Below are 57671 nucleotides of genomic sequence, written 5' to 3' on the forward strand. Positions count from 1 at the left end.
TAATACTGATTCACAATCTTTGTATGTGTATGAGGAGCTTCCAATCGATGAACATAAACTGACTTTGGGACTGAGAAAGGGAAATCTCCAGATAATCTAGTTAAATTAACAACGCAATATCGAATGCGTGAACCCATATGTAAGTTAATAAATGAAAGGTTTTATGATGGTACGTTAGAGACCGCTAAAACGATTGAGACGGAATATACAAAAAATAAAAAAAATGTTCCAAAATTTTTTACTAATCCATTAATGGTTATCGATACGAGTAAACAATATCCATTTTCAAACATAAAGCCTCGTACTTACTCTAAATATAATATTTTGCATGGCATTGTTATTAGAAATCTTCTATATCATCTCCAAAATAATGGTTATACAGATAATCCTCACGAATTAGGTGTAATTGCTCCTTTTGCTGCTCAGGCAGATTTAATTGCTAAGTTAATTGATGAGAGGGGTGTCACTAATGTTGAGTGTGGAACTGTACATCGTTTTCAAGGAAATGAAAAAGATATTATTTTTTATGACTTAGTTGAAAGTTATGGAAATTTATATACGAGCAAAAATATTAATGATGCCAAGCTAATTAATGTTGCATTGAGTCGTTCTAAATATCACTTGGTGTTCATTGCCAATTTAGATTATTTAAACCAGAGACTAACTGCAAATTCTCCTATGAGAAGTGTCATAAGTGAGGTCATTAAAAAAGGTAAAGTTATTGATGCCAAAGAAGTGATTAATTTAGGACCAGCATCTTATGATGTTGAATTAGAAGATGTGAAATCTGAAAATATAGATTTCGATAAAAATGGTTCGAAGTTTTTTGACCAAAAAACTTTTGATAAAGCAGTATTTGAGGATGTTAGAGCAGCAAAAAAATCAGTTGTTATTTTCTCAGGGTTTAGCACACCTAATCGAATCGCAATCTGGAGTGATTTATTTAGGCAAAAAATATCTGAAGGCATAAAAATAAGATGTGTTACGCGCTCACCAAGAAATCAAGGAAATATTGATGAAGGATTGGCTAACGAAGCTATTAATGCTCTTACTAAAATTGGAGTAGTAGTTGACCTTCGGCATGAAATTCATGAAAAAGCAGTATTTATTGATGAAAATATATTTTGGTATGGTTCTCTAAATCCTCTCTCACATACAGGTAAAACAGAAGAATCAATGCTGAGAGTTCCAAGTAAACAATTATGTCTTCTAAAAGCTAGATATGAAATTTATAAGCGTGGTTATAAAAATGAGGATTCACCATTTTCAATAATTACCGAAAAAGAAAATCCAGATTGCCCAAAATGTAAAAGTCTTATTACATTCCATCATCGAGGTAAATTTGGTCCCTACTACCACTGTGAAAGTTGTCAATGGAAAGAGAGTGTGGATAAATTTAATCGAAATAATCTGAGGTCAAATGAGATTGATGAAATTTCTGAAAACAAACCTGTTGAAAAAGAAACTAAATGTAACGTTTGTAATAAACCAATGAAATTAAAAAAAGGAAGATTTGGTTATTTTTATGGATGTACAGGTTATCCGCAATGTAAAAATACTGAAAAAGCATAATGTTATGAACTTCCAACAGCTTAAAGATTTTATTGTAAATAAAATGCGAATGTCGCATATTTACCAACCTGTCATGCTGATTGAAATTCTCAAAAAAGGTGGATATGCCTCCGCAGAACAAATTGCTAAAGCCATCCTCAATCATGACCCAACTCAAGTAGATTATTACAAAGAAGTTGTCAGAAATATGGTGGGTAAAGTACTGACTTCAAATAGAGGCATCACTGAAAAAAAAGGCGATACCTATTCACTTATTAATTATGAAAAATTAACTAAAACTCAAACTAAAGAACTTATTTCTTTATGCCAAGAAAAAATAAAAGAATACGATAATAAAAGAGAAGGTTCTCAATGGGAACATCGCAAAAGAGGCAGAAAACTTATTTCTGGTTCAACAAGATATAAAGTCATTCAAAGAGCCAAAGGTCGATGTGAGGCTTGTGGAATTTCCATTAAAGAAAAGAGCATTGAGGTTGACCATATTCATCCAAAAAGTCTGGGTGGTAAAGATGACCTTTCTAACTATCAAGCTCTCTGTTATACCTGTAATTCGCAAAAGAATAATAAAGATGATACGGACTATCGTTATTTAGATGCTGAATATGAGCATCGTGAAGCTGATTGTTTGTTCTGTAAAAAACAAAAGCAAAAAGGCATTAAAAATGAGAATACATTAGCTTATTTGATACGAGACGGATTTGAAGTTACCAAACATCACTCTTTAATCATTCCAAAAAGACATTGCAAAGACTACTTTGAATTAACCCAAGCTGAAATTAATTCGATTAATAATCTTATCCATATTGAAAAAGAGAAGTTACAGAAACTTGATAAATCAATAACTGGGTTTAATATTGGAGTTAACTGTGGGGAAGATGCGGGACAGACTATTTTCCATTGCCATGTTCACTTAATACCAAGAAGAAAGGGCGACGATAAATCACCACGAGGTGGGGTAAGAAAAGTAATTGATGGAAAAGGTAATTATTAAATGAAAAAACTATTACTAGTATTTCTGTTTGTATGTTCTGCAAATGCTAATGATGGTATTCCTGATAGGTTTGATAATGACTTTGATAATGACGGCATTATGAATCAGTTTGACTATGATGCAGATAACGATGGGATTATGAATCAATTCGATTACGATGCTGACAATGATGGAATCATGAACCAGTTTGATTACGATTCAGATAACGATGGAATAATGAATCAGTTTGACAATGACAGAGATAATGACGGCATCATGAACCAATTCGATAATGACCACGATAATGTCGTATGGTAAGAATATGAAAAAACTATTACTAATATTTCTTTTACTTCCCACATTTGCTTTTAGTGAAACATGGCGATGTGTTGATGACAGAACATTAGAAGAATTTCATTTTGAAAGAAAAGGAGGTGGTTTTGATTGGTTGAGTCCTAATCGTGAAACTCTTCCATATGGAATTATCAAAGAAACGAACAAATATATTCTTATAAGAAAAGAATTTACTAATAAAGAATATGCCTCTATTACAACACTTATCCTTAATAAGAATTCACAAAGTTTTAGTCTCGTAATATTTGGTGCAGACTATGATGGGGATGGAATGACTGATGACCGCCCAGTATCATCTTCAGGTAGTTGCGATGTATATGAAGGTAAAAAAGTCACACCTTAAAACAACCTTGAATCTACATCTCTACTAATCCAATCTTCCGTCTGTTGTTTCATACCTTCCCAATCTTTTACTTCTTTTTGACACCATAGAATTTTGTGATGATACAAATCTTGATTTTAATCTAGGAAGTTATAACCAACTGTTTTCATCTTTGAATTAATCTGGGATAGGTTTTCTGATTCATCAGTTATTTTCTGTAAATTTATTGCTTCAATACCAGTTTCACTGACAGCAATTTGATATGTGACATTGTCCCCCGCTTGCAAATGAGCATTCAATGATGAGGGATTTCTGTACTCTGAGTAATGAAAGAATATTTCTTCATTATCATAATTTGCTTGAACCACTCCATTCCCTTTATCAACATTGAAAAATTTGATGACCCCACTTGGCATGCTTGAACTCCATATAATAATACCCATGAAATTCTAAGTGTAAATTATGAAAATCTCATGACAGTTAATATCATTTTGACAATGATTTAATATGTCATTTGATTGTCATAAAATTTAGATAAATTAGTATTGTGCCAGGTCATCTGGCATTTCATGCTTTACTCTCAAAAACCGGGTTCGCCCGGTTTTCTTATTTATAGTGCTTTTCTAACACTTCTAGATGGTCTTCATATTTTGCAATCATTTCGATTTCTTTTTCCATTGCCTCTAACACATCTGAATGTTCCCCAATTCCTGCAGGATTTTCTAAATACACTTCAATATTTGCCTTATGTTTTGCAATATGTCCTTCGGCATGTGCTCGAATGGCAGTTAATAATTTACCTCGAATACTCATCACATCTCTCCAATTAAGTTATAGGGATTTCTTATTATCAGTATTTAAAAATTCTTTGCAGAATTGCTAATTAGAATGAGAATGATTTTTGTTTATGAAAAACTAAATATTTGTCATAAATCTTTAATATATAGAAGATACTATATGTATGGTTTTTTACTTCATAAAGAAATGCTACTCCTTTGAACCCTGCTTCGGCAGGGTTTTTTTATGTCGATAAATATCCATGTTGTGTATCAAAACAACCTCGAGTCTATATCTTTACTAACCCAGTCTTCCGTCTGTTGTTTCATAACCACCCAATCTTTGACATCTTTTAATATCTTCATAAATAGCAATATGACAAAAAAATGACAATACTCGGGATAGTGTCATTTGTTTCTAATTATAGTGAACTAACTTATACAGATTTACCTCTTACGCACGTCTTTATTTATTAATGGACACTTTTTCAATTAAATATAAGGGAATTTATGAAACACACATTTTCATCAATCATCATCGGTTTAATTATGTCAATTACATCTTTTACAGCTTTCGCTGCTAAAGATATTGTCGACACTGCAGTTGAAGCAGGAAATTTTTCAACGTTAGCAAAAGCTCTTCAAGCTGCGGAATTAGTTGATACATTGAAAGGTGACGGACCATTTACTGTATTCGCACCTACAGATGACGCATTCGCAAAAATTCCACAAGCTGACCTTGAGGCTTTATTAGCAGACAAAGATAAATTAACTGCTGTTCTAACCTACCATGTCGTAGCTGGCAAAGTCATGTCAAAAGATGTGAAAGAAGGTGATGTTCCTACTGTGAACGGCAAAAATATTAAAATTACGACTGCTGATGGAGTTGTAGTAAATACATCAAAAGTAGAAGCAGTAGATATTGAAGCTTCAAATGGTGTAATTCATGTCATTGATTCAGTATTAATGCCAGAGTAATTAAAAGGGATAAATATGAATATTAACTACTTATTAATACTATTATTTGTGTCTTTAGCATCCTGTTCGACTTATTAGAAAATAGCAAAAATTAATCAACCCTGCTTCGGCAGGGTTTTTTATGTCTATAAAAATTCATATATATAGGTCATTGTGTTAGAGGATAAGGAGTGACTACAGAATATATTTGTTTAAAAATGAACTATTGATATACCAATAATCATAACCTTGTATTCCACTTAACTATATTGTGAAGGGTCGAATAAATGAAAGAGGGCATCGTCAATTTTAAACATTTAGATAACGCTAAATCAACTTATTTAAAGCACTTACTTTATGCTACAAAATTCAATTGTATAAGCTTACTTATTTTTATAACTGGATTAATACATAGTTTTTTACCTTTTTTATTTGCCTATACTCCATATAAACTAGCAAAGTATATTGTTACCGAAACGGAAAAACATCTTGGAAGACCTGAAGAAGAAATTAAGTGAAGGTGTTTATATACAATCTAGTGGAACAACTGGCGAATCAAAAACTATTTTCCGAACACCTGAAAATTTAAGACACTGCAATAAATCTGCAATAGACTCACAAAAAATTACAAAAAATTCACGAATTTATACTGTATGTAAAATGGGACATGCAGGAGGTATGTTAGCTCAAACTCTGCCAGCTTTGAGTATTGGAGCTGATGTTGTAATTGAAGATTTTAATATTAAAAGATTTATTAAAGAGTTTTATAAATATACCCATACTCATCTGACTCCACGACAGGCAAAAATTATTATGAGTCATAGAGATTTTAATGAAATAGACTTCTCTAAATTTTGGATAACTTGTGGGAGTGATTGTGTTGATTGGGAAACAATAAGAGCATTTGTTAATAGGGGTGCAACTTTTATGGTTAATTGGGGAATGAGTGAGATTGGACCATGTGCGATTAATATCGTTTTTTCAAAAGACAGCTCTATAGATGATTGTATTTCTTTAGCACCAAATAATTTATCCATAATGGGTGAAAATTTTTATTGTGACTATCAAATATCTGATTCAAATGAATTAATTGTTAAGGGAGATATTTGTATTTACGATGATTGGTTTGCTACTGGAGATTTAGTTGTGAAAAAAAATAAAATATCTTCACATCATGCAAAACCTATTATGTATTTTTTAGGTAGAAAATAAGTTCATATAGATAATTAACCACTACTGACTATTAACTGCAAACATTTATTTGGGGTATTTATATTTTAGGAGCAGGGCGATAAAGCAGTGTTTACAGAATATTTAATAAGGTTAATAATCAAGTAATGAAAAATAAAACTTACGCAAAAATTGAAAATAAAGATAAGCTCGAATTACTTATCACAGAGCTTCCAAATATAGACGATAACGAAGTTTCAATCAAAGTCATCAACTGTGGAATATGTCATAGCGACATAAGTGCAATAGATAATGCTTGGAATCTTTCTAAATACCCCCTTGTAGCTGGTCATGAAATAATAGGCGAAGTGGTTCAAATAGGAAAAAATGTCAAAAATCATAAAGTTGGAGACATAGTTGGGCTGGGCTGGCACTCTGGATATTGTCATGATTGTGAATATTGTAAAAATGATGATTTCAATTTCTGCGTAAAAACAAAAAAGACTATTTATAGCCAAACGGGTGGTTTTGCTGAATTTGTAAATGCTGATTCAACAGCTGTAATCCCTATACCGAAAGGAATGGATTTAGATAAAATTGGACCATTATTATGTGGAGGAATAACTGTTTTTACTCCAATCATCGAATTCAATATAAAAAAAAATGACAAGGTTGGAGTAATTGGAATTGGAGGCTTGGGACATTTAGCAATTAAATTCCTCAAAGCAGTTGGTTGCGATGTAACAGCTTTTTCTTCATCTCCCGAAAAGAAAAATGAAATATTATCAATGGGAGCAAATGAAGTTATTCAATCTAATAATGATGAAACTTTAAAAAAATATAATGATAGATTTGATTTCATCATATCTACTGTAAATCATAAACTTAATTGGAATCAATATCTCGGGTGTCTAAAGCCTAGAGGGAGACTTCATATGGTTGGAGCAACATTGGATACTTTAGATGTAAGTGTTTTCAATCTCATGAAAGGGCGTAAATCAATTTCAGGGTCACCAGTTGGGAGTCCTAAAAATATTATCAAAATGCTTGAGTTTGTAAATAAACATAATACTTATCCAGATGTTGAAATTTTCAGTTTTGATTCTATAAATGAAGCAATTTCAAAATTGAGAAAAAATGAGATTAGATTTAGGGCAGTTGTTAAATGGTAGCATTAGATGAAGCATATTTAAGAAGTTGTTACGATAACCATTTAATAGTTGATTTTGGAATTAAGTTGCCATAAATAATTAAAACAACCTTAAGTCTACATCTCTACTAATCCAGTCTTCCGTCTGTTGCTTCATACCTACCCAGTCTTTTACTGCTTTTTTTAACTCCGAAAAATAGTATTTTATTATCAACTTGGATATACTTATTCAGTCCTGATGTTGTCCTTATGAAAAAAGGACAATAATGTTTTTAACCGAAAAAGAACCGTTATTTTGGGCGTAAGTTGGCTAGGAACAGGATTGTGATTCCTGTTGTCGTGGGTTCGAACCCCATCAGCCACCCCAAATTCTAGTTTATAATCGAATCAATAATGAAGATATCAATCTTAATTCTATTTTTTATGATCAGCAGTTGTAAAACTATTAGTCATATATCAAAAAATAAAATTGATTTTGAAAGATATGCAGATACAGGAAATAGTTCTTCATTTGAAGTTCTGGAAAATCTTGAAAGTTATAGACCAGCAACTTGTTCAGATATGTCTAGAAATCCATTTATGACTAACAGGTATGAATTTAAAATAAATGAATGACCAGAATTTAGAAAGATATGGAAGACATATCCTACTCCCGGAAATTGACTTCGAAGGCCAACAAAAGCTTTTAGACAGTCATGTCTTAGTGGTTGGGTTAGGTGGTCTCGGATCGCCAGCATCTATTTATCTCGCCTCGTCTGGTATTGGTGAGTTAACCTTATGTGACTTTGATGATGTCGAATTATCAAATTTGCAAAGACAAATAGTGCATACAGAAGATAATCTAAAAATTAATAAAGCATATTCTGCTAAAGGTTTTATTTCATCAATAAATTCAAATATCAGTATTAATGTTGTTGATAAAAAATTAAGTGAAAATGAATTTGATATTTATGTAAATAAATATACAGTGGATGCAATACTGGATTGCTCAGATAATTTTCAAACCAGATATAGTGTAAATAAAGTAGCCTTTAAAAATAAAATTCCTCTTATCTCTGGTTCAGCCATTCGATTCGAGGGTCAGCTCGCTATTTTTGATTTTAGGGATAACAGTTCAGCTTGCTATGAATGTTTGTTTCCTGACAATGGCGAAGAAAATGAATTGAGATGCGCAGATCATGGGATACTTGCACCAGTGGTTGGTATTATTGGGGTAATGCAATCTCTAGAGACAATTAAAGTGCTATTGAATCTCAGTCCTATTAAAAATAAGTTAAAGATCTTTGATGGGAAAAGCAATGAATGGAAAACAATCGCATTTAAAAAAGATAAAGAATGTGCAATCTGTTCATGTTCATCCGATCAATTCTAAAAGCATCATGATAAAATAACTCCCTTATGCAAGAATTAGAAAAATCCTTTAATCCATCTTCTATAGAGTCTAAGTGGTACGCCTTCTGGGAGCATCAGGGTTATTATCAATGTGGATTAGATGAAGAAAAAAAAGATAATTTTTCAATTTTATTACCACCTCCGAATGTAACCGGGACCCTACACATGGGGCATGGCTTTAATCAAACTTTAATGGATAGTTTGACTAGGTATCATCGCATGAGAGGATCTAATACCTTGTGGCAGCCAGGCACAGATCATGCAGGCATAGCAACACAAATAGTTGTTGAAAGACAATTGGATCAACAAAATATCTCAAGACTTGACTTAGGACGTGAAAAGTTTATTGAGAAAGTCTGGGAATGGAAAGAGGAGTCCGGGGGTAAAATAACTCAACAAATGAGGAGGCTTGGCACCTCGCCTGACTGGAGCCGTGAAAGATTTACCATGGACGAAGGTTTGTCAAAAAGCGTCAATCAGGTTTTTGTAAAATTATTTAATGATGGCCTCATCTACCGAGGCAAGCGTTTAGTTAACTGGGATGTAAAGTTACAAACCGCTGTATCTGATCTTGAAGTAATTCAAGAAGAAGAAAATGGTCATTTATGGCATATCGATTATCCCCTTGCTAATAATCAAGAAGAAAAATTAACCGTTGCAACAACAAGGCCAGAAACAATGCTTGGTGATGTAGCCGTGATGGTTCACCCAGACGACGATCGCTATAAAAAACTCATTGGCTCAAATGTTATCCTCCCCCTGATCGGCAGAGAGATCCCAATTATTGCTGATGAGTATGTTGATATGGAGTTTGGGACAGGAGTCGTAAAAGTGACTCCAGCACATGACTTCAATGACTATGAAGTGGGTAAAAGACATTCTTTAGACATGATTAATATAATGAGCCTTGATGGGTTCATTAATGAAAATGGTGGTGAATTTAAAGGTCTGGAAAGATTTGAAGCGCGAAAAAAAATTGTCGAAAGTCTCAAAGAGCAAGGCTATCTAAATAAGGTAGAAGATTACCGTCTAAAAATTCCAAGAGGAGATAGAACTAACGTCGTTATAGAACCACTCCTCACGGACCAATGGTTTGTGGCGATGAGTAAAAAAGTACACCAAAGTCCAAGCATTGCTGAGGAGGCTTTGAATGTTGTAAAAAATGGTGAGGTGAAGTTTTACCCTGATAATTGGAAGAACACCTACAACCAGTGGTTAGAAAATATTCAAGACTGGTGTATCTCCCGACAGCTCTGGTGGGGCCATCAAATACCTGCGTGGTATGGACCCAATGATGAAATCATTGTCGCTCATGACAAAGAAGAAGCACAAAAGATTGCTACTGAAAAAGGCATTGATCCAAAAAATTTACAGCAAGATAATGATGTCCTTGATACATGGTTTTCATCTGCCTTGTGGCCATTTTCGACATTAGATTGGACCCCTGAATATCCAAGCGTTTCAAATCCTGTGATTGACAAATATTTGCCTTCATCTGTTCTGGTAACAGGGTTTGACATTATTTTCTTCTGGGTAGCGCGAATGGTCATGCTAACGAAATACGTTACTGGAAAAATTCCTTTCAAACATGTATACGTGCATGGGCTGATTCGGGATTCAGAGGGCCAAAAGATGAGTAAGTCGAAAGGTAATGTTCTTGATCCTATTGATTTAATTGATGGAATTGATCTAGACAAATTGGTTGATAAAAGGACCTATGGATTAATGAATCCAAAACAGAAAGAATCAATCGCTAAACGTACTAAAAAAGAATTTCCAGATGGAATATTAGCTTATGGAACGGATGCACTAAGATTCACTTTTGCCAGCTTAGCGTCTCCAGGCCGAGATATAAAATTTGATTTGAATCGTTGTGAGGGTTATCGAAATTTTTGTAACAAGATTTGGAATGCCTCTCGGTTTGTTTTAATGAACTGTCCAGATGATGATAATGGTTTTGAGCAATGCACAGACGGATTCATGAATTTCTCTCAAGCAGATCGATGGATTACGTCAATTTTTCAAAATACATTAAAAAATATTGAGTCTAATTTTGATAATTATCGTTTTGATTTAGCGGCTCAGGAGATGTACCAATTCATCTGGGATGAATATTGTGATTGGTACCTTGAAGTAGCTAAGGTGCAATTAAATAATTCTAATTCTGAAGCAACGATTCGAGGGACCAAAAGAACGCTGCTAGGGTTACTAGAAAATATTCTTAAAATGGTCCACCCTATGATGCCATTTATTTCAGAAGAAATTTGGCAGATTATTTCTCAGAAAACGGGTACGCATTCTGAAACCATTATGTTGCAAAGTTATCCTTTATCCAGGGAGAAAAAAATTGATAAGGATGCAGAAGCATGGATGCAGACTTTAAAAAATATGGTGGAAGAGTGCAGAAAATTAAGAGGTGAGATGAATATTTCTCCTGCAGAAAAAGTGCCACTTCTCATTATTGGCAATGCAGAAGCTATCCAGTCATATCAAGATTATCTAGTTCAGCTTGCTAAACTAGAATCCATATCTGTTGTTGATAGTTTTGAAAAAATTGATGCCCCAGTTTCAATCGTCGGTGAATATAAATTGATGCTTAAAGTCGAAATTGATGTTGCCGAGGAAAAGCAAAGATTGCAAAAAGAAATAGATAAGTTAATGATAGAGTTGAAAAAAGCTGATGGTAAATTAGCAAATCAATCGTTTATAAAAAAGGCACCGAAGAGTGTGATCACTCAAGAAAAAGAGAGACAAAAAAAATTCTCGGAAGATTTGCAAAAATTTAAAGAACAACTATCTAGATTAGATAGCTAGCCCTTCAATATCCTAATGATGAAGGTTTCATTTTCACTTCGATCATCAATAAACTCATGATCAGTATATTCACAAAAAGCCTTTAGATCTTTAACCGCATTTTTATCTGTAGCAATAATTTTTAAAATCTGACCTTTTTTTATATTGCTTAAAGCTTTTTTTGTAGAAAGAAGAGGCATTGGGCATTTCTGCCCAATGGCATTTAACTCTACTTCGTTGCGATTTTCACTCATTTATTGAATGGTTCCATATCGCCAGGATTTCTTAACATTTTGTCAACTTCACCTAAATGCAATTCTTCATTGTAAATCATTTCTCTGGCATATTCCTCTAACATCACCGAATGGCCTTCAACCAGTTTCAGTAACTCTTTATATGAGTTCAAAGCTGACATCTCATGGTCTAAAGATTCTCTCAAGATGTCACCGATATCATGGTTCTCAGTTTCTAGTAAAGGCCCAATTGCAAGAGATGGGTGTCCGCCAAGATTGGTAATTACCTCCCCAGCTTTATTTGCATGGTCCAGAGATTCAGTGGCTTGATCTCTGAGCCATGAAATGATTGGAATTCGGCTATATCCGTAAACCATTAGGCTGTAATGAGTATAGCGAACCACACCTGCCAGTTCTAATTCTAAGATTTTGTTAAGTGCATCAATTATTTTTTTGTTATCCATGATAAATCCCTAAGGTTAAATTTAAGATGATTTAAACATAAAAATTAAAGGGTTGCAGAAACAAGAATGATTGTTATTTAGATTCTTATTAGAAAACTAACAATATTAAGAATAGCCATTGCGATCATGGTCCAAAAGGTAAACTTCATTCCATGAACCCGCTGTTTTAGATCCATGGTTTTTTTTAAAAATGATTTTGCATGGACAATCCTGCCATAGGTAAAACAAATGCCAGCTATAAATATAAGTGAGAAGTGAATTTTATTTAATTCCATACATGCCATCATGATTAACCCAAGTGGCACATACTGACTAAAATTGGAGTGGGCTGCAATGGCCTGCTCAAGCTCTTTATTTTTTGCAAATCCTATCGTAATTTTATGTTTACGTCGTATTTGGATGACATTTTTAGCTAAGTAGAAGTATAGAAAAAAGAGTATCGAACTAAATAAGGCAGTCACAGGGATCATGTTAAGTCTCTAAAAGATAATGAGTTAATTATATTCAAATAAGGTTTTATTACAACAGAGCTGCCCCATAAACACCAGCAGAGTCTCCAAGCTTATTCATTATAATTGGTGTTTTGAGAGATTCAGAAAAAACATACTTTTGTGTTTCCTTAAAACCGTCGTTATAAAGACTTGCCAAGTTTGATAACCCACCGCCTAAGACAATAATATCTGGGTCAATGCTATTAATAATATTGGCAACAGATCTTCCAAAATTATTTAAAAACTCATCAAAAATTTTTATTTCAATACCATTTTTATTTCTCTTGTTAAGAAACTCTTTAGCAGAATAATTAATTCCATATTTTTTTAATTGAGTTTCTATTCCGCCACCTGATATGTAGGTTTCTACACATCCTCTTTTACCGCAATAGCATTCATTACCATAAGGATATAAGACGGAGTGGCCCCATTCACCTGAAATTAAATTTGGACCCAAGCGTAATTGATTATTAAACACAAAACCACCACCACAACCTGTTCCCATAATAATTCCAAATACCAGCTCATAGTCTTTGCCAGCCCCAAGAGTTGCTTCCGCTAGAGCGAAACAATTTGCATCATTTTCGATTTTGACAGAGTGATTAAGTCTTTCTTCAATCATTGCTTGTAAGGAAGTGCCATTTAGGCATGTGGTATTCGAATTTCTTAGCAGCTTTGTGTCAGGCGCAACGGAACCAGGAGTACAAATACCGACTTTAAAGTCATTTGATGCAACCACACTCAATGCTTGAGAATAAATTTTTGATATTTGGTTGATGATATGGTCCGGACCTTTTTCGGCCTCAGTTGGGATTCGCTCTCTAAATATAGCTAGTTGATCCTTAAGAACAATCGTTTCAATTTTTGTACCACCAAGGTCAATGCCAATATTAAATTTAGGAGTCATTGAGGAAAATATATTTTTAAATTAAAGTTTGGTCAAGTTTTTGATAATATTGTTTTATGGATTATGTATACCAATTAATAGCTTTAATCTTTTTTTTCTTTATTTTCAAACATTCATGGGATGGTTACAAAGAATTTAAAGTCGCCAATGATGTGAGAAAATCTGAAATTAAAAGAATGTGGCTTCTCTTTTTAGTAATCTCATTTATTTTTGTCTACATTCTTTTAAGCGATAGTTAAAATCATTTTTAAGCTCATCTATATAAAAACAAAGGATCACAATTATGATTAAGTGGATTAGTACAGTTTTGGTTCTAACAGGTATTCTCTTAACTAATTTAAATTTATACCCATTAAATATTTATTTTCATGGTTTAGGAGTTATTGGTTGGACAATAGCCGGACTTTTATTTAAGGACAAGGCTATTCTTGTCAATTTTGGACTACAAATCCCACTATTTTTATTTGGTTTTTTAAAGACAATTATTTAACTTTAACTTGAATGAATTATTTAAATATATTCAAATCAGTAAACTATGAAAAAAATTCATATACCAAAGGCACAAGACAAAGAACTTGCACTATCTTGCTTAGTTGCGAATGAGCATTTATTAATTGAGGATATTCCTGGAACTGGGAAAACACAGTTAGCTAAAGATTTATCAAAATTCTCTAAACTACCAACTAACAGAATACAGTGTACTAATGATCTTATGCCTGCCGATGTTCTTGGTTACTACCGCTTGACGACTGGGAATAAATTAAAATTTATAGAGGGACCAGTCTTTACAAACATCCTACTAATCGATGAATTAAATCGTGCGCCGTCCAGAACACAGTCAGCCTTATTAGAGGCCATGGAAGAGCTTCAAGTTACAATTGAGGGAAAGACATATAAGTTACCTGATCCTTTTTTTGTGATTGCAACACAAAATCCGAGGGAGCAGATAGGGATATTTGATTTACCAGAGTCCCAATTAGACCGTTTCAGTATTTGTATCAATATGGACCATAAAAGTAAAGAAGACTACCTTGACATAATGAATCAAACAAAATTAACTAGCCAACAGTTCAAAAAAAATATATTAACTATCAAGAAGAAAATGAAGGGTATTCATTTTGAGGATAGCTTAAAAAATTATTTACTGAACATTTTTGAAAATATTGAAAATATTATCAACAAAAATCTAGCAATTAGGCCAAGACTTCAGATACGGAGATTAGCCGAGGCTATGGCCTCAATAGACAACAGAGATTTTGTAATTCCAGAGGATATTTTAATTTTTTTAGTCCCATCCCTTAGACATCGCCTCTCAACTAATAATTATGAGGAAATTCATGAGATTGTTATCAAGGCGCTAGAGGGGGTTAAGACTCCTTAAATATGCTAAATAATTATGCAGATCATCTGTCAAAAAAATTCAACATAAGAAAATATAAGTTGAATAGTGTTAAATCCATTAGACAGATTTATGCCCTACCAACTCGATTTGGCATCTATCTTGGATTTGCTTTAATTGGCGGGGTAGCACTATCAAGTAGATTAGAAAATAATTTTTTATTGCTCATGCTGTTGTTTCAGATGGCAGTATTCTTTTTATCAATTATTTGGTCAGCAAATAATTTAAAGGGAATAACTTTAAAGATTAAAGACGATTTCATTTTCATACCTAGTGTCCACCATCATATTCCTATAGGAATTATCAATACAGATCAAAAATTTAATATCTTAATAAATAAGCAAGAAATAAAAAAAAGGGAAATAGAATTATACGTCTACGATAATCATTTTAAAAAAAGAGGCAAAGCAGAAGTTTCAGCGATAAAAATTGAATCATTTTTCCCTTTCAGTATTGTTAGATGTTGGCTTTGGCTATGGCCTGGGAGTATATATGTAGCCCCAAGACCATACCCAATAAAAACAATAAGCGACATTGAAAAATTCTTGAAATTACATGCTAAAAAAAATAATGATGATAGTTATGACCACTATAGAAAATATTTAGATCAGGATTTACCATCAATGGTGGACTGGAAAAGATATGCCTCAAAAAAAATAAAGGTAACCAAGGCCTCAGATAATAAGAAAATAGAACAAAAAATTAAAATTGATGGAGATGGGTTAATAAGAAAACAAAAAGAGCATATGCTAAGTGTCATCTGTGGCGTCCTTCTGTTCTGTCAGTCAAAGAAAATTGATTGGCAGCTTTCTTTAAGAAAAAAAACTTTTTCGTCAGTGAAAAAAGATTTTAATGCTGCGATTAAATCACTCTCAGTTGCTTAAGAAAAATAGGTTACTCTTATTTTTTCTTCCAGTTTTATTGATTTACTCGTCAATACTACCGCTGTATGCAATTTTAAGTTTTTTTCTATGCTGGTTAATGACAAAAACATTAACTAGAAAACAAATTATTTTTAGATTATCTTACCTAATAACAGTAATCAGTAATCTATATGCTTACCAGAACATCTTTGCTGCTGAATTTTGGATCATCTTACTATTACTAATAATCCCCTTGGCAATTCGTTATGATAAAGAAAAATACAATAGCCTATCTTTATCAATTGTAAGCTTTATTACTGCCTCAATATTTATTTTTAAACCTAGTTTTTTTACAACAATCTTTATATTTATTTGGATAAATTTTTTTCTGGCAATCTACATAAATTATAAGTTTAATTATCAACTCAATATGAATGCAGTAAATTGGAGTAGGTTAATTAAATTCTTAACGTCAACCATATTCATAGTCACCATCATCTTTTTAATTATTCCCAGATTTCAGGTGACATTAATAAGTAATAAAAATCAGAAAAATGATATCGGACTGGAAGATACATTAAACCTTCAAAATGATAGTTTTATAAGTACTGAAAAAAATGAGATATATAAGATAAAAATAGATGGCTCATTAAAAAAAATACCCTACTGGAAAGTATTTGTTTTATCTAATTATGATAATTTTGAATGGAGTAAAAATCAGGAATCTTTAGAATATATTCCAAAGTCAATAAACTTTGATGAAAATTATTCATATAAAATTATTAAGAATAAAAACATTTCTCAAAAGAACCTTCCTGTTCTAGGAAACTACCCAATTAAATCAGGGGTGCACAAAAATAAAATTACAGTTGATGGTGAATTAATACTAGATAAAAAATTGATCAATCAGTATACAGAGGTAGTAATTCAATCCTCTGAGAGTATTGAGGTGGAGAGAACAATAAATTATTCTCATGAAAAAAAATCTAAACTGACTCAGTGGGCTATAGATGAATATCAAAAAATTAATGATGAAAGAGATTTTGTAGATTTTATAAATAATTACTTCAAGAAAAATTTCAAATATAAGATTAATGATTTAGGCCTTAATAAAAATAATCCCATTGATAGTTTCTTTTTTGATAAAAAGAATGGGAGCTGTACCCACTTTGCATCAACAATGGCACACATCTTGAGAGCAAATGATATTCCTGCAAATGTTGTTATAGGATACGTGGGCGGGGAGTGGAATAATTTTGGAAAGTTTATGACTGTATTTTCAGACAATGCACATGCATGGGTTGAAGCAAAAATTAATAATCAATGGGTTTATGTTGATCCAACTTCTTATGTTGATAGCACAGGTCTTAATCATGTTGAGTTTAATTTTTTTGATCAAAATCTGAATAAAAGCTTATTAGAAAATATTAGCGACTACATAAGTTTTTTAGACATTACTATTTCAAAAAAAATTATGAATTATGGATACTCGAAGAAAAATTCATCACAATTCATAGATTATATTGAGATTTTGCTTTTCATATCTGTACCAGGTTTTTTTATTCTTTTGATTATCTATATTTATAGAAATATCAAAGAATTTGAGCTTCATCCGCTTAATAGATTAGAAAAAAATTACAGGCAGATCTTGATAAAGCAGGGCCATAAAATAAATCCACAGAATAGTTTACATGTTATGGAGTTTTCCAAAAATACTTCACATGAGACCAAGCAAAAGATACGGTTAATAAATAGAAAGATACTCGAACTTAAATATGGACTTAATAAAAATTATAGTGAAATTAAAGCAGTAACTAGTTTGATTAAAAGTGAATTGCGGGATAAATAGATGGTGGCCAGAGACAGAATCGAACTGTCGACACGAGGATTTTCAGTCCACTGCTCTACCAACAAACCCCTTTATTTATAGGTCTTTCACTGTCAGTTAATCACATTTGTCCTTCAAAAAAGACAGATAAAGGACAGGATATATCATTCGTAAAAAAATTCCAATGGGTCAAAATTGATGAAAGTTTGATGAGGTGTATAATTGTATGCCCGAAATTTGAATTATTGATTTGAAAAAATTTTTACTAGTTATTTCTGTTCTTTTTTTAACTTTTAGTGCTATTGCTATTGATGAGCTTCATTTAAAAAATAATGACAATTTTTTTACAGATGATGGTTATGAATCTGACAATAGAACCGCTAATAAAAATCAATCGTCATCAAAATATTTTAATCTTGGCAAATCATTATTAGCAGGTAATACAGACTCACTTAAAAGTACCGCCATTAATGCTTTAACTGCAGAGGGTATTGGTGTATCAAAGTCATTTCTTGAGAAGTATTTCCCAACAGTTGAAATCAGTGCGAATTTTGGCGACCCATCAAAACCAACTGCAGGTATTTTAGTTGTTGCACCATTGAGTGATATTAATGATGTTAAAAATACCTTTTTTACACAATTAAGTTCTTTTTATACTGACAATAGAACAACGGTTAATATTGGATTCGGTTATCGTAGGCTGGAATTTGATAATAAATTACTTTTAGGAGCTAATGTTTTTTATGACCATGAATTTCCTTATGACCATCAACGAACTTCCGTTGGTTTAGAAGCTAGAACAACTGTAGGTGAGGTTAATTTTAATCAATATTGGGGTATATCAGGCTGGAAAGATGGCAGAAATGGTCTTGAAGAAAGAGCACTGGGGGGAACTGACATTGAGGTTGGTATTCCTTTACCTTATATGAACTGGGCTAAATTTTATGCTCGCTCGTTTGTCTGGAATGCAGTCGATGGAGTAAATGATATAAAAGGTAATGATATTTCTCTGCAGGCAAGAATGAAAGGGTTCATTATTGAGGCTGGACATAGAACATATAACACTTTATCTGATGAGGATTTTATTAGAGTTTCCTACAATTTAAATGCAGATAAATCTGATGAGGATTTTCAATGGTTTAGTGAAACAGCATATAAGTTAGCTTCAATGGAAAAACATAGGTTCGATAAAGTCAGAAGAGAGAATCTTATTGTTAAACAAAGAAGAGGGGCTTTAAGAGTCATTACCCGATGAAAAATATTGTCTTTTTCTTAATTCTATTTTTTACATCTAGTCTGTTAAATGCAGCCCCAACCTCACTGGAGCCTTTCTGTTCTTCCAGTCAGTTAGGTTGGAGTAAAGACAGTTGTATCTCACCTTGTTCAGAATTAACCGTTGATGGCTCATATGGTTCTAATTCACTTGGGGATGGTTCGGTAGGATTTTGTTATGGGCAAGCTACTGTATATAAATTTACTATTAAAAAAATCCAATTAGGAGTGTATGCAAATACAGCAGAAAAATGCACCATATATGAAGGTAACTTATTAGTTGATTCTGGAACATCATCGCCAGGCACTATTATTTCTGGAGGCTCACCTGATTTTTCAACATGTAAAGATGGCATCACCTACGATACGGTGTATATCACAACCAGCAGAATCATTGATTATGCAGCAAATACCAATTATCCAGATGGATCTGGTTCTGTTGCTAGAACGACATCGTATTGTTCAAGTGCGACTTTAAATGATTCATCACCTGGAAGCATGCCTTGGTTAGATGTGATGTCGGGAGGTAATTACAGCGATGCCTCAAAATGTCATGTGAGGGAGAGTGTTACATGGAATACTCATTATCAAAAAGCAGCCTCATCTCCAACAACCACTGATTTTTCAAGTTCTTCAAATGTGACAAAAGAATGGGACGACTGGAAAAGTATCTACTTAAATTCATTGAGTGATTTCTCAAATCCAGCTTCAGCTCAAATTGATAGTGAGGGTTACTATAGAGAATATGATTCAGATTCTAGTGGCTTTTCAAATGATCTTTCTGCATATGTTGCTGATTACCAAGCTGATACTATTGTTCAAAAATTAACAACTGATAGTGGGGTGGTTGATATTTTTGGAGGCTATCCATTTGACTCTGAATCACCTCATGAAATTGCTATAAGTATTTATGCACAAAATAGAAATGAAACTGGAAAAGAATATGGAGCCAGATTTTATTTTTTAAGAAACGGCACAACAGCTGAATTTATTGGGACTAATCCTTCCAATTCAGGCCTATATTTATCAATTATCCAACTTAACCAAAAAGCACCCTTTTAATTAGTTGTTAAATCATAAAGTTTTTCGGGATTATAAAAAGAGAAATTAAATAAATAATCGATTAAAAACTATTTAAACACTGTCAATTTGTTACTTCTCTATAGACATATAAATTGATTATTTTTAAATATAACTAGAAAATTAACCAAGCACTTTCATTTCTATTCCAATATTTTCAATATTAGATCTAGCAGCTTTGAGTCATCATACTTTGATAAAATCATTTTTCGCTCCATGCTTTGAGGCACCGCTCAAAATGATTATTTAACTGTTTTTAAAGCTGTTTATTTAATTGCTAAATAAAATTTGATTTTATCATATTTTTGCTACTAGATACAGGGATAAAAAAGTGCATAGCATTAAATTAGTAATAAAATCAATAAGTTATACTAGAATTATTTTTAGTCAGTCATCCTAAATCAGTCAAGCTAGATTGCTTTTTACCTCATCATTTTGCCTAATAAATGAGTGGTTTGGATGTGGGTATAACGCTTTAACACCTGCATACTTTGATGACCAGAAATGGTGGCGACTTCCATTGGATTGAGTCCTTTTTCAAAGAATCGTGAGACGGCTTCATGGCGTAAGGTATGGAAAGAAGCGTTAGGTATACCTGCTCGCTTACATGCCCTATAGAAGGCTACAGAGACCGCATGAGAGGTGATATTGAATAGCCTTTCTCCCTGCAGACGGGTTTGGTGTTGTAAGATTTTTGCTACCTTGTTAGTCATCGGAATATAGCGGTCATGATAGTTTTTTGTATTGCGTACAGTAATCATGCGTTTCTTAAAATCACAATCATTCACTCTTAATTTAACAATCTCACTCACTCTCATAGCTGTATCAAGTGCTATATGAATCAGTAAAGGAAGAAGTGAGGATTGACTATGCTGACAGATGCGATGAATGTCATCATCACTTAATCGTGTGTCTCTTGATTGCGGTAGTCGAGGTCGTCTAATCTTAAGCACAGGATTATTTAAGTTATCAAAACCCCATTCGGTTCTTGCAATAGTAAATAAGTGGGAAAGTATCGCCAAATATAATCGAATGGTGTTGGGGGATTTAAGTTCTTTAATCAGCTGGTCTCGAAACGAACTAATGTGTTGCGATTTAATGGTTCTCATCTTTAGAGATACGATGGGGTGAAGCAGAATTTTATTGATGCGATAGTTATCAGGTTGAGGATGTTTTTTAGTCGGTAAAATCTCTTTTTGGTAACGCTGCAATAAAGTCTTTAAAGCGATGTCTTGGTTCGCCACTTCAATGCCTAAATCAATTTCACGCTCTTGTTGTCGTGCCCAAACTTTAGCATCTTCTTTGTAGACAAAAGTTTTAGAAATGGGTGGATTATTGCGTCGTTGAATACGCACTTGCCATTTGTTGTTTCTTTTGCGATAAGTAGCCATCAAACTCTCCAAAAAAGGACAGCTGAAGGACAAAAGTAAAGGGGTGTTCAAAAGAGTGGTGGCCAGAGACAGAATCGAACTGTCGACACGAGGATTTTCAGTCCACTGCTCTACCAACTGAGCTATCTGGCCAAATTTGAACGTGAAATTATATCAAATAATGATAATGAAAGGCTAACTTCTTTGTATGAATTTTACGAAATAGTTTCTTAGATTAAGTTGATATAAAGTATAGACAATCGATCCGTATAATAGGTTGGGTATCAAATAAGCAGGGAAATAATTCCAACCATGCTGTATGGATGTGAAGAATGAAGGACTCCCAAACCTATCGGAGAACATGTAGTAAGTATTTGTTGAGATAATGAAAGCCAGGGTTGTGCTGACAAAAACTAACACAAAAAATATGTTGAATTTAATATCGTAATTTTTAATTATCTTACCAGTGAAGAACATCACAAGGTACGTTGGAATCAGACCCCAATATCCATCCGTTAAACAAAATGCTAAGCTGTTATCAAAAAAACCAGAACCAAAATCAATAACTGCAGCAAGAATAAAAAATACACAAAAAAGTAAGATAGAAGGTATCAATAGACCTAAACATAGAAAAATAATTAGACTAGCATCAGGAATTGAAAACTCAGTTAAAAAATGACTCCCTCTTGTAAAAAACATCATAAAAACCAATGAGCTCATTATTAATACGTTATTTTTGTTAAACATTTGCATTATATTTCTACTTCCATTCCAATAAACCATGTTCTTCTAAAATTATACGGATAAATTGCACCATATGTATCACTTGTTGTTGTTCTTACACCATTTTTTTGATTGAAAATATTATTTACCGATGCAAACACGCTAATCGTTGAAAACTTGTCAAATTTACCAAGATTATATTTAATAAAGGCATTTGTTGATTCATAGGAGGGAGACATCATATTTGCATTATTATCGAAGTCATCAAAAATAAAACTTCTGTCTCTCCAGACATGATTTAAAGATGCTGTTAGATTTTCATGTTGATAATTAATACCAAAGTTTATTGAATTCTTCGGAACACCGGGAAGAAGTTTTCCGCTTGGAAAAGTTGATGAATCTGTATCATTCAATATTTTTGCGATTGTGTATGCATAATTAAATTTAACATCAAAGTTTTCATTGAGCTTTCGCATTAAGAATATTTCATAGCCATATTTATTTGTTCGATCAATATTTTCATTGATAAATGTTGATGGGTTATAAACTATTTCATTATCAAGGTCCGCATAAAAGGTATTAACTTTTAACTTTTGTTTTTGATCAATGTAGTTAATACCCAATGTTATGGTTCTGCTTTGCATTGGTTTTATATTTGGGTTGAGTGTGTCGTAAGCGGCTGTACCAAAATTGTATGGGAGAAGCCTATCAATATCTTGCGACTGCATACTTTTTGAAAAATTTGTAAACAAGTTAATTTTTTTATTCAATAAGTAATTCAATCCTAGTTCAAACATGGATAGCTGCTCAGAGTTCTCAGAATTAATACTTGTGTTGTTAAATTGATTTTTAACTCTTTCTTTTCTTGCTCCATAGGTGACAGAAATTTTTTCTTTCTCATCCAATTTATGTTTAGCCTGAATGTAGATGGCTTCATTTTGCTTATTAACTTGATTTACTAATGTTTCAGAATTTTGAAATGCGTTGAGTTCTCTCTCGCTCACCGAAACACCTGAAGTGATATGCAAGCTGTTTAATGAATAATCAAACTCCAAAGCATTTACGAGTGCGCTAGTTTTTCTCAAATTAGTTGAATAATCTCTTGAGTCATATTTTTTTCGCTGTCCCTGGTGATAAATTTTGACTGAAAAATTATTCGAAAAGTGCGTCACATAATCTAATCCCCAGATATCATCGTTGTAATCGAACTCGTTATATTGTCCACCACTCATTGAAGGATCTCTATTAAACTGAAGTCTGGTCAGAGCTGCTGGGAATAGAGAATTAGATTCGGTGTTGGAGTATTTAAAATTCAGTTGAGAAAAATTATCTGGCTGATAACTCATCTTTATCGTTTGGTTACTTGACTTACTCTTGTCTTTGTTACCCCTAGAATCTTTTTGGCTGAAACCATCGTTGCTCTCATAACTTGATGACAATGAAATAGAAAAGTTATCAATCGTTTTTCCTGTGGTAAAAGAGTGATTCTTCTGACCAAAATTTCCATACGCAGATGAGATCCGTGTTTTGTCATGATTTTTGGTGTAAATATTTATTGATCCAGCATTGGAGCCATCTCCATGAACAACTGATCCGCTGCCTTTTAAAATTTCTATACGATCGATATCCTTAGTATTTATAGTCCCTAAAAAACCTGGTGCCATATCAATATTATTGATTCGATAACCATCTACATTGACAACAATATTTTGAAACCCATTTTCAAGTCCATATCCTCTCATATCAATCGATGGGGCAGCCTTGTTGCCTGAGTAAGATGATACGTTGAGTGAGGACTTATTAGATAAAAAATCAAAAAGATTATTTGTTCCAGAGTTTATTATTTCTTGGTGATCATAGACCTCAACATGATGAGCAGAGTTACTTTCTGAGGTATAAAATTTATTCGAGTAAACAATCACTTCATCCGTGTTAAGCTCCTCTGAATAAATCAGTGAGGAGTAAAGGCTGAAGCAAATAACAAAGATAAAAATTATAAAGTGGTACAAAAGCCCTCCCAGACTCAAATCATGATGATTAAGCGTCGATAGGAAGCTTAATACTCACCCGTATAAAAAAGATTGGCCGGTATCCGGACTCAAGAGACAAAATATAACGTCTTCCCAAGAAAATCTCAGTGACTCGTTGTTATATCCACACTCTTTTACCGTTGCGGGGGCAGTATTGGATTTTCACCAATTTCCCGATTATGCCTATGTTAAGGCCACCATCAAACTTGACTATATCATAGGAAAGACTACAATTTCCGTATGGTTTTAAGAAAAATTACAATTTTCGCATTAATTATCCTTGCATTTATGCAATGGACATCCGTGCAGCACGACATGGATCATATTCATGAAGCTTTTTATGTCGCTCATTGTGAAGATGAATCTAAAGAAGACAGCAAGGAATTTAATCATTGTGAAAATTGTAATATTTTTAATCAGCTTGCCTATGTGATTTCAAATGATGATCACACTTTATTTAATAAACAATTAAATTCAACATTAAATGATAGCTACAGAATATTTGCCTTTACGCATTTCTATAGCATCAATTCCGTTAGGGGCCCACCACAAATCTCTTAAATAAATTATTACAATTTTTTTAGGAGAACATAAATGCAATACAAAAATATACTTTTGAGCATGTCTGCTCTTTTGATATTCCAGACATTCGCTCATGCAGAAGAACAAATAGATTTACCAGTAACACCTGTTACAGCTAACCCTTTAGGAGTTAGCTCAGATGAATTCGTCATTCCATTCTCAGTTCTTAACGGTAGAGAATTAGATGTCCAGAGGGGAAATAACCTTGCTGAAACGCTAGAAAATACCCCGGGGGTTTCTTTTTCAAACTGGGGTCCCATGGTTGGAAGACCAATCATTCGTGGTATGGACGGTGATCGAATCCGCATCATGAGAAATGGTATTAATTCTCTTGACGTGTCATCGTTTAGTACTGATCACGCTGTCCCTATTGACCCTTTGGTGATTGAACAAATTGATGTGATTCGAGGGCCTGCAACCGTTCTATATGGTGGAGGAACGATTGGCGGTGTGATAAATGCAATAGACCATCGAATCCCAAGACAAAAAATTTCTGGCGCAACTGGTCGAGCAGTAACCCGATTTGGAGGAGCAAACAGTGAACGCAGCTCCGCAGTGGTAGGGGATATTGGTATTGGAAATTTGGTTATCCATCTGGATGCATACACCCGAAAAACAGGGAATCTTAGCTTGCCAGGTTACTCAGTATCCAGCAGATTAGATCGATCTGATTCTGAGGTAAATCGAAATTCATATGGCAGAAAAGGCCAACTAAGAAACTCAGGCTCCGACTCTGATGGAGGTGCTTTAGGAGCATCGTACTTCTTTGAAAAAGGATATGTCGGGATGTCTTACGCGAAGCATGATAGTGAAATTGGTAACCCACTCACAACCACTGGTTTTTTTGATCAGGAAACTAACCGTTGGGACCTACATTCTGAGTTCCATGACCTGGATGGTTTCTTTAACCACTTTAAGTTTAAGATGGCGCACAGTGATTATAAACACGATGAGCATCATGAGCCGGGTGAAATTGAGGCAACATTTGAAAATCGTGGCCTAGATGGGACTGTCGAGTTAGGCCATCATGCCATCGCCGGAATGAGTGGTGTGGTGGGTTTACACTTTGAAAACTCAACCTTCAAGCAACCCAATGGAGTTCTGTTACCAACTGCTAATACTGATTCACAATCTTTGTATGTGTATGAGGAGCTTCCAATCGATGAACATAAACTGACTTTGGGACTGAGAAGGGGAAATCACGATGTAAAACGAAATGCTTTTACAGGTGATGGAGGATGTAGCACAACTTACACAGACCTAGTTGATTGTGCAGGATCAGGAGGAACCGAGGACGATCAAGCATTCGGTGAAACCGAGAAAACATTTCAGACCAACAATGCGGCTCTAGGTGGTATTTATAAAATTAACCAAAACTGGTCTGTGAATTCTAATGTGGCACATTCTGAAAGAGCACCAGCATTTTTCGAGTTATTTCCTTATGGCGCCCACCATGCGACTGAGCAAGTCCACAAGGGAAATGAAAATCTTAATACTGAATTATCAAATACAATAGACTTTAAAGTTAATTGGAAAAATAATGGGCACTATTTCAGTGTTGGTCCTTACTACACGAAATTTAATCGCTTTATAGGATTATTTAATACAGGGAATGAACTCTATCACCTTCATGAGGGCGAGGATGAGGCTGAAGCAATGAGTGTATTTCAGTACCGTACGGTTGGAGCAACATTTAAAGGCTTAGAGTTTGATGGAAACTATCAAATTAATGACCAGTTTAATTTTTCCTACAAGGGCGACTATGTTCGCGCTGAACAGGACAACGGAGATGATCTACCAAGAATTTCTCCACTTCGACTGGGTGCAGGTGTCTCTTACGAAAAAAATCGATGGTATGCAAGGATGGATGTTCTAAGAGCATTTGCCCAAGATAATATTGCTGCACATGAATTAAAAACTGACGGTTACACAAATCTAACTGCTTATGCAGCATATCAATTTCCAATTGAATATAACCTTCAGTTTTTCGTGAAAGGTCATAACTTACTTGATAAAGAGATACGTGATCATGCATCCTTTATGAAGGATAAATTTTTGAGGCCAGGCCGATCATTATTATTTGGTCTGCGTGGTGATTTTTAATAAAACAGAACAATTAACCAAACCGCAGAGAGATTGACAAGGCTAAGAAAAACAGCGGCACTGCCGATATCTTTAGCCCTCTTTGCGAGTTTGTGTTTTTCTAAACTAATCCGATCTACAGTCGCCTCGATTGCAGAGTTTAATAGCTCAACAATAGGAACAAGCAAAGTAGAAAAAATCAGTAACACCAGTTCAATGGCGTTGGTTGATAAATAAATGGCAAGGGGAACTAGAATCAGAGTCATTAGCACTTCTTGTCTGAAGGCATCCTCTTTCTTGAAAGCAACTTTAAATCCAGCAAATGAGTAACCTATGGCATTGATGAGTCTTTTTATGCCTGTTTTTCCTTTAAAAGGACTTTCCATGTTATCCCTCCCTTGATAAAATTTGCACTCATTATAAATGAATGTGAGAAAAAAATGGCAAGACTTGTAAACTGCGTAAAGCTAGGCAAAGAAGCTGAAGGATTAGACTTCCCTCCATACCCGGGTGAATTAGGAAAAAAGATTTTTGAAAATGTCTCTAAAGAGGCCTGGGCTGAATGGTTAAAACATCAAACCATGCTGGTGAATGAAAACCGTCTAAGCTTGATTGATCCAGAGGCAAGAAAGTATTTAACCCAACAGACTGAAAATTATTTTTTTGGTTCTGGCGCAGACCAGGCTGAGGGTTACGTCCCACCAAAAGAGTAAAGTCTTAGTTACCTAAGACTTTAACTCTTTCCTGATTTCTTTTGGCGAGGAGTGTCTAACATCCGCACCTTTTACACAATAAACCACATGTTCAGTAATGTTTTCAGAATGATCACCAATCCTCTCAAGAGCTTTTGCAACATAAATAACTTCCAAAGCTGTTGAAATTTTTCTTGGATCTTCAAGCATAAATGTTAATTGGTGCCTCATGCATAGCTGATATTTTTCATCAACGGTTTCATCTCTTTTTATTAACGCGAGAACAGCTTCAGGATCCATCCGTGCAAATGAATCTAATGCGTCATGAAGCATCTTTGAAATAAGTTTTGAAATTGTTTTAATATCAGTTAATGATGGTTTGGCCATCCGATCATCTTCAAAAATTCTCTTTGCAGCACGAGCAATCTTTGTTGCTTCATCACCAATTCGTTCAAGATCGGTAGTTATTTTCTGAACACAAAGAACAAAACGAAGATCAGATGACACTGGAGTTCTTTTAACTAAAACCAATTCACACGATTCATCAATTTGCATTTGAAGTTGGTTCACCTCTTCATCTCTAGCTATAACCCTATCAATAGTTTTAGAGTCAGCGTCTTTTAGTGTTGATACAGCATCTTTAATTTGCTCTTCTACAATTCCACCCATCTCCATGACTTGTGCACGGAGATTTTCTAGCTCCTGATCAAATACTGAGTATGAATGAAATGCCATTGTATTTCCTTAAATTATTTAAGACAAAATAAATTTTATATTAATATGTCTTAAAAATCAAGATTATTCATCTATTGGTTAATCAAAATTATTTTTTTATTGTTTTCACACCCTCGGAAGTCGCTAACAGAAGCGTGTTTGCTGGACGTGCCGCAAATAGTCCATTAGTTACCACACCAACAATCTGGTTAATTTTTGCTTCCATTGCAATCGGATCTGAGATCACGAGGTTATGCACATCAAGAATGACATTGCCATTGTCGGTTGTAAAATCTCTGAGCACAGGATTACCGCCAAGCTTGGCTAATTCTCTGGCAACATAGCTTCTTGCCATGGGGAGTACTTCAACTGGCAGAGGAAACTTGCCGAGCACATCGACGTACTTTGATTCATCGCAGATGCAGATAAAGTCTTTGGCATTTGCTGCAACAATTTTTTCTCTTGTTAATGCACCACCACCACCTTTTAACATGTGCATGTGCTCAGTAATCTCATCCGCACCATCGACATAAATTTCCATACCATCTACACTATTTAAATCGAAAACCTGAATGCCATGGTCTTTTAATCTATTGGCTGTGGCCTCACTGCTGGCAACTGCGCCATCAATCTTATGTTTCACTTTTGCTAATTCATCAATAAAAAAATTTGCAGTTGATCCTGTGCCTACTCCAATAATTCCAGATTCAACATACTCTACTGCTGCCTTTGCCACCTGTTGCTTTAATTCATCTTGCGTGAACGCCATTCTCTTCCCTTCAATGTATCTTAAAGATTATATTAAAAATTTTGATTACAATGATACACCTCTGTAGAATGAAATTAAAATACTAAAGACATATGACAGTAGTATGAAAATAGATTTAAAACAGCTAAAAAAATCCATAGATCGCGTCGATAATTACAACGTGGTCAAAAAAACACCTCTTCAAAAGTTAGATCAACTTTCTCAACGATTTGATAATCATATTTTTGTAAAACGAGAAGACCTGCAGCTAATCCACTCGTTTAAAATTCGTGGTGCCATGAATAGATTTTCCAAGTTAACTAAAAAAAATCTCAGCAACGGAGTCATCGCTGCTTCAGCAGGAAACCATGCCCAAGGGGTAGCGTTAAGTGCAAAAAAAATAAAGTGTCGTGCCGTCATTGTCATGCCAGAAATTACACCCCTAATTAAGGTGGAGGCTGTCAAGAGTCATGGAGCTGAAGTGGTATTGCATGGTGATAATTTTGCTGCTGCCATGGCACACGCCTTCGAATTAGCAGAAGAAGAAAAATTAATATTTTTACATCCCTACGATGATCTGGATGTCATTGCCGGACAGGGCACCATTGGCAAGGAAATCCTTGATCAATTTAATAAACCGATTCATGCCATATTTTGTTGTGTTGGTGGCGGTGGTCTAGTGTCTGGTGTCGCGGCTTACATCAAATCAGCCAATCCAAAGATCAAGGTCATTGGAGTCGAAGCTAAAGGTGCTGAGGCAATGACCAAATCATTAAAAGCGAACAAAAGAGTTAACTTAAAACAAGTAGCCTTGTTTGCAGAGGGCGCTGCTGTTAAGCAAGTGGGGGAACATAACTTTGTATTATGTAAACAGCTTGTTGATGAGATGATTGTTGTAGACAACGATGCAATCTGTGCGGCAATAAAAGATATGTTTGAAGATAGTAGGACTGTTCTTGAGCCAGCTGGAGCACTAGCTTTAGCAGGGATGAAACAATACATAGAAAAAAATAAACTATCAAATGAGAATATGATTGGTATCGCGTCTGGGGCGAATATGAATTTTGATCGACTTCGTTTTGTCTCTGAGCGAGCAGAGATTGGTGAGCAGAGGGAGGCGATCATTGCAGTGACAATCCCAGAAAAACCAGGCGCGTTTAAAAGTTTTTGTGAAAAGATTGGAAAAAGAAACATTACAGAGTTTAATTATCGTTACTCCAGTAAGAAACATGCTCAAATTTTTACTGGCATCAGTATCAGCGACCCCTCTGAAGTAAAATCAATCATTAATTCTTTGGGTGCCGCTGGATTAGAAGCCATTGACTTGACTGCTAATGAAATGGCGAAATTACATTTGAGGCATTTGGTGGGTGGACGTGCACCGCAGGCAAAAAATGAATTAATTTACCGTTTTGAGTTTCCTGAACAGCCTGGCGCCTTGATGAATTTTTTAGGTCACCTGAATAAGGGCTGGAACATTAGTTTATTTCATTACCGTAATCACGGAGCGGATACAGCTAGAGTCCTAGTGGGTATCCAAGTACCTGCTAGACAAAAACAAACTTTTAAAAAGTTTTTGAGTCAATTAGGTTATCCTTATTGGGATGAAACAGAAAACCCTGGGTATAGCCTTTTCTTGGGCAATTAATATATAGGAATATATCCTATTGAAATTTTTAATAATTTCACTAAGAATAATTTAAAAAGTAGTTTTAAATAAAGTTAGGAGATTGAATGAAGTATTTAGCAGCTTTTTTATTTGTAGCCTTAGTTTCATGTGGTACACCTGAAACACCAAAGGCATATGTCACTTCTCAAAAAGGAGGCATATCCGTCATTGATATTGAATCCAAACAGGTGATTAATGATATTGATATTCAATCTTCAGGTCCTAGAGGTATAGGCATATCTCAAGATGGAAAGTATCTGATTACAGCAAATAAAGGCGATGCCAATCTAAGTATCATCGACCGAGCAAGTGGCACGCTTATTTCTCATGTTGAGGTTGGTAAAAATCCTGAATTCATTCGAGTGTTTGGGGATTTAGTATTTGTTTCTACTGAGCCAGCCTCATCCGGCAAACCACCAGCACAAAATGATCATGCAGCGAAAGATGATGACGATGATGATGACGATAAGACGCCAGCGCAGATTGCTGTGGTGGATATTAAGAGTGGAAAAAAGCTGAGAGAGATTGAGGGTGGGCCAGAGACTGAGGGAATTGAATTCAATAAGGATGGCACACAGATCATCGTCACGAATGAGGCTGATAATACGGTGACTATTCATGACCTCCAATCAGGAGAGTTACTGAAAACTGTTGATGTGAAACCATATGGCGACAGACCGAGAGGGATCAAGATGTCACCGAAAGGTAATATTTTTGTGTCAACCCTTGAGCACGGCGATAACTTTGTTGTTTTAGACCAAGAATATAATCATATGCAAACTGTGAGTACAGGCAAGAACCCTTACGGTGTAGCGTTTGACGCTACCGGCGATCGATTGTTTGTTGCTTCAAGTAAATCTAAGCTTCTCGAAGTGTTTGAAACAGAAGGATTTACGAAGCTCAAGGATATTCCTCTTGAGGGTAAAAGGTGCTGGCACTTTACGTTTACACCAAATAATGATGAACTTCTATTGGCCTGTGGTAGATCTGATGAACTCATCGTCGTTGATACGAATAGCCTTGAGGTCACCGGTTCAATTCCAGTATCTGGTATGCCATGGGGTGTCGTGACTTACCCAAAATCAATTGGAAGTCTTGACGACGTCAGATAGTATTAATTTGATTGATGTAGTTCCACTCATCTTCTGTTAAAGGAGTAATGGATAAACGGTTTCCCCTTTGCAGAATTTTCAACGTTTCTAATTGTTGATGCTGCCTCAATTCATTTAAGCTGACCAGTGGAATTTTTTTTACAAACGCAACATCCACATTGACCCACCTTGGATTATTAGGGTCTGATTTAGGGTCATGGTATTTGTGGCCTTCAATAAACTGCAATTTATCAGGATAGGCTAATTTGGATACCTTCATGATGCCAACAATGCCTGGCTCTTTACAGTTCGAGTGATAGAAAAAGGCCAGGTCTCCGATTTGCATATCATCTCGCATGAAGTTTCTTGCTTGATAATTTCTTATGCCATACCAATCTATACTGCCGTCTCGTTCAAGATCGTCAATTGAGTAATCCGAAGGTTCTGATTTCATGAGCCAATATTTCATTTATACTTATCCTAATTAATCTAATAGTAATTTTAACGATGATACAAAAGAATGTAAAAGGCACCAATCTGCAGGTATGTAGCCTAAATCCAAAAACTGGTTTTTTAAGAAATGGTATATGTGAACAGTGTGACTCTGATCAGGGAAATCATACGGTCTGCGCAGAGGTAAGTGACGAATTTTTAATCTTCTCAAAAGCTCTAGGGAATGACTTATCTACGCCGCGCCCAGAATTTCAATTCGCTGGTTTAAAGCCTGGAGACCGTTGGTGTTTATGTGCAAGCCGATGGCTTGAGGCTGCAGAAGCCGGTATGGCTCCCCCAGTAATATTAGAAGCCACAAATGAAAAATGTCTTGAATTAATTGATATTGCTGATTTGGAGTATCATAGCCTACGATAAGTTTGCTTTACTGTTGCCTAGACTAGCATCTAGAACCAAAGGTTCAGGTGGTAAAAGTCTATGATGCTTTAGGTTTGTTAACAAGAGCCCTTAAGAGGTTACCCAATTGTAACAATCTCACCACACCAGATGAACTTCAACCGATGCTAATGACTAGTTCAAAGAATATATAGCCTAAGCAACAGTAAAGCAAACTTTATTAATGATTACTTAAAGCTTGGTCCAAAATTTTATCAAAATTGTTCAATTTTTCTTGGACTAATTTTAATTGTGTTAGATTTTCTGGATTGTTTTTAGTTGATTCGTGAATGATATTTAAGGACGCCATCAGCAAAAGTCTATCAAATCCTGTCACTCCTGATTCTTTGAGTTGATCTATTTTTTGATTAAGATAGCTTGCTGACTGAACAAGCGCTTCCTCTTCACTATCGGGGCAGTTAATTTGGAAGTCACGACCTAATATATTTATCTCAACAATTTTGCTCACAATAACTCCTCGGTAGGTATTTGTCCAAGAAGATTTTCTAATTTTTGTGAGGCCTCATAAATCTTTAAATTTAAACTTTTAATGGTTTCATCTTGATTATGAATTTTATCTTTCAGAACCTTATTTTCTTCTTGTAAATCATTTAAAAGATTTACGATAGTCTTAAGCTTCTGTTCGATGATATCTAGGTCTTGTTTCATGTTTTTTACTATAAGTGATTATTGATAATCGATCAATCTATCTTTTTTTGGATCTGGGATGGGCTTGATCATAAATTTTAGATAGATGCTGAAAATCTAGATGGGTATATATTTGTGTGGTAGAAATATTCGAATGCCCTAAAAGTTCTTGAACCGCTCTTAAGTCTTGACTCGATTGTAAAACATGGCTGGCAAAACTATGACGTAAAAGGTGGGGATGAATATTCTCTGGGATATTATTTTTTTGGGCCCAAAACTTAAGCCGGTATTGAATTGCACGTGCAGTTAATTTCCTCCCTTGTTGATTAAGGAACAAAAATTCAGCATCCACAAGTTTGTTTAATTTATTCCTTTGCAGAATCCATAAATCCAATGCCTCAATAGCTTTCCTGCCTAAGGGAACAATTCTAAATTTATTTCCTTTACCTAATACCTTCAAAGTTTGTTCGTTTGTATCAATATCGCTAAGATGAATATTAACTAGCTCAGACAATCTCAAACCTGATGAGTAAAAAAATTCAAGAATCGCTCGATCTCTTGTATCAATAAAATTAGTTTGAGGAATGTTAATCAGATTAAATACTTGGTCAATGGACAGCGTTTGGGGCAGTTTCTTCTGTGATTTTGGAGCTTTTATTCCTGATGTTGGATCATATTTCATTAGTTGTGATTTATTTAAAAATAAAAAACAACTCCTCCAGGAAGATAAAATTCGAGATAAAGATTTTCCACTTAATCCAGATGCATGAAGCTTAGATAGTGATAATCGAATATCCTCAGAATTAAATTCTGTTAGTTTTTTGTCATTGATTAGTATCAGTCGATTGATATCATTATGATAATTTTTTATCGTGAGCTCACTTAATCTTTTTTCAAACTTAATATAGTTTAAAAACTGATCCAGTAATTCATTGCTCATAGATCAATTATGCCCTCAAAGACCATCGATGCATCTCCTTTTAAGAGAATATGGTTGTCAGCACAAGCTTGGGTATATATTGAGCCGCCTGGCATGTTCACTTTAACTAAAGAGTTTTCAACTTTTTTAAGATGAATTGCAGCAATGGAGGCAGCGCAAGCACCGGAGCCGCATCCAAGAGTTAAGCCTGAGCCACGTTCATACACAACTAATTTTATTTCGTTACTGTTGATAATTTCGCAGAAACCGATATTTACACTATGAGGAAAAAGAGGGGATCCTTGAACACTCTTTCCAGTTCGAACTACATCAACATCTTTGAGACTATCAACAAAAAATACGATGTGGGGGTTCCCTAAATCAATATATGTTCCTTGAATTGTTTCGGTTTTTTTGTCTGAAAATATATCAAAAAATATTGATGATTCATTTTTCATACCAATAGAAAATGTTCCCATATCAACTGAAATGAGTTCATCGTCTTTCGTTAAGGAAATCGACCCATTAAGAGTTTGAGCTGTTATTGGATTTTTTGAGGATATCTTATGATGTTGGATGTATTCATAAAAACAACGAGCCCCATTTCCACAATGCTCTACTTCTGATCCATCTGCATTAAAGATACGGTATCTAAAATCAAATGTTGGGTTATCACTTTTTTCAATTATTAATAGTTGGTCAAAACCAATACCAAAATGACGATCTGCTAACTTAGCTATTTGAGTTTGCCTGAGATTGTAGGCTTGATCGATTTGATTAATGACAATGAAATCATTTCCTATCGCCTGCATTTTAGTAAATGGTATCTTCATGACTTGGGTAGCTTATATCTTCTGTAATTCCATAAATATTGTTCAGGAGAAGTTTTTACAATTGTTTCAATATACTCATCAATTTTTTTTGCCGTGACAGAACCCTTAAATTCAAATAACTCAATTTCAAAACCTGATCCTATTTTGAGCCGTCTCCCGATTGCAAAAATTATTGGAGCATTAGTAAGTGTATGTAATTTTTGTACCAATGTCATGGTGTAAACTTTTTGATTAAAAAAAATAGACCATTCGCCATGACCCTCTGGAGGGACTTGGTCCGGAAGTATACCAACCGCTTCACCATTTTTAAGTGCTTTAAGTATCTGTTTCATGCCCCCTAATTCAATATTCACGGGAGTGACGTGATTTTTATTTCTACCTTGGTATATCAGCTGATTAATCCATTTTCTGCTGGTTGGCTTATACATCACTTTAATAGGTGAAAAAAGCCCATAGTATTGAGCTGTGATCTCAAAGGAACCAATATGTGGCGTTAAAAAAATAATACCTTTATTCTTGGATTTTAGTTTTTCAATAAGACCCCAATTTTTTGTTCTCACCACCAATCTTTTGATTCGTGTGTTAGACGCAAACCAGATGCTAAATGACTCCATTAGAGCCATACCAATATGCATTGCATTCGAGATAATTAAATTTTTTGTAGCAATTTCCCCTGAGACAATATGACTTTGGTTGATGTGCTTTACAGTCCGTTCACGAAATTTAGCATCTAATAAATACATCAGGAGACCTAGGAAGCAACCGAGGAGATGAATAGCAATCAAAGGGAGAGAGAAAAAGACTTTTAAAACAATATTCATCAATATTCAATAATAACGTTAATTCTGTTATTCTAGCGCGAATATTTAAAAATTTAGATTGATTACAAAGTATGAATGATTATTTTTTTACCTCTGAATCAGTTTCAGAGGGTCATCCTGATAAGGTTGCTGATCAAATTTCAGATGCCATTTTAGATGCTATTTTAGAACAAGATCCTATGGGGCGTGTGGCTGCCGAGACTTTGACAAACACTGGACTAGTGTTGTTAGCTGGTGAGGTTACCACCAAGGCGCACGTTGATTATATTAAGGTTGCTAGGGAGGTCATTAAAGATATTGGATATGATCATCCTGAAAAAGGAATTGACTATAACGGCTGCTCTGTATTGGTTGCCTATGATGAACAGTCACCGGATATTGCCCAAGGGGTAGATCAAGCAAATGACGATCCCTTGGATCAAGGAGCTGGAGATCAGGGGTTAATGTTCGGGTATGCCTGTGATGAAACGGCTTCTTTGATGCCACTGCCAATTTGGTTATCTCATCAACTAGTCAAAAAACAGTCAGAGTTGAGAAAGTCTGGAAAGTTATCGTGGTTAAGGCCAGATGCAAAATCGCAGGTGACCTTAAAATATCAGAACAATACCCCCGTGGCGATAGATACAATTGTGTTGTCAACACAACACGATCCTGATATCTCTCAAAAAGACATTCACGAAGCGGTCATTGAAGAGATTATCAAGCCAACACTGCCTGGTGATATTGATACAACTGCTACTAAATTTTTAATCAACCCAACAGGAAAATTTGTCATTGGTGGTCCTCAAGGCGATTGCGGTCTGACAGGTAGAAAGATTATTGTGGATACCTATGGGGGAGCAGCTCCCCATGGTGGCGGGGCCTTCTCAGGCAAAGATCCGTCAAAAGTTGACCGATCTGCTGCTTATGCCGCACGATATGTTGCAAAAAATATCGTAGCCAATGGTCTCGCATCCAGATGTTTAGTCCAGTTATCCTATGCGATTGGGGTCGCACAACCCACTTCGATAATGGTCGATACCTTTGGAACAGGAAAGGTTTCTAATGAGGAGATGGTTGCAATCATAAGAGAAAATTTTGATTTAAGACCTAAAGGGATTGTTCAGATGTTAGACCTGTTAAGACCGATTTATAGAAAAACTGCAGCCTACGGTCATTTTGGCCGTGATGAAGACTCTTTTTCTTGGGAAAAAACGGACAAAAAATTAACATAAACCACAACTTAACTTTTTAAATAACTTCAAGTATAATTTTCTATCGTCGAGGAACGCTGCGAGATTCTTTCCCAGGCTCGACAATCTAAACTGCGTTCACCTAACCTTGCCAGTCAAGGCTTCAGGTGAAGAAGCCAACTGGTCACTTATTAATTTTAAATTTAAAGGATAAATTTATGAATAACGTGACAGAATCTAACATCCATTTGGATCATGATGTTGCAGATATTAATCTTGCTGAATTTGGTCGCAAGGAAATATCAATTGCTGAAAAAGAAATGCCAGGTCTTATGGCCATTCGTGAAGAATACAAAACATCCCAGCCTCTAAAGGGTGCTTTAATCACCGGCTCATTACACATGACGATTCAAACCGCAGTTTTAATTGAAACATTAGAGGCGCTAGGAGCAAGAGTTCGATGGGCTTCCTGCAATATTTATTCAACTCAAGACCATGCTGCTGCAGCCATTGCAAAAAATGGCACCCCCGTGTTTGCTTTCAAAGGGGAAAGTCTAGACGACTATTGGGACTTCACACATCGAATTTTTGAATGGCCAAATGGTGAATATTCAAACATGATCCTGGATGATGGTGGAGATGCGACTTTATTACTGCATTTAGGAGTGAAGGCAGAAAAAGATCAATCTGTTCTAGACAATCCACATAGTGAAGAAGAAACAGCACTATTTAAAGCAATCGAAAATAAGCTTGCTGAACATCCAACTTGGTACAGTGACAGAATTAAGCATATTAAGGGAGTTACTGAAGAAACGACTACAGGCGTTCATAGACTTTATCAAATGCATAAGGATGGAGAACTTGCTTTTCCAGCAATCAATGTGAATGACGCCGTGACTAAATCTAAATTTGATAATTTATATGGTTGTCGTGAATCTTTGGTGGATGCTATTAAAAGGGCAACCGACGTCATGATCGCTGGTAAAATTGCGGTTGTTGCAGGTTATGGCGATGTTGGTAAAGGTTCTGCACAAGCACTAAGAGCTTTATCGGCTCAGGTCTGGGTAACTGAAGTTGACCCAATTTGTGCATTGCAGGCAGCAATGGAAGGTTATAGAGTCGTGACAATGGACTATGCAGCTGAGCATGCTGATATTTTTGTGACCGCGACTGGAAATTATAATGTGATCAATCATGACCATATGTCACGTATGAAAGACGAGGCAATTGTTTGCAATATTGGCCACTTTGACAATGAGATTGATGTTGCTAGCTTAGAGCAATACACTTGGGAAGAAATTAAGCCTCAAGTGGACCATGTTATTTTCCCTGATGGTAAAAAAATAATTTTACTAGCTAAAGGAAGATTGGTTAATTTAGGTTGCGCAACAGGACATCCTAGTTATGTGATGAGTTCTTCTTTTGCCAATCAGACAATTGCGCAAATTGAGTTATTTAAAAATACTCAAGATTATCCAGTTAATGTATATACGCTACCCAAGCATTTAGACGAGAAAGTTGCTGTGTTGCAATTAAAAACTCTTAATGTTCAGCTGAGCAAGTTAACTGAAGAGCAGGCTAAATATATTGGAGTTAATGTAGATGGTCCTTTCAAACCAGACCATTACAGGTACTAAATGAAAGCGAGCTCATTTAGCTTTGAATTTTTTCCTCCTCGAACGCAAGAGGGGGAGGAAAAATTAAAGAGAACATTAAAGAACTTGTCAGTATTTAATCCTGAGTTTTTTTCTGTTACATTTGGCGCTGGTGGCTCGACTAAAGATAAGACAATTGGCGTTGTTCAATCCATCAAAGATGATGGTTACAATGCAGTCCCTCATATCTCGTGCATTACCTCAACAAAAGATGAAGTGATGGATCTCATTACAAGTTACAAAAATAAAGGCATCAATCGTTTGGTAGCCTTACGAGGAGATAACCCATCGGGCATTGCCGGGTATGGAGATTTCCATCACGCCAGTGATTTAGTTGAATTTATTAGAACGAATACTGGCGACTATTTTCATCTGGACGTTGCAGCCTACCCTGAATTTCATCCCGAATCAGAAAGTTCTATTGATGATCTCAAAAACTTTAAGACTAAGGTTGATGCAGGTGCTAATTCAGCGATTACTCAATTCTTTTTTAACGTGGACTCGTACTTTAAGTTCATTGAAGAGTGTGAACGGTTAAATATTAGTATTCCTATAGTTCCTGGAATTATGCCTATTTACAATATCAAACAACTCTCAAGATTTGCTCAAACTTGTGGGGCTGAAATTCCTAGATGGCTTAAATATAAATTAGAATCCTACGGGGATGATATTGAGTCGCTGCGTGAATTTGGTATCGATTTCATTTCTGAATTATGTGAGACCCTTCAACAGTTTGGGGTAGAGTCATTTCATTTCTATACACTCAATGAGTGCGGTATTGTTTCAAAAGTCTTGAAAAATATTTCTGATTAACTAGTGTACTGCACCATTTTTTGGATTGAATAGCGCGTCCTCAACAAACAAGTATTCGTTTTCCCGGCCAAAATGCCATAAAGTCATCATGACGATCCATTTTAATTCATCTAGGTTAACATCCGCTTGATCAACAGCCATTGCTCGATCAATAATGATCTCTCTTTCTGCAGGCGATAGGATGGTTGCCTTTTCAAGGAAGATAAGGAATCCAATGCCTTCATTATTAATTTTTTCATACTCTCTCTTGGAGTAAATTCTTGATTTCAGACCTGATTCATTAATCTTCTTATCATTAATTTTTTCTGATAAAACTTTTAATGTGGCAAACCAATCTATAGCAAATTCAATCTCCTTATACTCAAATCCAGCCTCTTCTAATTCAGTGGTCATCTTTGATAAATCAGAAACATTATGTTGGGATGAAAGGTAATTTTCAAATACGTAGACTAATAAATCAAACATATCTTTCTCCTAAATAAAATTTATTTGAATTGAAGAGTGAAAAAAAGTGAGTCTCTAAAAGAGTATAATATTGAAAATAAAACTTATAAGATATAAAACTATTCACTAACTTTTAATTTACAGTATTAAGAATAAAATGCAAGTAAAAATATGGCTTTATTAAAAATCTTAAAATACCCTGATCCAAGGCTTCATAAAATTGCTGAGATTGTAGAAGTTTTTGACGAATCAACAGAGAAGCTAGTCCAAGATATGGCTGAAACCATGTATGAGTCAAAAGGGATTGGCTTAGCAGCGACGCAGGTTGATGTTCATCAAAGAATTATTGTGATTGATATAAGTGATGACAAAAAAGATTTATTAGTATTAATTAATCCCAAGTTAATAAAATTTGATGGGCAGCAAGAATATGATGAAGGTTGTTTATCAGTTCCAGGTTTTTTTGAGACGGTTAAACGCTATGAAAATATCACAATTAGTTATCAAGACCTGAAAGGGAATATACAAAAACTTGAAGCTGATGGCTTGTTGTCAGTATGTATACAACACGAGATGGACCATCTTGTTGGTAAAGTCTTTGTCGAATATTTATCTCAATTAAAGCAGCAAAGAATAAAGAAAAAAATAAGTAAATTAAGAAGAGCTGGTTAATGTTAAAAATAGTATACGCAGGTACTCCAGAATTCGCACTTCCATGCTTAAAAAAAATAAATGATTCAGATATGGAAATCATTGCTGTATTGACTCAACCTGACAGGCCAGCAGGGAGGGGGATGAAAATAAAAGAGAGCCCCATCAAAAAATATGCAAAAGATAATCAATTATTGTATTTCCAACCAGAAAAGATTGATGAGGAATTTACCAAGTCTATTAAAGAGTTAAGACCGGATGTATTGATTGTTGCGGCTTATGGAATTATTTTGCCTAAGCACTTTATTGATATATTTCCAAAGAAAGCCTTTAACATTCATGCTTCTATTCTCCCAAAATGGAGGGGAGCAGCACCAATCCAAAGGGCAATAATGTATGGAGATAACCAGATTGGTGTAACCATTATGGAGGTCGTTGAAAAACTTGATGCCGGAAATATATTCTTAATAAAAAGTTTTGATAGAGATCCCAATAAAACATCGGGAGATTATTTTGAAATACTTTCAAATGATGGTGCTGATTTAATGATGCAGCATCTCAACAATATTCAATTGGGCTTGAGAATAGAATCAATAGTTCAAGTCGAAGAAGCAGTGACTTATGCTAAAAAAATAAGCAAAAGTGAAGCTTATTTGAACTTAGAAAATAAGGCAGAAAATATTGTAAATACAGTCATGGCCCTAAATCCGTTTCCAGTATCAAGAATTTCTTTCAGGCAGAAAGAGGTAAAAATTTTTCATGCTGAGTTAACCAATATTTCATCAGTTGAAAATCAGCCAGGCAGTATTAATTTATCAGATGATTTATTAGTTGCTACAAGTGATTTTTATATCAAAATAAACTCTATTCAGATCAGCGGGGGGCACACGTTAACTGGTAAGGATTTTATTAAAAATTATCAATTAAAACCAGCTGAAAATTTCTCTAATGTATAAGGATTTAGTCCAAGCAGCAAAAATATTATCTGAGTTAATCGGTGGTAGAAAAATTGACACTTTATTTGATCGTTTTTTAAAAGAAGAAAATAACAAAAATTTTATCAAAGATATTGTTTACGGCAGTATTAGAGATTTCTATCTTAACGATTATATTTTAAAAAAATTTGTGAAAAGAGATATCAATGATCATTTAATTAAGTACCTGCTGATGAATACAATATATCAAATTACCCATCAGTCAAAAGCTGAGTTTACAGTTGTTAATGAAGCCGTTAAAGCTGCAAAAAAAATAAATAATAATTTTTATAATTTGGTAAATGCTGTCCTTAGAAATTTTTTAAGAGAAAAAGATAAACTTATTACTCCAGATGAAATGGATATAAGGTATTCATATCCGCAATGGTGGGTTAGCGATCTTATGAAAGAGTACCCCAATGACTATGAAGCTATCTTAGCAATTGGAAATACTAGAGCAACAACAGTTATTAGGATTAATCAAAGACAAATCTCTGTCAATGACTATATAGATCTTTTGGAACAAGCGAATATTGATTATGAATTAACTCTGGAAGACAAATACATTCAAATAAGCAATGTAAAAGATATAACCATGCTGCCCGGTTATGAGAAAGGTTATTTTTATGTCCAAGATCCAGCTGCACAATTAGCGTGTGATTTTATTGATATACAAAACGGTATGAATATTTTAGATTTATGCTCTGCGCCTGGTGGAAAAGCCACCCATATTCTTGAGAGGTTTGATGTTAACCTTGACTGCTATGATATATCAAAGGAAAGAATTAATCTTATCCGAAGTAATATGAAAAGATTGCAATTAAAATCTAATATTATCGACAAAATAGACATCAATAAACGATATGATCGGATATTGATTGATGCTCCATGCTCAGGGTCGGGTGTAGTCAGAAGAAATGTTGATATAAAGTTAATGCGTAAACAACAAGATATTGAAAAATTTAGCAATCAACAACTTCAGTTGCTTGAAGAGGGCTGGAAAATTTTAAAAAGTGGCGGAAAATTACTTTATGTAACTTGTTCTATTTTTAAACATGAGAATGAAAATGTTGTAATGAAATTTCTATCAAAAAATAAGGATGCTGCAAGTCAAGATCTTAAAATCCCAATTGGTTTTAAATATCAAAATACACAACTCATTCCCAATCAATTTCATGATGGTTTATATTTTAAAGTCTTTAGTAAAAATTAGTCTGGCTTGGTTAGTTTTTTCAAATATATCTTATGCAGATATTATTGTTGATGAACAAAATATAGATTCGACCAAAATTAAATATTTTTTAGACTACGAGCTAGATAATGATTTAAAAAAAATTATAGATAAAGGTATATCTATTCAGATTTTAGAAACAATTATTGTAAAAAGAAAAAATAAATATTTCTTTGATAATGTTGTATTCAAAAGAACTAAAAAATTTAAAATTGAATACCATCCTTTGATTAAAAAATTCTACTTTTTTGAGGAGAATGAAAAATTTTCATTTGCAGAACTTAACAAATTAGTTAGTTATATCAATAAGCCATGGTATTTAACTTTAGAAAATACCAAGGATTCAAGAAATAAAGAAATCACAATAACCTGGGAGGTTGATCAAAAAAATCTACCAAAAAGTTTACAATTAAGTTTAAAAAAACCTAAATGGACGATAATAAAAAGTTTAAGACATAATTTATGAGATACCTGCTTACTTCAGCATTAGTAATAAGTTTATCGCTATTAGTGATTTTAATAAGATCGCTGTCAAATTCTGACTTTATCTCCAGCGAAACTTTTCAGTTACTTTTAAAAATAAATTTAGCATTTGTGGTAATGCTATTTATATTTATTGCATTACAAGTATATCGATTATTTAATGAGGTTAAAAAAGAAGTCACTGGTAGTAGACTGACATTAAGGTTGGTCATTTCCTACAGCATCATGATTATAGTTCCACTGATGGTTCTTTATTTTGTTTCTGTAAACTTTTTAACTAAATCAATAGAGTCTTGGTTTAATGTTAGAGTTGAGTCGGCATTAGAAAGTGGATTAAATATTGGTCAAAAGACGCTAGACATCTTAAGAAAAGATGTTGAGCTGAAGTCAAGAAGTATCAGTTATTCATTATCGAATTCTAAAATTAATGAATTTAGCCCAGTACTTTCTGATCTCACTGAAAAATTTGATATTTATGATGCGATGATAATCGATGAAGAAAATAGAATTTTGGCTATTTCATCAAGAGATAATATCGACATTGATTCAGTGTTACCTAATGAACAAGACTTGATTCTTGCAAATACTGGCTTCCACGGAAAGATAGATATCACTCAAGAAAATATTATTTTTTTAAAAACATTCCAGCCTTATATTTCAATTGATGACAAAATACAGAAGAAATTTTATTTAATCATTACACAAAAAATTCCTGAAAGTATTTCACAGGCTGCGTTATCTGTTGAGTCTGTCTTTGAGGATTATCAGGCCTTAACTTTTAGTAGGAACTCATTAAAGGTAATTTATCAGATCACATTAAGTATCATTCTTTTCTTGGCAATCCTTCTTTCAATATCATTAGCTCTTTATTTCAGTAGAAGATTTACAATGCCTTTGTCAATTTTGTCTGAAGCAACACAGAGTATCGCAAAAGGTAATTTTAAGAAAAAAATACCGGATCAGGGAAAAGATGAGCTGGGAATGTTAGTGAGGTCATTTAATATAATGACAACTAAGCTTGACAGTGCTAATAAGACACTTGAACTAAATAGGCAAAGAATTGAGTCATCAAGAAACTTCTTAGAGAGCATTATTAACAATATGTCATCCGGGATCATTGTTATAGATCGAAAAAGTAATATAAGGTTGACAAATAAGTTAGCTTCAAAACTTCTTGGATTTAATTTAGAGTTGCTAATCGGTCAAAGGTTTAGCCAAATTTTAGAACATGGGAGTCAATTTGAAGAAATAGTAACATTGATAAATAAAAGCAAAGATAGCTATAAAGAAAAAGCACTTACGTTGAAATTTAAAAGAAGAATTTTATCGATTCAGTTAACAGAACAGGGCACTGGAAAAAATAAAAATAAAATTATACTAATTGATGATATCTCTGAAATTACTGCTGCACAAAGAAATGAAGCCTGGTCTGAAGTAGCGAGACGGCTCGCACATGAAATAAAAAATCCATTAACCCCCATTCAGTTATCTGCGGAAAGAATCGATCATAAATTCTCAAAACAATTAGAAAAAAAAGATCAAACAATCCTGAGCGACATTACGAAAACCATCGTTAATCAGGTGGATGCGATCAAAAAAATGGTAAATGAATTTACTGAATATTCTAGATCGCCAGAATTAACAAAATCAGAAATAAATTTGGTTGATTTATTGAATGAGCTTGTGAATTTGTTTCAAAAAGAAGATCTCAAAATAAAGATATCATCCAGGTCAAAAAAAATTAATTTTTCTTGTGATGAAATAAAAATTAGACAAGTTTTTGTAAACCTTATCAACAACGCATACGAAGCAAAGAAAGAAGATAATTCATGTGAAATTGAGATAATACTAAAAAAAACAAAAAATGCAGTCATTCTTAATTTCATTGATAATGGTATCGGTGTCAGTGATGAAATAAATATTTTCGAGCCTTATGTGACGACCAAAAAAACCGGTACCGGATTAGGTCTGGCTGTTGTGAAAAAAATTATTGATGAGCATGATGGATCTATCACTATTAAAAATAATAAATCATCAGGGGCAAATGTAGAAATACACTTTAGATATTAATTATGGCAAATAAATCAACAATTCTTATCATTGATGATGAAAAAGATATCCGAGAGTCCTTATCAGAAATATTACTTGATGAAGGTTATGAAACATATTTGGCGGCAGATGCAAATGAAGCAAGAAAATTAATAAAGCAAGAAAATAATGTAGATATTATTTTATTAGATATCTGGATGCCTGACTGCGATGGAATTACTTTGCTCAAAGAGCTAAAGGCCAGTCAAAAATTAAAACAACCCATTATTATGATGTCAGGTCATGGAACAATAGATACAGCGATTGAGGCGACCAAAAATGGTGCCTTTGATTTTATTGAAAAGCCAATTTCGCTGCACAAAGTTTTGAAAGTTTTGAATGATGCAATTAATGAGTCATTAGATTTCAATACCTTATCCATTGAGTTTCTAAAAAATAACAAAGATAAAGAGTTGTTGGATGTATATAAAAAGCTAAACGAAAAGGAAAATCACCAATTTTTTAAAACTAATTGTAAGGATGCCCTTTATTCCTTTTTATCTTCAAATAAAGATCAAGTATTTAAGATTGATCAATCATCAATAAAAAAAATTGATAACTGCGAATCTTTTTTAGAGGAAAAGAAAAATTCTTTAATAATTTTTGAAAATTTTTCTGATTACAATGAGAATGCCGTGTCGATATTCAAGATCATTGAATCCAAGACAAAAAAATATAACGTAAAAATAGCCATTAATAGTGATGTTGATTTAACGGAAGAATATAAACAAAAAATTAATTTCTCAGATTTTTCTATTATTGACTTCAAAGTGTTTGGCCAGCATGATGATGATAAGCTAATCAAATCAGCTAGAGAAATTCTTACTTATCATTTAAATTTTGTTTCTAATAAAATATATAAAGAGTTTGATATTACTTTTTTAAATAAAATTAGATCGGATAAAAATTGTTATGACATTTTATATCTTGATCAGATAATTAGAAATTGTCTAAAATTTGCTCATGGAGAAATTATTGATGAGGAAGACTATCTCAATGCTATTAAATTAAGCCCAGTTAATTTTCATGAGCTTTCAACGCAAAATAATCCTATTGAACATCTTTATGGCATGGAGCTTAAAAGTGCAAGAGAAGAGTTTGATAAACTTTATTTGAAACATCATTTGGATAACAACGTCAGCATGAAAGACTTATCAATGGTTTCTGGTGTTGAAAGAACCCATCTTTATAGAAAACTAAAACAACTAGGACTTAAAAACTCAAAGTAAGCATTATTGGTGCGTGGTCTGAAGGCCTCTCTAATTTTCTATAATCAGTCAGGACATTGAAGTCTTTTAAAAAATTGATTAAATCCTTTGAAGCAAGTATGTGGTCAATTCTTAATCCGAGGTTTCTTCTAAAGGCTGCCATCCTATAGTCCCACCAAGTAAATCCTGGTTCGTTTTTGTTTAGATGGCGATGAGTGTCAGTGAAATTGCATTCAATGATTTCTTTAAATAAATTTCTTTCAATATCGCTGGTAAGAACAGTCCCAACCCATTTTTCAGGATCATGACAGTCAATGTCATCTGGGGCAATATTAAAATCGCCCATCAATAATGAATTAGAATTTTTTGTTTTAATGAATTTTAAAAGAGCATTAACCCAAGTTTGTTTATAAATAAATTTATCGCTGTCTAATGATTGGCCGTTTGGAAAATATCCATTCATTATTAGAATTTTTCTATCATCAAACTTTACTTCAGCAGAAACAAACCTTTTTTGCTCATCTTGAAAATTAGGAATATTTAACAAAACATTTTCATATGGGAGTTTAGTTATTATGGCGACCCCATTGAATGTTTTTTGTCCAGTGAAGATGGATTGATAACCAAGGTTATTAAAAGATTCATTTGGAAAATTTTCATCTTGAGACTTTGTTTCTTGTAAAGAAATAACATCAGGGTTATGTTTATTAATTATATCTACAAGTTGGTCATGTCTAATCTTCAAAGAATTGACATTCCATGAAATAATTTTCATGCAGCAAGTCCATTATGTCTTAATAAAGCATCTATGGAGGGTTCTCTACCTTTAAATTTAATAAATGACTCTTTTGCAGGCCTTGAACCACCAACACTTAAAATTTCCCTTCTAAATCTGGAACCAACATCTTTGCTTAATACCCCATTATTTTCAAATTCTTCGAAGACATCCGCTGATAATACTTCTGCCCATTTGTAACTATAGTATCCAGCAGCATACCCACCTGCAAAAATATGGCTAAAACTATGAGGAAAGCGATTCCAGTGAGGAGGGCGAACAACTGCAACTTCGTCTCGAACAGATTCAAGGGTGCTTATAACATCTAAATTATCTGGATTACTTTCCATGTGAATTAAGATATCAAATAATGCAAATTCGATTTGACGTAGGGACTGCATTCCTGATTGAAAGTTTTTACTTGCTATAAGTTTGTTAAATAATTCTTTTGGCATAGATTCTTTGGTATGAATATGTTGAGTCATATTTTTAATCACATTCCAATCCCAACAAAAGTTCTCCATAAATTGGCTAGGTAATTCAACGGCATCCCATTCAACTCCCTTAATTCCAGAAACATTAAACTCAGAAATTTCGGTCAAAAGATGATGAAGCCCATGACCACATTCATGGAATAGTGTAATCACTTCATCATGTGTGAATAACGCTGGATTATTTCCTATGGGGGATGAAAAATTACATGTGAGATAGGCAACTGGATAATCAATATTTACGTTAAATTTAGATTTTGAAATACATTCATCCATCCATGCACCGCCACGTTTATTTTTACGTGCATAAAGATCAAGATAAAAAGAACCAATAATTTTGTTGTTTTGTAATAGCTCAAAATATTTCACATCTTTGTGCCAAATAGGGGCTTTAGATTCGACAATATCTATATCATATAAATTTTTAATTACGTTAAACAAACCTTCAATAACTTTATTCTCAGGAAAGAATTGTTTTATCTCTTGGTCATTAATATTGTATTTATCTTGTTTAATTGTTTCAGAATAAAATGCAACATCCCAGGCTTCAAGATCTTCAACCCCATCTTTTTTTGCAGCTTCTTTTAGTTCCTCAAAATCTTTTAAACCATATGGTTTCGCTTTGTTGGATAAGTCTCTTAAAAAAGAACAAACTTCATCTGGACCGCTAGCCATTTTTCTATCAATACTTAATTCGGCATAATTATTAAACCCCAACAATTTTGCTATGCTTGCACGATGGCTAAGAATATCTTTGATGATGGTTGTATTATCAAATTTTTTATCAGAAAACTCTGATGCCTTTTTGGCATAGGCTTCATACATTTCTTTTCTTAGGTTTCTGTTTTTGGCATATTGAAGAACAGGAACATAACACGGAAAATGAAGAGTGAATGTATAACCTTTTTGATCATTTTCTTTTGCTAAGGACTTTGCAGATTCAAGAATATCTTCAGGTATGCCTTCTAGCAAAATGTCATCAGTAATATTTAAAGTATAGTTGTTGGTTTCGTCTAAAACATTCTCTTCAAATTTTGATGCTAATTTTGCTAGTTTAGACTGTAATTCTTTAAACACAGTTTTTTTATCTTCATCTAGACCTACCCCTCCAAGTTTAAAGTCTTTAATTTCATCAGTAATAATTTTTTGTTGTATTGCATCCAAAGATTCAAAAATGGTAGATTTTTTTAATTCTTTGTATAAATTAAATATTTTTGTATTTTGCGATAAGTTTGAGTAATAGTCTGTGATAAGCTCACGACATTTATTATATTCACCTCGGTATAGGTCAGAATTCATCACTGAATTAAGATGACCAATTTGTGACCAAGCATTACTAAGTTTGTAATCAAGCAGGCTTAACTCATCTACAAATTTATAGTCAATTTTAGAAATATCATAGTTTTCTATCTCTTTTATTTTAGTTTTATTTTCATTGATGATTGCTGTAATTGCTGGATAGATGTGTTCCGCTTTAATTTGGTCAAAAATGGGTAAGTCTATTTGTTCTAAAATAGGATTGTTCATATTATTAATTATTAAGATTATTGATTAAATTTTCAATTTCAATTTTATCGTGAGTATTCAGAATTTTCTTGGCTTTCGATTTTAATTTTGAAAACTCAGATTCTAAGATTACTTTTTTTACTTTTAGAAGGCTTGACGGATGCATTGAGAAATTTGTTAAGCCAATCCCAATAAGTAATTTAGTTAATTTTGGATCTCCTGCCATCTCACCACATAGAGACACTTCGATACCTGCTTTAGTTCCGGCATCAATTACTCCTTTTATCAATTTAAGAAGTGCAGGATGAGATGAATCGTATAAATGTGATACGGCATCATCTGTTCTATCAACAGCTAAAGTATATTGAATTAAATCATTTGTACCAATTGAAAGAAAGTCTAATTGAGAAGCAAAGCTTTCCGCATCAATGGCTGCCGCCGGTACTTCAATCATTCCTCCAATTAGCGTTTTAGAATTAAATTTTTTTCTTTCCGAAGTAAGTATATCTTTTGCTCGCTCAATTAAGAGTTTTACTTGCCTGAGTTCGTTATTAGAGCTGAGCATGGGTATTAATATTCTAATGTTGCCATAATGTGAGGCTCTAAGTAATGCTTTCATCTGTGTGATGAACACATCAGGCTCTGCTAAACAAAATCTTATAGCTCTAAGACCAAGTGCAGGATTTTGATTTGTATTAGGCATGTGCTCAATAACTTTATCACCCCCTGAATCAAGTGTTCTAATAGTTATTATCTTATTAGGTAACGCTTTTGTTAAGTTTCTATAAATTGTGAATTGCTCATTTTCATCGAGCATACGATGTTTATCCATAAAAATAAATTCAGTTCTAAATAATCCAACACCCTTTGTATTATTTTCCATTACAGGTTCAGTGTTATTAGTATCTTCAATATTTACATATAAATTTACAGACACCTTATCAATGGTTTTTGACGTGAGTTTTTGTAGACTAAGTAATTTTTTACTTTCTAATTCATATAAGTTTTGTTTTAACTTGTATTCATTTATGACTTCATCGGTTGGATTAATAATAACGCAGCCATGGTCTCCATCAACAATCAAATTATCACCGTTTGATATCAAGTTTTTAGCATTTTGTGTTCCAACCACTGAGGGTATGTTAATACTTTTAGCTAGAATAGCTGTATGAGATGTGGTTCCTCCAATATCTGTAACAAACGCAATATTATTGCTATTTTTAAATTTAAGAGCATCTGCAGGAGAAATATCATGTGCAACAATAATTCTATTTTTATCACTAGATAATTGTTTAGATTCATGACCAATTAAATATTTAATCAATGTTTCACAGACTTGATAAATATCATTTTTTCTTTCACGAATGTAACTATTTTCAATTGAATTAAATTTATTAATTATTTCTTCCATTTGAACTTTTAATGACCACTCAGCATTTTGCTTGGATTTTTTTATGAGTTCTAATGGATTTTTTGAAATTTTTGGGTCATTAATTATGGCTAATTGCACATCGATGAATGACCCATATTCACCCATTTTATTTTTTTTCAGTTCTTTTTTTAAACTTAATAGCTCACTTTTCAGTTGTTTAATAGCTTGGTTAAAACGTTTAATTTCATTTGTAATATTTTTTTGAGTAATAGTGTAAGGTTCGACTTCATTTAATGCGTGTGCTAAGATATAGGCTTTACCAATTGCCACACCTGAACTGACAGGTATTCCAGAGACAATTAACAATTACTTCCCCTCACCAAATAAATTATTAATTAACTTTTCTATAGACTCTAATGCTTTTTTCTCATCGACGCCACTTATTCTGATGGTAAAAGAATCATGAATTCCAATTGATAGCAGAAGAATGTCCATCATATTTTTACAATCAATAATTTGATCATTAAAGATAATTTCAATCTTCGATTTAAACTTAGCAGCTTCAGTTGATAATTTATTTGAAGCTCTTGCGTGAAGGCCTAGTTCATTCTTGATAGTAAGATTTTTTTTAATCATAAAAAATTAATGATGGATTTGTTTCCACATTTAATAATTTCATCCACCATGGTTTGTATGTCATTTGTTTTAAATGTAACGGCTTTCATTAACATTGGCAAATTCAACCCTGATATGGCATAAATATTTTCTTGCGACGTATGTTTTTTGACGATATTGCTAGAAGAGGCACCATATAAGTCTGTAAGAATAATTATCTCGCAATCTTTATTTTTATTTACATATGCATCAAGCTCTTTTTTTGATACATCAATATCTGAAGAATTTAATGAAATAATATCAATTAAGTTGTTATATTTTTTTTGTAAATTCTTCTCAACACACTCAACAAGTGATTGACCAAGATTGCCATGAGTAATTAATAAAAATCTAAACATCTAATTCTCGATGAAAAGTGGATACATGCAGATCATTATTATTACTTTTAATAATATTTGCAATTTCCTCTGTTACAAAGACTGATCTATGCCTTCCTCCTGTGCATCCAAATCCAATTGCAAGATATTTTCTTCCTTGGAGCGCATATTTTCTTATTCGTGGTCTCAAAAAAGATGAGATATCTTGAATGATTTCTTTGGTTTCTTCGAATTCTAGTAAGTATTTTTTAAGAGACAAATCTAATCCTGTAAGATTTTTAAGATCATCTTTATAAAACGGGTTTGGTAATTCTCTAACATCAAAAATAAAATCAATATCTAATGGAATTGCTTTTTTATAAGCAAAAGATGAAAGGTGAATATGAAAACTTAATTTTGAATCAATAAGATCATTTATTTTTACATTAAGTGAAGTTAAGTTTAGATTGCTGGTATCAATATGAATATAATCGTCCTCTAGCATGCTTAAAATTTCTTGATCTTTAACTATGGCTTCTCGTAAGCTTGTCTTATTTTTACTAAGTGGATGCTTTCTTCTGGATTCATTAAATCGTTTGATAATTTGTTCAATACTTGCTGTTAAAAAAATTAACTTAAATGAAACTTTTAAATGTTTTAATTCTTCTAAAATTAATGGAAGCATTTCAATATTAAGAGATCGGCTATCAATACTTATTGCAACTGATTTGATTTGGTTATTACCTAGATCTTGAATTGCATTGGGTAAAAGTTTGGCAGGCAGGTTATCAATACAATAATAGTTATTATCTTCAAAAGTTCTTAGTGCATTCGTTTTGCCTGCACCAGACAATCCTGTAATGATATATAAATTCAAAAATTATTGGTTGTGTTTTCTAACAACCCCCTCAGACTGGTGGTGATCTTTTGCCTTTTCTTTAATTTTAATAACTTGTCTATCTATTTTGTGAATCAAATCATCTATAACTTTGTACATGTCTGATCCAGATGCGTCGCTGAAGATTTCGTTATGCATCAGATGTAATTTACATTCAGCAATGTGATGATGATTCTCTGTTTTTAAAATAAACTTAACATCAGTTATATTTTCAAAATGTCTTGTTATTTTATTAAATTTTTCATGAATTAGTGATTCAAGAGCTTCAGTTATTTCAATGTTTTGGCCTGTGATTGTGATATCCATTTATTTAAGTACCTTTCTTTCGTTTTGAAGCAGATAATATCTCCAGCTGTTCGCGATATTTGGCAACTGTTCTTCTACTGATTGTAATATTTTCTTTGCCAAGTGTTAAGAGAATTTGAGAATCAGACAATGGTTTGGCTTTATCTTCATGTCTAATAATAGCCTTAATTTTATCTAATATGGCTTTGTTTGAAGTGTTGTTTACCTCATTTACGAAAAAATATTTTAATTCAAAAATACCATGAGGCGTCTCAATGAATTTATTATTTACAATTCTACTAACCGTTGATTCATGAATCTCTAGTTCTTTCGCAATTGTTTTAATATTCAAAGAAGACTTTAAAATATTTTTATTTAAAAACTCTTTATGGTGAGAGAAGATACAATTAACAACCCTGATAATATTAATTTTTCTATAATTTAAATTCTTTATGAACCACTTTGCTTGATTGTATAAGTCTTTATCATCAACCTCATCTTTTTTTAAATTAAATAATTTAAGAGAGTCATAATTATTCTTTAGTGAAATATCAAATTTACTCCCATTATTTTTTATGATTATATCTGGGGTGATAAATTGAGATGTATCTGATGAGAGATAGGCAAGCCCAGGTTTTGGATTTAGGGACACTATAAACTCATTGCATTTAATAATGTGATCGGGTGGAAGGTTTATATTTTTCGCAATTTTTTTGAAATTTTTATTTGCTAAGTCTGCTAAATGATTTTCAATAATTTTTTTTGAGTCTAATGCAACTTGATTTCGAATAAATTGATCAAGTTGAAAGATCAAACATTCTTTTAAGTTTCTGGCACCAATACCTGGAGATGAAATAGTATTTAACTTCAAAATAAGATTCTTAATTTTTTTATTAGCTGTATCAGAATCAAGGGCTAATTCTGTAATGAAGAAATCATAATCTTCTTTCAAATATCCATTATCATCAATATAATCAATAATTAACCGTGCTAATACTTCATCCTCATAATCAAGCCCTAAATCAAATAAATTATTTAATAAATAATCCTTAAGGCTAAATCCATAAATATTATTTTCTGAAATATTTTCTTCATTATTTTCAATAACGCTAGCGGAATAATTAAGATTAAATTTTTCTGAATCATCTAGCTGTAAGTAAGGGTTCTTGGATAAAAAGTCATTAATTAATAATTCAATTTCAATTTCATTAGATTTCAGTAAATTAACTGATTGTTCAATATTTGGTGATAATTTAAGTGAATTTTTGAGTCTTAAATGAGCGCTTAATGCCATATTTAAAGAGAAAAATCTTGGCCTAAATAAATATTTTTTACATTTTCATTTTCTACAATTTCATTGGGTGTGCCAGAAGTAAAAATTTTTCCTTGATTGACAATGTAAGCTCTATTACATATGCCAAGTGTTTCGCGGACACTGTGGTCAGTGATGAGAATCCCAATGCCTCTAGAGGATAAAAATTTAATGATTTTTTGTATGTCTAAGACTGCAATTGGGTCAATTCCAGCAAATGGTTCATCAAGCAGAATGAATTTTGGGTTTGTTGCAAGGCACCTGGCAATTTCAACCCTTCTTCTCTCTCCACCTGACAGGGAAATAGCAGAATTTTTTCTTATATGTTCAATTCCAAGTTCTGTGAGTAGTAGATTTAGCTTTGTTTTAATATCATCTTTATTTAATTTTCTTAACTCCAAAATGGAGATGATATTTTCTTCAACATTCATTTTTCTGAAAATGGATGGTTCTTGAGGAAGGTAGGCAAGACCTAGTTGAGAGCGAACATGAATGGGTTTTTTTGTAATATCAGTATTATCAACTAATATTGATCCATGTTCAGGTTGAATTAGACCCACAATCATATAGAAGGATGTGGTCTTTCCTGCGCCATTAGGACCTAATAAACCAATAATTTCCCCACTAGATATTTCTAGAGAAATATCTTTAACAACATCTTTATTTTTATAGCTTTTCTTTATGTTTTGTATTCTTAAAGTCGTCATTTTATTTCTTATCAGGACGAATAATAGCTCGTGTTCTTCCCTTTTTTAATTCTTCACCATCTTTTGTTTTAGTATTTCCTGACATCGCCTGCGCAAACTCAGAACTTGCATCGTACATTATGTAGTCACCGATGACTAAATCATTTCCTTTTTTTACACGTGCCTTGCTATACAAATGTATCTTATCCATATTGCCATCATACTCGATCCTTAAAGCTTGCCCTTCTATATAATCATCACTTCCTTCCATTTTTTGTTTGAAGGTTGTTGGTTTTCCTTCTGAGGTAGAGTGTTGAAAACCTTGCTTGTCTTCTCTGATAATCAACTTATCACCACGAATAATTAATGTCCCTTGCTGCAAAATGACATCTCCAGAATAGGTGCTAATATTTTTTGAGTCATCAATTAACAATTCATCTGAATCAATAATGATTGGCTGATCTTTGTCAGCTTTTTCAGCAAAAGAGAAGAAAGATATAAATAATATTATGTAAATAAATTTATTTGTCATAATGTACTCTCACAGAATCATATATTTTTATGATTCCTGTTTTTTTATTATAGTTAAAACCTACTCCGTCAATTTCTATATTGGGCTCCTGAATAATTTTAATTTTTTGATCAGAGGATAAAATTTCTTTATCAGGCACGATTGTGATTTCATTAGATAATAATTTCATTACTTTTTTTGATTTGGTTTCATGCCTTATCATCTGTGCATCATCAAGCATTTTTATTTTTTCACCATTATCATAAATAACGCCTTTGTTACTTATTAAATCTAAAACTTTTTTCTTTTCTTCAAATTTTTTAAATACGGGTTTCTTTAAAATAGATTCATCACTGTAAGAAAAATAATTCATCTGTATAGCTTCTAGAGAAAAATTTAAGTTTCCAAGATCATCTGTTTGTTTGGAAATAAAATTTTTTAAAAAATAATCTGGATTATTAGTTAATTTTTTTTCTTCAATATTCAATTCTTTTTTTACTTCATTATTTAGCCAGAATGAAATAATTGAAATTATCACAAGAAAAACCATTGAAAAGAAAATTGAATATTTACTCATTAATTAAATGACTTTATTTATCAATAAATCCTGGAAATTAATCACACCTACAAGATCATCTTTGTTATCAACGACTACTAAACTGGATATTTTATTTTTTTCCATTAATTCTGCCGCAGATGTTGCTAAATTATGTTCATTAATAAAAAAAGGATTTGTACTCATCCACTTTGAAATTTCATCTGAGATAGATGCCTCTTTCAAAATGGATCTTCTCAGATCTCCATCAGTAAAGATACCTAAATATTTTAATTTATCAGCCACAATGGCATAACCCACTTTTTTTTCTGTAATTAATTTAATTGTTTGTTTTAGACTATCGCTCGGATTAACTACAGGCACTTCACTAATGCTCCTCATCACCTCTTTAACTTTTATAAATTTATTTTTTCCTAAAGCACCACCAGGATGAGATTTTAAAAAATCTTCAGCTGTGAAACCTTTTAATTGGAATAAGGAAATAGCAATTGCATCTCCTATGGCTAACATTAGCGCTGAACTTGCAGTGGGAGCTAAACCTAAGGGGCATGCCTCGGTCGATACCTTTGAGGAAATATGATGATCAGCATATTTAGCAATCTCAGATTTTTCATTGCTAGTGATAGCAACTATTGACGCCCCAATTCTTTTTATACTTGGAATTAGGTTATAGATTTCATTGCTTTCACCAGAGTTTGACAGAAAGATAACAATATCATTATGAGTTATCATCCCGAGGTCGCCATGACTAGCTTCACCAGGGTGCATAAAAAAAGCCGGTGATCCAGTGCTGGATAAAGTTGAGGCAATTTTGCCAGCAATATGACCAGACTTACCCATTCCGCTTAAGATGATTCGCCCACTACATTCACTAAGTTTAATAATAATGTCGGCAAAATTTTCATCAATAAATTTTTGAGCAATATTAATTTCTATAGATTCAATATCAAGGACTTTTTTGGCAGAACCTATTATTGATTTTTTGATATCATTCATAAATAACATTATAGTTAATTAAATCTAAAAAATAATTAAATTATGGTCTCATCACTTGAATTAATCATATTGCTTTTGGCTTGCTCGGTTGGCTTGGTTGCAATTCTAAGAAATTTTAAAATGCCCCCCATGATTGCTTATTTTGTTGTTGGTTTAATTTTGGGACCAAGTGTGGCAGGAGTGATTGTCGATTCAGCAGCCAACCATCATTTAGTTGAGTTTGGAATTGTTTTTCTGATGTTCACTATTGGACTTGAATTTAGTTTGCCCACATTAAACTCGATGAGGCAAATTCTTTTTGGAATTGGGCTTTCTCAAGTAGCAATTACATTATTATTTACAGTGATCATTGGGTCAATATTTGGATTATCATTGTCCGAGGGTTTTATTATTGGCTCAGCCATCACGATGTCTTCTACAGCTATTGTTTCAAAAATATTAATGGAACGATTAGATCTTAATACCAGACACGGTAAACTATCAGTTGGGATCTTATTATTCCAAGATTTGGCTGTTATTCTAGTTCTTGTTCTGATTCCATCACTTTCAAATCCTGATGCTAATTTTTTTAATGCATTTTCATTAGTTATCGTAAAGACAGCAGTGTTATTTTCAATTATTTTTAAAGTTGGAAAGCCGGTTATGAATTATTGGTTTGGTATAATTGCTCGGCAAAAATCAAGCGAATTGTTTGTCTTAAATGTTCTCCTTGTAACCCTTTCGTTTTCTTACTTAACACATTTATCAGGTTTATCTTATGCTCTTGGAGCTTTTTTGGCTGGGATGTTGA

At 33.5% G+C, this 57671-nt stretch carries 62 protein-coding genes, 2 tRNA genes, 3 pseudogenes and 1 other annotated feature (1 of these 68 running past the window's edge); of the genes and pseudogenes, 35 read left to right on the top strand and 32 right to left on the bottom strand.

Translation table 11 applies throughout. From position 1 onward, the window contains the following. The first annotated feature begins 123 nt into the window (after positions 1-123). The 4 genes from UZ34_00005 to UZ34_00020 are packed head-to-tail and all read left to right on the top strand — an operon-like array spanning position 124 to position 3239. Positions 124-1572, top strand: a complete 1449-nt coding sequence (locus UZ34_00005; GenBank protein ID AKO63886.1) for a hypothetical protein — start codon at positions 124-126, stop codon at positions 1570-1572. 4 nt (positions 1573-1576) lie between these two features. Further along, the gene (locus UZ34_00010) at positions 1577-2563 is read left to right on the top strand and encodes an HIT family hydrolase (GenBank protein AKO65108.1); all 987 of its coding nucleotides are present in this window, start codon (positions 1577-1579) and stop codon (positions 2561-2563) included. Next, positions 2564-2860 (top strand): hypothetical protein, encoded by a 297-nt coding sequence (locus UZ34_00015; protein ID AKO63887.1) that lies wholly within the window; start codon positions 2564-2566, stop codon positions 2858-2860. A gap of 4 nt (positions 2861-2864) precedes the next feature. Next, positions 2865-3239: a hypothetical protein gene (locus tag UZ34_00020; protein AKO63888.1), complete on the top strand. Its 375-nt coding sequence runs from the start codon at positions 2865-2867 to the stop codon at positions 3237-3239. Positions 3240-3355: 116 nt separating this feature from the next. On the opposite strand, the gene UZ34_00025 is transcribed toward UZ34_00020, so the two are convergent. Both UZ34_00025 and UZ34_00030 read right to left on the bottom strand, forming a co-directional pair. Beyond that, a complete protein-coding gene (locus UZ34_00025) occupies positions 3356-3634 on the bottom strand; it encodes a hypothetical protein (GenBank protein ID AKO63889.1) in 279 nt (92 codons plus the stop codon). A 190-nt stretch (positions 3635-3824) separates the two neighbouring features. Next, positions 3825-4025 carry a hypothetical protein gene (locus UZ34_00030; protein AKO65109.1) on the bottom strand — a complete coding sequence of 67 codons (201 nt, stop codon included), beginning with the start codon at positions 4023-4025 and terminating at the stop codon, positions 3825-3827. Between the two features lie 479 nt (positions 4026-4504). Here UZ34_00030 and UZ34_00035 point away from each other — a divergent pair, with 479 nt between their 5' ends. From UZ34_00035 to UZ34_00070, 8 genes are all read left to right on the top strand, one after another. Continuing rightward, entirely contained in the window at positions 4505-4972 is a 468-nt protein-coding gene (locus UZ34_00035) for a hypothetical protein (protein AKO63890.1), read from the top strand. 266 nt (positions 4973-5238) lie between these two features. Continuing rightward, a complete protein-coding gene (locus UZ34_00040; GenBank protein AKO63891.1) occupies positions 5239-5469 on the top strand; it encodes a hypothetical protein in 231 nt (76 codons plus the stop codon). Continuing rightward, positions 5441-6163 (top strand): hypothetical protein, encoded by a 723-nt coding sequence (locus UZ34_00045; protein ID AKO63892.1) that lies wholly within the window; start codon positions 5441-5443, stop codon positions 6161-6163. The genes UZ34_00040 and UZ34_00045 overlap by 29 nt, the downstream gene beginning before the upstream one ends. Positions 6164-6288: 125 nt before the next feature. Further along, complete coding sequence (locus tag UZ34_00050) at positions 6289-7293, top strand: alcohol dehydrogenase (GenBank protein ID AKO63893.1); 1005 nt, start codon at positions 6289-6291, stop codon at positions 7291-7293. Positions 7294-7566: 273 nt separating this feature from the next. Then, positions 7567-7638, top strand: a tRNA-Ser gene (locus UZ34_00055). 26 nt (positions 7639-7664) lie between these two features. Further along, a complete protein-coding gene (locus UZ34_00060; GenBank protein AKO63894.1) occupies positions 7665-7886 on the top strand; it encodes a hypothetical protein in 222 nt (73 codons plus the stop codon). After that, positions 7879-8643, top strand: a complete 765-nt coding sequence (locus UZ34_00065; protein AKO63895.1) for a molybdopterin-synthase adenylyltransferase — start codon at positions 7879-7881, stop codon at positions 8641-8643. Before UZ34_00060 ends, UZ34_00065 begins: the two co-directional genes overlap by 8 nt. A 26-nt stretch (positions 8644-8669) precedes the next feature. Further along, complete coding sequence (locus UZ34_00070; GenBank protein ID AKO63896.1) at positions 8670-11477, top strand: valine--tRNA ligase; 2808 nt, start codon at positions 8670-8672, stop codon at positions 11475-11477. Here the strand turns inward: UZ34_00070 and UZ34_00075 are convergent. The 4 genes from UZ34_00075 to UZ34_00090 form a co-directional block, all read right to left on the bottom strand. Continuing rightward, entirely contained in the window at positions 11474-11710 is a 237-nt protein-coding gene (locus tag UZ34_00075) for a SirA family protein (protein AKO63897.1), read from the bottom strand. The genes UZ34_00070 and UZ34_00075 overlap by 4 nt on opposite strands. Continuing rightward, positions 11707-12153, bottom strand: coding sequence for a bacterioferritin (locus UZ34_00080; GenBank protein AKO63898.1), 447 nt, complete (start codon positions 12151-12153; stop codon positions 11707-11709). Before UZ34_00080 ends, UZ34_00075 begins: the two co-directional genes overlap by 4 nt. Before the next feature lie 77 nt (positions 12154-12230). Next, positions 12231-12623 (bottom strand): glutathione S-transferase, encoded by a 393-nt coding sequence (locus UZ34_00085; GenBank protein AKO63899.1) that lies wholly within the window; start codon positions 12621-12623, stop codon positions 12231-12233. Positions 12624-12672: 49 nt separating this feature from the next. Beyond that, positions 12673-13551, bottom strand: coding sequence for an N-acetylglucosamine kinase (locus tag UZ34_00090; protein AKO63900.1), 879 nt, complete (start codon positions 13549-13551; stop codon positions 12673-12675). Between the two features lie 56 nt (positions 13552-13607). Between UZ34_00090 and UZ34_00095 the strand changes: the two genes are divergently transcribed. From UZ34_00095 to UZ34_00125, 7 genes and pseudogenes are all read left to right on the top strand, one after another. Next, positions 13608-13790 carry a hypothetical protein gene (locus UZ34_00095; GenBank protein ID AKO63901.1) on the top strand — a complete coding sequence of 61 codons (183 nt, stop codon included), beginning with the start codon at positions 13608-13610 and terminating at the stop codon, positions 13788-13790. Positions 13791-13834: 44 nt separating this feature from the next. Continuing rightward, a complete protein-coding gene (locus tag UZ34_00100) occupies positions 13835-14041 on the top strand; it encodes a hypothetical protein (GenBank protein AKO63902.1) in 207 nt (68 codons plus the stop codon). Positions 14042-14086: 45 nt separating this feature from the next. Continuing rightward, a pseudogene (locus UZ34_00105) lies at positions 14087-14863 on the top strand (hypothetical protein). A gap of 71 nt (positions 14864-14934) precedes the next feature. After that, entirely contained in the window at positions 14935-15834 is a 900-nt protein-coding gene (locus UZ34_00110; protein AKO63903.1) for a hypothetical protein, read from the top strand. A 97-nt stretch (positions 15835-15931) separates the two neighbouring features. Further along, positions 15932-17662 carry a hypothetical protein gene (locus tag UZ34_00115; GenBank protein AKO63904.1) on the top strand — a complete coding sequence of 577 codons (1731 nt, stop codon included), beginning with the start codon at positions 15932-15934 and terminating at the stop codon, positions 17660-17662. A 469-nt stretch (positions 17663-18131) separates the two neighbouring features. Next, the gene (locus tag UZ34_00120) at positions 18132-18896 is read left to right on the top strand and encodes a hypothetical protein (GenBank protein ID AKO65110.1); all 765 of its coding nucleotides are present in this window, start codon (positions 18132-18134) and stop codon (positions 18894-18896) included. Continuing rightward, complete coding sequence (locus tag UZ34_00125; GenBank protein AKO63905.1) at positions 18893-19975, top strand: hypothetical protein; 1083 nt, start codon at positions 18893-18895, stop codon at positions 19973-19975. Before UZ34_00120 ends, UZ34_00125 begins: the two co-directional genes overlap by 4 nt. A gap of 440 nt (positions 19976-20415) precedes the next feature. Here UZ34_00125 and UZ34_00130 read toward each other — a convergent pair whose 3' ends face one another. From UZ34_00130 to UZ34_00145, 4 genes are all read right to left on the bottom strand, one after another. After that, positions 20416-21384, bottom strand: coding sequence for a hypothetical protein (locus tag UZ34_00130; GenBank protein AKO63906.1), 969 nt, complete (start codon positions 21382-21384; stop codon positions 20416-20418). 56 nt (positions 21385-21440) lie between these two features. Next, positions 21441-21516: transfer RNA gene (locus tag UZ34_00135), tRNA-Phe, on the bottom strand. 42 nt (positions 21517-21558) lie between these two features. Further along, the gene (locus UZ34_00140; protein AKO65111.1) at positions 21559-22116 is read right to left on the bottom strand and encodes a hypothetical protein; all 558 of its coding nucleotides are present in this window, start codon (positions 22114-22116) and stop codon (positions 21559-21561) included. Then, entirely contained in the window at positions 22116-24095 is a 1980-nt protein-coding gene (locus UZ34_00145) for a hypothetical protein (GenBank protein ID AKO63907.1), read from the bottom strand. Before UZ34_00145 ends, UZ34_00140 begins: the two co-directional genes overlap by 1 nt. Positions 24096-24151: 56 nt before the next feature. Next, positions 24152-24333, bottom strand: a binding site (cobalamin riboswitch). 23 nt (positions 24334-24356) lie between these two features. On the opposite strand from UZ34_00145, the gene UZ34_00150 reads away from it, so the two are divergent. Together UZ34_00150 and UZ34_00155 are read left to right on the top strand one after the other, a co-directional pair. Further along, on the top strand, positions 24357-24677 hold the full coding sequence (locus UZ34_00150) for a hypothetical protein (GenBank protein AKO63908.1): 321 nt from the start codon (positions 24357-24359) through the stop codon (positions 24675-24677). 33 nt (positions 24678-24710) lie between these two features. Further along, positions 24711-26801 carry a hypothetical protein gene (locus tag UZ34_00155; GenBank protein AKO63909.1) on the top strand — a complete coding sequence of 697 codons (2091 nt, stop codon included), beginning with the start codon at positions 24711-24713 and terminating at the stop codon, positions 26799-26801. On the opposite strand, the gene UZ34_00160 is transcribed toward UZ34_00155, so the two are convergent. Next, positions 26798-27166: a diacylglycerol kinase gene (locus tag UZ34_00160; GenBank protein AKO63910.1), complete on the bottom strand. Its 369-nt coding sequence runs from the start codon at positions 27164-27166 to the stop codon at positions 26798-26800. The genes UZ34_00155 and UZ34_00160 overlap by 4 nt on opposite strands. Before the next feature lie 54 nt (positions 27167-27220). On the opposite strand from UZ34_00160, the gene UZ34_00165 reads away from it, so the two are divergent. Then, a complete protein-coding gene (locus UZ34_00165) occupies positions 27221-27493 on the top strand; it encodes an iron transporter (protein ID AKO65112.1) in 273 nt (90 codons plus the stop codon). A gap of 12 nt (positions 27494-27505) precedes the next feature. Here UZ34_00165 and UZ34_00170 read toward each other — a convergent pair whose 3' ends face one another. Further along, a complete protein-coding gene (locus UZ34_00170) occupies positions 27506-28207 on the bottom strand; it encodes a transcriptional regulator PhoU (GenBank protein AKO63911.1) in 702 nt (233 codons plus the stop codon). Positions 28208-28295: 88 nt separating this feature from the next. Then, a complete protein-coding gene (locus UZ34_00175) occupies positions 28296-28955 on the bottom strand; it encodes a ribose 5-phosphate isomerase (GenBank protein AKO63912.1) in 660 nt (219 codons plus the stop codon). Positions 28956-29058: 103 nt separating this feature from the next. On the opposite strand from UZ34_00175, the gene UZ34_00180 reads away from it, so the two are divergent. Beyond that, positions 29059-30582, top strand: coding sequence for a threonine dehydratase (locus tag UZ34_00180; protein ID AKO63913.1), 1524 nt, complete (start codon positions 29059-29061; stop codon positions 30580-30582). Positions 30583-30668: 86 nt separating this feature from the next. Further along, complete coding sequence (locus UZ34_00185; GenBank protein AKO63914.1) at positions 30669-31715, top strand: WD-40 repeat-containing protein; 1047 nt, start codon at positions 30669-30671, stop codon at positions 31713-31715. Here the strand turns inward: UZ34_00185 and UZ34_00190 are convergent. Beyond that, entirely contained in the window at positions 31708-32163 is a 456-nt protein-coding gene (locus tag UZ34_00190) for a hypothetical protein (protein AKO63915.1), read from the bottom strand. The two genes, UZ34_00185 and UZ34_00190, sit on opposite strands and share 8 nt — an antisense overlap. A 38-nt stretch (positions 32164-32201) precedes the next feature. Here UZ34_00190 and UZ34_00195 point away from each other — a divergent pair, with 38 nt between their 5' ends. Continuing rightward, positions 32202-32564: a hypothetical protein gene (locus tag UZ34_00195; GenBank protein ID AKO63916.1), complete on the top strand. Its 363-nt coding sequence runs from the start codon at positions 32202-32204 to the stop codon at positions 32562-32564. Positions 32565-32865: 301 nt separating this feature from the next. Here the strand turns inward: UZ34_00195 and UZ34_00200 are convergent. From UZ34_00200 to UZ34_00220, 5 genes and pseudogenes are all read right to left on the bottom strand, one after another. Beyond that, positions 32866-33051, bottom strand: a pseudogene (locus UZ34_00200) (hypothetical protein). Beyond that, positions 33048-33251, bottom strand: coding sequence for a hypothetical protein (locus UZ34_00205; protein AKO63917.1), 204 nt, complete (start codon positions 33249-33251; stop codon positions 33048-33050). The pseudogene UZ34_00200 and the gene UZ34_00205 overlap by 4 nt, the downstream one beginning before the upstream one ends. Positions 33252-33288: 37 nt before the next feature. Further along, positions 33289-34170: a site-specific tyrosine recombinase XerC gene (xerC, locus tag UZ34_00210; GenBank protein AKO63918.1), complete on the bottom strand. Its 882-nt coding sequence runs from the start codon at positions 34168-34170 to the stop codon at positions 33289-33291. Continuing rightward, complete coding sequence (locus UZ34_00215) at positions 34167-34982, bottom strand: hypothetical protein (protein AKO63919.1); 816 nt, start codon at positions 34980-34982, stop codon at positions 34167-34169. The genes xerC and UZ34_00215 overlap by 4 nt, the downstream gene beginning before the upstream one ends. Beyond that, on the bottom strand, positions 34979-35803 hold the full coding sequence (locus UZ34_00220; GenBank protein ID AKO63920.1) for a hypothetical protein: 825 nt from the start codon (positions 35801-35803) through the stop codon (positions 34979-34981). Before UZ34_00220 ends, UZ34_00215 begins: the two co-directional genes overlap by 4 nt. A 71-nt stretch (positions 35804-35874) precedes the next feature. On the opposite strand from UZ34_00220, the gene UZ34_00225 reads away from it, so the two are divergent. The 3 genes from UZ34_00225 (at position 35875) to UZ34_00235 (ending at position 39443) form a co-directional block, all read left to right on the top strand. Continuing rightward, entirely contained in the window at positions 35875-37017 is a 1143-nt protein-coding gene (locus tag UZ34_00225; protein AKO63921.1) for an S-adenosylmethionine synthetase, read from the top strand. A 176-nt stretch (positions 37018-37193) separates the two neighbouring features. After that, entirely contained in the window at positions 37194-38612 is a 1419-nt protein-coding gene (locus tag UZ34_00230; GenBank protein AKO63922.1) for an S-adenosyl-L-homocysteine hydrolase, read from the top strand. Beyond that, complete coding sequence (locus UZ34_00235; GenBank protein AKO63923.1) at positions 38613-39443, top strand: 5,10-methylenetetrahydrofolate reductase; 831 nt, start codon at positions 38613-38615, stop codon at positions 39441-39443. It begins immediately after the preceding gene. On the opposite strand, the gene UZ34_00240 is transcribed toward UZ34_00235, so the two are convergent. Then, positions 39444-39908 carry a protein smg-like protein gene (locus tag UZ34_00240; protein ID AKO63924.1) on the bottom strand — a complete coding sequence of 155 codons (465 nt, stop codon included), beginning with the start codon at positions 39906-39908 and terminating at the stop codon, positions 39444-39446. A 150-nt stretch (positions 39909-40058) separates the two neighbouring features. Between UZ34_00240 and UZ34_00245 the strand changes: the two genes are divergently transcribed. The 6 genes and pseudogenes from UZ34_00245 (at position 40059) to UZ34_00270 (ending at position 45715) form a co-directional block, all read left to right on the top strand. Further along, complete coding sequence (locus tag UZ34_00245; protein ID AKO63925.1) at positions 40059-40559, top strand: peptide deformylase; 501 nt, start codon at positions 40059-40061, stop codon at positions 40557-40559. Further along, positions 40559-41494 (top strand): hypothetical protein, encoded by a 936-nt coding sequence (locus tag UZ34_00250; GenBank protein ID AKO63926.1) that lies wholly within the window; start codon positions 40559-40561, stop codon positions 41492-41494. The genes UZ34_00245 and UZ34_00250 overlap by 1 nt, the downstream gene beginning before the upstream one ends. Beyond that, on the top strand, positions 41487-42725 hold the full coding sequence (locus UZ34_00255) for a hypothetical protein (protein AKO63927.1): 1239 nt from the start codon (positions 41487-41489) through the stop codon (positions 42723-42725). Before UZ34_00250 ends, UZ34_00255 begins: the two co-directional genes overlap by 8 nt. Next, positions 42688-43209: a hypothetical protein gene (locus tag UZ34_00260; GenBank protein ID AKO63928.1), complete on the top strand. Its 522-nt coding sequence runs from the start codon at positions 42688-42690 to the stop codon at positions 43207-43209. The genes UZ34_00255 and UZ34_00260 overlap by 38 nt, the downstream gene beginning before the upstream one ends. Further along, positions 43206-45296 carry a hypothetical protein gene (locus UZ34_00265; GenBank protein AKO63929.1) on the top strand — a complete coding sequence of 697 codons (2091 nt, stop codon included), beginning with the start codon at positions 43206-43208 and terminating at the stop codon, positions 45294-45296. The genes UZ34_00260 and UZ34_00265 overlap by 4 nt, the downstream gene beginning before the upstream one ends. A gap of 2 nt (positions 45297-45298) precedes the next feature. After that, positions 45299-45715, top strand: a pseudogene (locus UZ34_00270) (hypothetical protein). 811 nt (positions 45716-46526) lie between these two features. Here the strand turns inward: UZ34_00270 and UZ34_00275 are convergent. Genes UZ34_00275 through UZ34_00330 form a run of 12 tightly spaced genes read right to left on the bottom strand, consistent with a single transcriptional unit; the run spans position 46527 to position 56881 of the window. After that, on the bottom strand, positions 46527-47297 hold the full coding sequence (locus UZ34_00275) for an exodeoxyribonuclease III (protein ID AKO63930.1): 771 nt from the start codon (positions 47295-47297) through the stop codon (positions 46527-46529). After that, entirely contained in the window at positions 47294-49315 is a 2022-nt protein-coding gene (locus UZ34_00280; GenBank protein ID AKO63931.1) for an oligopeptidase A, read from the bottom strand. Before UZ34_00280 ends, UZ34_00275 begins: the two co-directional genes overlap by 4 nt. A 4-nt stretch (positions 49316-49319) precedes the next feature. Further along, positions 49320-51032 carry a phosphoenolpyruvate-protein phosphotransferase gene (locus UZ34_00285; protein AKO63932.1) on the bottom strand — a complete coding sequence of 571 codons (1713 nt, stop codon included), beginning with the start codon at positions 51030-51032 and terminating at the stop codon, positions 49320-49322. Then, positions 51033-51302: a hypothetical protein gene (locus UZ34_00290; GenBank protein AKO63933.1), complete on the bottom strand. Its 270-nt coding sequence runs from the start codon at positions 51300-51302 to the stop codon at positions 51033-51035. Further along, positions 51299-51679, bottom strand: a complete 381-nt coding sequence (locus UZ34_00295) for a hypothetical protein (GenBank protein AKO63934.1) — start codon at positions 51677-51679, stop codon at positions 51299-51301. Before UZ34_00295 ends, UZ34_00290 begins: the two co-directional genes overlap by 4 nt. Beyond that, complete coding sequence (locus UZ34_00300; protein ID AKO63935.1) at positions 51672-52514, bottom strand: hypothetical protein; 843 nt, start codon at positions 52512-52514, stop codon at positions 51672-51674. Before UZ34_00300 ends, UZ34_00295 begins: the two co-directional genes overlap by 8 nt. A 3-nt stretch (positions 52515-52517) precedes the next feature. Then, on the bottom strand, positions 52518-52841 hold the full coding sequence (locus tag UZ34_00305; protein AKO63936.1) for a ribosome hibernation promoting factor HPF: 324 nt from the start codon (positions 52839-52841) through the stop codon (positions 52518-52520). A gap of 4 nt (positions 52842-52845) precedes the next feature. Continuing rightward, entirely contained in the window at positions 52846-54114 is a 1269-nt protein-coding gene (locus UZ34_00310; GenBank protein ID AKO63937.1) for a hypothetical protein, read from the bottom strand. A gap of 2 nt (positions 54115-54116) precedes the next feature. After that, positions 54117-54839 carry a sugar ABC transporter ATP-binding protein gene (locus UZ34_00315; protein ID AKO63938.1) on the bottom strand — a complete coding sequence of 241 codons (723 nt, stop codon included), beginning with the start codon at positions 54837-54839 and terminating at the stop codon, positions 54117-54119. Position 54840: 1 nt separating this feature from the next. Then, positions 54841-55350 (bottom strand): signal peptide protein, encoded by a 510-nt coding sequence (locus UZ34_00320; GenBank protein AKO63939.1) that lies wholly within the window; start codon positions 55348-55350, stop codon positions 54841-54843. Continuing rightward, positions 55340-55906, bottom strand: a complete 567-nt coding sequence (locus UZ34_00325; GenBank protein AKO63940.1) for a hypothetical protein — start codon at positions 55904-55906, stop codon at positions 55340-55342. Before UZ34_00325 ends, UZ34_00320 begins: the two co-directional genes overlap by 11 nt. A gap of 3 nt (positions 55907-55909) precedes the next feature. Then, entirely contained in the window at positions 55910-56881 is a 972-nt protein-coding gene (locus tag UZ34_00330) for a D-arabinose 5-phosphate isomerase (protein AKO65113.1), read from the bottom strand. 42 nt (positions 56882-56923) lie between these two features. On the opposite strand from UZ34_00330, the gene UZ34_00335 reads away from it, so the two are divergent. Beyond that, positions 56924-57671: the 5' portion of a potassium transporter gene (locus tag UZ34_00335; GenBank protein ID AKO63941.1), read on the top strand. 1223 nt of this gene lie beyond the right edge of the window; only the first 748 of its 1971 coding nucleotides appear in the window; the start codon lies at positions 56924-56926; the stop codon falls past the right edge of the window.

The sequence above is a fragment of the Methylophilales bacterium MBRSF5 genome (genome assembly GCA_001044335.1).
In the GTDB taxonomy this organism is placed as follows: Bacteria; Pseudomonadota; Gammaproteobacteria; order Burkholderiales; family Methylophilaceae; genus BACL14.

Bases quoted from the DNA above. Each gene is read 5' to 3' on its own strand.
- UZ34_00315 (AKO63938.1), bottom strand. From the start codon at position 54,839: ATGACGACTTTAAGAATACAAAACATAAAGAAAAGCTATAAAAATAAA.
- UZ34_00305 (AKO63936.1), bottom strand. From the start codon at position 52,841: ATGGATATCACAATCACAGGCCAAAACATTGAAATAACTGAAGCTCTT.
- UZ34_00280 (AKO63931.1), bottom strand. From the start codon at position 49,315: ATGAACAATCCTATTTTAGAACAAATAGACTTACCCATTTTTGACCAA.
- UZ34_00255 (AKO63927.1), top strand. From the start codon at position 41,487: ATGTATAAGGATTTAGTCCAAGCAGCAAAAATATTATCTGAGTTAATC.
- UZ34_00275 (AKO63930.1), bottom strand. From the start codon at position 47,297: ATGAAAATTATTTCATGGAATGTCAATTCTTTGAAGATTAGACATGAC.
- UZ34_00075 (AKO63897.1), bottom strand. From the start codon at position 11,710: ATGAGTGAAAATCGCAACGAAGTAGAGTTAAATGCCATTGGGCAGAAA.
- UZ34_00240 (AKO63924.1), bottom strand. From the start codon at position 39,908: ATGTTTGATTTATTAGTCTACGTATTTGAAAATTACCTTTCATCCCAA.
- UZ34_00130 (AKO63906.1), bottom strand. From the start codon at position 21,384: ATGGCTACTTATCGCAAAAGAAACAACAAATGGCAAGTGCGTATTCAA.
- UZ34_00140 (AKO65111.1), bottom strand. From the start codon at position 22,116: ATGCAAATGTTTAACAAAAATAACGTATTAATAATGAGCTCATTGGTT.
- UZ34_00070 (AKO63896.1), top strand. From the start codon at position 8,670: ATGCAAGAATTAGAAAAATCCTTTAATCCATCTTCTATAGAGTCTAAG.
- UZ34_00220 (AKO63920.1), bottom strand. From the start codon at position 35,803: ATGAATATTGTTTTAAAAGTCTTTTTCTCTCTCCCTTTGATTGCTATT.
- UZ34_00190 (AKO63915.1), bottom strand. From the start codon at position 32,163: ATGAAATATTGGCTCATGAAATCAGAACCTTCGGATTACTCAATTGAC.
- UZ34_00065 (AKO63895.1), top strand. From the start codon at position 7,879: ATGAATGACCAGAATTTAGAAAGATATGGAAGACATATCCTACTCCCG.
- UZ34_00020 (AKO63888.1), top strand. From the start codon at position 2,865: ATGAAAAAACTATTACTAATATTTCTTTTACTTCCCACATTTGCTTTT.
- UZ34_00215 (AKO63919.1), bottom strand. From the start codon at position 34,982: ATGAAGATACCATTTACTAAAATGCAGGCGATAGGAAATGATTTCATT.
- UZ34_00260 (AKO63928.1), top strand. From the start codon at position 42,688: ATGATGGTTTATATTTTAAAGTCTTTAGTAAAAATTAGTCTGGCTTGG.
- UZ34_00040 (AKO63891.1), top strand. From the start codon at position 5,239: ATGAAAGAGGGCATCGTCAATTTTAAACATTTAGATAACGCTAAATCA.
- UZ34_00015 (AKO63887.1), top strand. From the start codon at position 2,564: ATGAAAAAACTATTACTAGTATTTCTGTTTGTATGTTCTGCAAATGCT.
- UZ34_00100 (AKO63902.1), top strand. From the start codon at position 13,835: ATGATTAAGTGGATTAGTACAGTTTTGGTTCTAACAGGTATTCTCTTA.
- UZ34_00025 (AKO63889.1), bottom strand. From the start codon at position 3,634: ATGCCAAGTGGGGTCATCAAATTTTTCAATGTTGATAAAGGGAATGGA.
- UZ34_00010 (AKO65108.1), top strand. From the start codon at position 1,577: ATGAACTTCCAACAGCTTAAAGATTTTATTGTAAATAAAATGCGAATG.
- UZ34_00005 (AKO63886.1), top strand. From the start codon at position 124: ATGCGTGAACCCATATGTAAGTTAATAAATGAAAGGTTTTATGATGGT.
- UZ34_00330 (AKO65113.1), bottom strand. From the start codon at position 56,881: ATGAATGATATCAAAAAATCAATAATAGGTTCTGCCAAAAAAGTCCTT.
- UZ34_00310 (AKO63937.1), bottom strand. From the start codon at position 54,114: ATGGCATTAAGCGCTCATTTAAGACTCAAAAATTCACTTAAATTATCA.
- UZ34_00195 (AKO63916.1), top strand. From the start codon at position 32,202: ATGATACAAAAGAATGTAAAAGGCACCAATCTGCAGGTATGTAGCCTA.
- UZ34_00090 (AKO63900.1), bottom strand. From the start codon at position 13,551: ATGACTCCTAAATTTAATATTGGCATTGACCTTGGTGGTACAAAAATT.
- UZ34_00155 (AKO63909.1), top strand. From the start codon at position 24,711: ATGCAATACAAAAATATACTTTTGAGCATGTCTGCTCTTTTGATATTC.
- UZ34_00235 (AKO63923.1), top strand. From the start codon at position 38,613: ATGAAAGCGAGCTCATTTAGCTTTGAATTTTTTCCTCCTCGAACGCAA.
- UZ34_00290 (AKO63933.1), bottom strand. From the start codon at position 51,302: ATGATTAAAAAAAATCTTACTATCAAGAATGAACTAGGCCTTCACGCA.
- UZ34_00125 (AKO63905.1), top strand. From the start codon at position 18,893: ATGAAAAATATTGTCTTTTTCTTAATTCTATTTTTTACATCTAGTCTG.
- UZ34_00225 (AKO63921.1), top strand. From the start codon at position 35,875: ATGAATGATTATTTTTTTACCTCTGAATCAGTTTCAGAGGGTCATCCT.
- UZ34_00170 (AKO63911.1), bottom strand. From the start codon at position 28,207: ATGGCATTTCATTCATACTCAGTATTTGATCAGGAGCTAGAAAATCTC.
- UZ34_00230 (AKO63922.1), top strand. From the start codon at position 37,194: ATGAATAACGTGACAGAATCTAACATCCATTTGGATCATGATGTTGCA.
- UZ34_00035 (AKO63890.1), top strand. From the start codon at position 4,505: ATGAAACACACATTTTCATCAATCATCATCGGTTTAATTATGTCAATT.
- UZ34_00085 (AKO63899.1), bottom strand. From the start codon at position 12,623: ATGATCCCTGTGACTGCCTTATTTAGTTCGATACTCTTTTTTCTATAC.
- UZ34_00165 (AKO65112.1), top strand. From the start codon at position 27,221: ATGGCAAGACTTGTAAACTGCGTAAAGCTAGGCAAAGAAGCTGAAGGA.
- UZ34_00080 (AKO63898.1), bottom strand. From the start codon at position 12,153: ATGGATAACAAAAAAATAATTGATGCACTTAACAAAATCTTAGAATTA.
- UZ34_00095 (AKO63901.1), top strand. From the start codon at position 13,608: ATGGATTATGTATACCAATTAATAGCTTTAATCTTTTTTTTCTTTATT.
- UZ34_00115 (AKO63904.1), top strand. From the start codon at position 15,932: ATGACAAAAACATTAACTAGAAAACAAATTATTTTTAGATTATCTTAC.
- UZ34_00060 (AKO63894.1), top strand. From the start codon at position 7,665: ATGAAGATATCAATCTTAATTCTATTTTTTATGATCAGCAGTTGTAAA.
- xerC (AKO63918.1), bottom strand. From the start codon at position 34,170: ATGAGCAATGAATTACTGGATCAGTTTTTAAACTATATTAAGTTTGAA.
- UZ34_00265 (AKO63929.1), top strand. From the start codon at position 43,206: ATGAGATACCTGCTTACTTCAGCATTAGTAATAAGTTTATCGCTATTA.
- UZ34_00180 (AKO63913.1), top strand. From the start codon at position 29,059: ATGAAAATAGATTTAAAACAGCTAAAAAAATCCATAGATCGCGTCGAT.
- UZ34_00050 (AKO63893.1), top strand. From the start codon at position 6,289: ATGAAAAATAAAACTTACGCAAAAATTGAAAATAAAGATAAGCTCGAA.
- UZ34_00175 (AKO63912.1), bottom strand. From the start codon at position 28,955: ATGGCGTTCACGCAAGATGAATTAAAGCAACAGGTGGCAAAGGCAGCA.
- UZ34_00185 (AKO63914.1), top strand. From the start codon at position 30,669: ATGAAGTATTTAGCAGCTTTTTTATTTGTAGCCTTAGTTTCATGTGGT.
- UZ34_00245 (AKO63925.1), top strand. From the start codon at position 40,059: ATGGCTTTATTAAAAATCTTAAAATACCCTGATCCAAGGCTTCATAAA.
- UZ34_00160 (AKO63910.1), bottom strand. From the start codon at position 27,166: ATGGAAAGTCCTTTTAAAGGAAAAACAGGCATAAAAAGACTCATCAAT.
- UZ34_00150 (AKO63908.1), top strand. From the start codon at position 24,357: ATGGTTTTAAGAAAAATTACAATTTTCGCATTAATTATCCTTGCATTT.
- UZ34_00325 (AKO63940.1), bottom strand. From the start codon at position 55,906: ATGAGTAAATATTCAATTTTCTTTTCAATGGTTTTTCTTGTGATAATT.
- UZ34_00250 (AKO63926.1), top strand. From the start codon at position 40,559: ATGTTAAAAATAGTATACGCAGGTACTCCAGAATTCGCACTTCCATGC.
- UZ34_00205 (AKO63917.1), bottom strand. From the start codon at position 33,251: ATGAAACAAGACCTAGATATCATCGAACAGAAGCTTAAGACTATCGTA.
- UZ34_00320 (AKO63939.1), bottom strand. From the start codon at position 55,350: ATGACAAATAAATTTATTTACATAATATTATTTATATCTTTCTTCTCT.
- UZ34_00110 (AKO63903.1), top strand. From the start codon at position 14,935: ATGCTAAATAATTATGCAGATCATCTGTCAAAAAAATTCAACATAAGA.
- UZ34_00295 (AKO63934.1), bottom strand. From the start codon at position 51,679: ATGTTTAGATTTTTATTAATTACTCATGGCAATCTTGGTCAATCACTT.